Raw genomic sequence first — 55,431 nt, forward strand, 5'->3', positions numbered from 1 at the left:
GATCTTCATGCCGTTCTGCTTCAACGAGAGCCCGGCCAACGTGCTGACCAATCCGCAACTCGATCCGTTCGGAAAAATTCCGGAGTTCAAGTTCTGTGCTGCGCGGATCGCGGTCGCCGAGCCTGTCGAGCAGGCCTGAACTTACGCATCGGACAACTTTTTGCGCAGGTTAAGAAAGAAAAGCGGGCGATTCATACTCGCTTAAGCTCTCACTAACCCTACGGTAACGATATCGGCTTAATTCTGTTGGTGCGGCGGGGGACAAACCGCCTCGCTCCGGAAAAAGGTCACGCGTCCCGGAGCCAGACAAGTTCACGCGATGTCCGCAGCGTTATTGCGGTGCAGCCAGCGTATTCCGGCAAACCGCGCGAGGTCTCCTCGCGCGGTTTTCGCGTATCGGCCCGATCAGACGTCCTGACCCGACATTGCCCGCACATAGCCGAACGGGCCGCAATTGATCTGATGACGGATGACGAAATCGTAGGGGTCGCGATTGGCGGCCGGTGCGACGGTGCTGGTGACTGCGCGGTTCTTGCGACGGAAAAATGCAAACATGTCTTTTGGCCTTTCGACCGACAGGGGTGGAACATCAGACGCATATTTCAGCGTTTGCACGCGATATAGGCACGCTTGGTGCGCTGCGGTATATCGCTGACGCCGCGCCGTGTCGCATTTGAGACTGGTTCTGAAAAATCATGCGCGGCGCGGTGACGCAGCCCTGGTCTTCGGCTAATCGATTGGCCATGACACGCGCCATCATGCTGCAGGGGACAGGGTCTGACGTCGGGAAAACGGTGCTGGTCGCCGGGCTCTGCCGGCTCGCGGCCAATCGCGGCCTGACCGTTCGGCCGTTCAAGCCGCAGAACATGTCGAACAACGCCGCCGTAGCCGATGACGGCGGGGAAATCGGCCGGGCGCAGTGGCTGCAGTCGATGGCCTGCAGAACGCCGTCATCCGTTCACATGAACCCGGTCCTTCTGAAGCCGGAAAGCGACACGGGCAGCCAGATCGTCGTTCAGGGCAAGGTGTTCGGCCGGGCGGCAGGGCGTGACTATCAGAAGCTGAAACCGGAGCTTCTGGACCGGGTCGCCGAAAGCTTCTCATTCATCGAGGACGGCGCCGATCTCGTTCTCGTCGAGGGGGCGGGATCGCCGGCGGAAATCAATCTGCGGGCGGGCGACATCGCCAATATGGGGTTTGCAGAGCGTGTCGGCGTGCCGGTCGTTCTCGTCGGCGATATCGACCGTGGCGGCGTCATCGCATCGCTCGTCGGCACACATGCCGTCCTGCCGGAGGCGGACCGGAAAAGAATCTGCGGGTTCTTGATCAACAAGTTCCGTGGTGACATCTCGCTTTTTGATACCGGGCTGAGGGCGATCACGGATTTTACCGGATGGCCGTCCTTCGGGGTCGTCCCGTGGCTGGCCGAGGCCGGCCGGCTGCCACCGGAGGATTCGGTGGTTCTGGAACGCATGGTTCGTCGCGCCGGTGGCGCACTGAAGGTGGCCGTCCCCGTTCTTTCACGCATTGCGAATTTTGACGACCTCGATCCGCTCGCAGCCGAGCCGGATGTGGAACTGGTCTATGTGCGTCGAGGCGAATCGATCCCGCAGGACGCCGGGCTGGTCGTGCTTCCGGGCTCAAAATCGACGATCGGCGACCTTGCGGCATTTCGCAGCGAAGGATGGGACGTTCAGCTGAGCCGGCACGTTCGGGCAGGGCGCCATGTCCTCGGCCTTTGCGGCGGATATCAGATGCTCGGCAGGCTTGTGGCCGACCCCTGCGGTGTCGATGGCGCGCGCTCCGAGGTCAAAGGGCTGGGTCTGCTCGATATCGAAACCACGATGGCTGCCGAGAAGACCGTTCGTCAGGTAAATGGGCAGGCGGTCGCGTTCGGCGTGGCCGTGGAGGGCTATGAAATTCACATGGGGCGTACCGGCGGCGCCGACTGCGCGCGACCCCTCACGATGCTGGCCGGGACGGCCGATGGGGCGATGTCCGCCGACGGCAAGGTCTGTGGCACGTACCTTCACGGCTTGTTTGCCAACGATGCCTTTCGCCGCGCCTATCTCGCATCGTTCGGCATCACCGCAAGCGGTTCGGACTACCGGAAAGGTGTGGAGGACGCGCTCGACGCCATTGCGGCCACGCTCGAGGCGACGATCGATTTCGATGCGATGTTGCGGCATGCCACGCGGCGCTGAGGCCGGCGCGATTGACACACATCGAGCGCCGTGCCTATCAATGTGCATTCGAACGGTTCTTCGATCGTCATCGGCGATCGGGGATGAAAAGGGAATGCGAGGGGTGGACCCAATCCGGGCACCTTGATCGCAGCCGACCCCGCGACTGTAGAGCGGCAAGGCTGTCCCATCCGTCTTTTGAACGCTTCGGGTCGACAAGCATCGCGTGGTGCGTTGCGGGCCCGGCGCAGGAAAAGGGCGGAAAAGCCACTGAAGTGGCGATGCGCACAACCGGGCTGGACGCCTCTTTTCTACGAATCGTCCGCCAGCGCACCGCGAAAACACTTCGGGAAGGCGAGGGTCAGCCGCTGCGCCGGACAACGATGTCCGGCGCGAGAGCCGTGAGCCAGGAGACCTGCCTTTCGAACATTCGCCAGAGGGACGGGGTGTTCCGCTCGTGGCCAGCAGTCTCGGTCCGGGGATACCGGAATATGGGGGAGACTGCCGGTCGGATGGACGCCCTGTCGCATGGCCGCTCAGGCGGCCTGGACACGGGAGTTGTCTTCATCATGCAGACTGTAAAGCGGGCGGCCGTCGCTGCCGCGACGACACTTTTCGCCACTCAAGCATTTGCCCACCATCCGATGGGCGGCGCGACGCCATCCACCTTCGGTCAGGGACTGTTGTCGGGCGTCGGGCATCCGATCATCGGGCTCGACCATCTCGCCTTCATCATCGCGGTCGGGATTGCCGCGAGCTTGACGCGTCATCGCTTCACCATGCCGCTCTTCTTCATTGCAGCCACCATCCTCGGCACGCTCGTTCACCTGATGTCGATCGGCTTGCCGCTGGTCGAATTCATGGTTTCGCTCTCGGTCGCAACGCTGGGCGTCATGCTGCTTTCAGGGCGCAACTGGCCGGCTGGTGCCTATGCCGGCGTCTTCGCCATTGCCGGGCTATTTCATGGCCATGCCTATGGTGAGGCTGTCTTTGGTGCCGAAACAACTCCGGTGGTTGCCTATCTGCTCGGTTTCGGGGCGACGCAGTATCTGATCGCTATCGGTGCCGGGCTTGTCGCCACCGCACTTCTGGCATCCGGGCGCACGGGGGAGAATGTCGCCTTGCGAATCTCCGGCGGTGTCGTCGCGGGGGCGGGTGTGTTGCTCGTCGGCGAGCATGTGCTTGCCATGGTCGGTCTGGCCTGACCGGTGAGCCAAGCCCCACCGATAAGGACCGTCTTCGTCCTCGGCGGCGCCCGTTCGGGCAAGACGGCCTTTTCGGAGGCGCTGGCCGGTGAGAGCGGCCTCGACCGCCATTATGTGGCGACGGGGCGTGCCTGGGACGACGAAATGCGCGCGCGTATCGACCGGCACAGGGCAATGCGCGGTCGCACATGGATGACGCACGAAACGCCGCTGGGGCTCACGCAGACATTGCGCAGCGAACTGTCACCCGCGCGCGTCGTACTGGTCGACTGCCTGACGCTCTGGGTGACGAACCTGATGATGGAAGAGCAGGGCGATGCCGCCATCGACGCCGCATTCGACGACCTGGTCGCCGTTATCCAAGATCCGGCCGGTCCGCTGATCCTCGTGTCCAACGAGGTTGGTCTCGGCATCGTGCCGGAAAATTCCATGGCCCGCGCGTTCCGCGATCATGCGGGCCGCCTCCATCAAAAGATCGCGGCCGCGGCGGATGAGGTCTATTTCATTGCCGCCGGCCTGCCCCTGAAAATGAAGGGATGACCCCATGCAAACGAAGATCCCGGCGACGGTGATCACCGGCTTTCTCGGTGCCGGCAAGACAACGATGATCCGCAATCTCCTGACCCGCGCGGATGGAAGGCGGATCGCGCTGATCATCAACGAATTCGGCGACCTCGGGGTCGATGGCGAGGTCCTGAAGGGGTGCGGCGCCGAGGCGTGTTCGGAAGAGGATATCGTCGAACTGACCAATGGCTGCATCTGCTGCACCGTCGCGGACGATTTCATACCGACGATGGAGACGCTTCTGGCGCGCGAGAACCGCCCCGATCACATCGTGATCGAGACTTCGGGACTTGCCTTGCCGCAGCCGCTTGTCGCGGCGTTCAACTGGCCCGGCATCAAGGAGCGCGTGACCGTTGACGGCGTCGTCACCGTGGTCGATAGCCCGGCCGTCGCCGCCGGTCGGTTCGCCGATGACGAGGGCCGCATCGATGCGATGCGCACCGCCGACGAGACGCTCGACCACGAAAGCCCGCTGGAGGAATTGTTCGAGGACCAACTGACGTCGGCGGACCTGATCATCCTGAACAAGGCCGACCTCATCGACAGCGCCGGCATGGATGCTGTGCGTGCGTTCGTTGCCGGTCGGTCAAACCGCAAACCCCAGATGATCGAGGCATCCGGCGGCAAGGTGCCCGCTTCCGTGCTGCTGGGGCTGGGCGTGGGTACGGAAAACGACATCGCCAACCGGCCTTCGCAGCATGAGCGAGACCATGCAGACGGCAGCGACCACGATCATGACGAGTTCGAAAGCTTCGTCGTCGATCTGGGATCCGTCAGCGCGCCGGAAAGCTTTACCGACGGGCTGAAGCGCGTGATCGACGCGCACGACATCCTGCGCCTGAAAGGCTTCGTCGACGTACCCGGAAAAGCCATGCGGCTGGTCGTCCAGGCAGTCGGCAGCCGCATCGATACCTATTTCGATCGTCCCTGGAGACCGGGAGAGCCGCGTGCGACACGGCTTGTCGTGATCGGCCTGCACGATCAGCTGGATCCTGCCGCGATCCGCGACGGGATCGCGGCGGCGGCGGCCTGAAGCCATGCATCTCCTGCTCGCGCAGAAGGGTTCGATCGCCGATGGCGAGGAGGCGATCGATCTTGGCCAGTCGCCGGGCGATATCGTTTTCCTGTCTGCGGCCGATACGGAGCTCGCTGCCGTCGCGGCGGCAACGGCCGATGGTGCGGCCGGCGCCAGGTCCGTTCGCGTCGCCAGCCTGATGGCGCTGAAGCACCCGATGTCCGTCGACACCTATATCGAGCGCACGGCGCGCCACGCTCGCATGATCGTGGTGCGGGCGTTGGGGGGCGCCGGATATTTCGGCTATTGCCTCGATGCGCTTCTGGCCGTGGCGGCCCGCCATGGCATCGGCTTCATCGCTCTGCCGGGCGATGACAAGCCGGATGAGGGACTGTCCCGCTATTCGACGATCGAAGCGAGCGACCGCGACGCGCTCTGGGCCTTTCTCAATGAGGGTGGAGCGGAGAACACGCGCGGCTTTCTCAGCCATCTCGCGGCGATGGCGGGAGACGGTGAGCGACCTCCAGGTGCCGTACCCTTGATGAAGGCGGGCCGGTGGGATGGCCCCCGCTCGAAGGACGGCGGCCACTTCCACGCAACGGCCGCCATCGTCTTCTATCGCGCGCTCGTCCAAAGCGGCCAGACGGGGCCGATCGCCGAACTCGTTGCGGCGCTCGAGCGCCAAGCGGTCCGGGTCGTCCCCATCTACGTCTCAAGCTTGAGGGACCCGGTTTCGATCGGCGTGGTGGAGCGGGTGTTCGCCGAGACGCCGCCGGACGTGGTGCTGAACGCGACCGGGTTCGCCGTATCGGCGCCAGGCCGCGAGAGTGGAGGCACGGTGCTGGAATCCACCGGTGCCCCGGTGCTTCAAGTGGTGCTCTCCTCGTCTGACCGCGCAGCCTGGGAGGCATCGCCGCAAGGGCTTTCGTCGCGTGACCTGGCCATGAACGTCGCCTTGCCGGAAGTGGATGGCCGCGTCATGACCCGCGCCGTTTCGTTCAAGTCGGCCGACCGCTTCGACCAGCGGGTCGAAGCTCCGATCGTCGCGCATGAGCCAGTGGCCGATCGTGTTCGGTTCGTGGCGCAGCTGGCGGCAAACTGGGCGCGGCTCAAGCGGACGCCGGCGGCAGAGCGACGCGTTGCCATCATCCTTGCCAATTACCCCAACCGCGATGGGCGGCTCGGCAACGGCGTCGGACTCGATACTCCCGCCGGCACCGTGGAAGTTTTGCGGGCCATGGAACGCGCGGGTTATCAGGTCGGCGACCTGCCGGTGAGCGGGGATGATCTGATCGATCGCCTGATGGCTGGGCCGACCAATGCGGCGGTCGATGCGCGCATCGTTCGCGAGACGCTTTCGCTCAAGCAATACAACGCGTTCCTCCAATCGCTTCCGATATCGATTCAGGAGAGCATTGAAAGTCGATGGGGTGCGCCGGAAGACGATCCGTTCTTTCTGGGCGAGGCATTCGCGCTCCCGCTCATGCGGTTCGGCAATACGGTGCTCGGCATTCAGCCAGCCCGTGGCTACAACATCGATCCGAAGGAAACCTACCACTCGCCCGACCTCGTGCCGCCGCACGGCTATCTGGCGTTCTATGCCTATCTGCGAGCGGTGCGCGACGTGCATGCGGTGGTCCATATGGGCAAGCACGGCAATCTGGAATGGTTGCCGGGAAAAGCGCTGGCGCTGGCGGAGCGCTGCTGGCCGGAGGCCGTCTTCGGGCCGACGCCGCATCTTTATCCGTTCATCGTCAACGATCCCGGCGAAGGAACGCAGGCCAAGCGCCGTAGCGCGGCCGTGATAATCGACCACCTGACGCCGCCCCTGACGCGGGCCGAAAGCTACGGCCCGCTCAAGGCGCTCGAAGCGCTGGTCGACGAATATTACGACGCGGCGGGCAACGACCCCCGCCGGCTGTCGCTGCTCAAGCGCCAGATTCTCGACCTCGTCCGGGACATCGGGCTGGACAAGGACGCAGGCATTGATGCGGAGGCGGGCGATGACCGGGCGCTGGAGGTGCTGGATGCCTATCTCTGCGATCTGAAGGAAATGCAGATTCGCGACGGGTTGCATGTCTTTGGCGTCTCTCCTGAAGGCCGGTTGCTGACCGACCTGACGGTCGCGCTGGCGCGGGTGCCGCGCGGCGAGGGCGAGGGTGGTGATGCGAGCCTGCAGCGCGCCATCGCCTCGGACCTTCGGCTGGGTATCGATCCGCTCGACTGCGACATGGCCGTCCCCTATGACGGCGCGCGACCTCGTGTTCTCGAAAGCGTGTCTGGCGATCCCTGGCGCACATATGGCGACACGGTAGAGCGGATCGAACTGCTGGCAGCGCGCCTCGTCGGAGATACGGGCGGCTGTGATGGGCAGTGGAAAGCCACGCTCGGCGTTCTTCAGGAAATCGAGACAAGATTGAAGCCGGCGATTGCCCGTTCTGGTCCGGCGGAGATCGCGGGGCTTCTGAGGGGCCTTGCCGGGCAGTTCGTCGCGCCGGGGCCATCCGGGGCGCCAAGCCGCGGGCTACCGGATGTCCTGCCGACCGGCCGCAATTTCTATTCCGTCGACAGCCGTGCAGTGCCCACGCCGGCGGCATGGGAACTCGGCCGCAAGTCGGCGGAGCTGCTCGTGACCCGCTACGCGCAGGATCATGGCGACTGGCCCACTTCGCTGGGACTGACCGCCTGGGGGACCTCCAACATGCGGACCGGAGGCGACGACATCGCCCAGGCAATGGCCTTGATCGGAGCAAAGCCCATCTGGGATCATGCCTCGCGCCGTGTCACGGGCTACGAGATCGTGCCGCTCGCCCTTCTCGGACGGCCGCGGGTCGACGTGACGCTGAGGATTTCGGGCTTCTTTCGCGACGCCTTCCCTGAGCAGATCGCGCTTTACGACAAGGCGGTGCGGGCGATCGGCGCGCTGGATGAGGAGGAGGCGGACAATCCCATCGGCGCGCGTATGCGCCGCGAAACCACAGTTCTCGTCGCGCAGGGCGCCGGCGAAGAGGAAGCGCGTCGCCGTGCGGGCTATCGCGTTTTCGGGTCCAAGCCGGGTGCCTACGGTGCGGGCTTGCAGGCACTGATCGACGAAAAAGGCTGGGAAAGGCGCGGTGACCTTGCCGAGGCCTACATGGTGTGGGGCGCCTATGCCTATGGCGCACAGATCGAAGGGGCGGCCGAGCGAGGCCTGTTCGAGGCGCGCCTGTCGAGCGTCGACGCGGTGGTCCAGAACCAGGACAACCGTGAGCACGATCTGCTCGACTCGGACGATTACTACCAGTTCGAAGGCGGCATGAGCGCGGCCGTCGAGACATTGAAGGGCGCGCGTCCGGCTATCTATCACAACGACCACTCGCGGCCGGAACGGCCAGTCGTCCGGTCGCTGGAAAACGAGATCGGCCGCGTGATGCGCGCGCGGGTCGTCAATCCCAAGTGGATCGAAGGCGTGATGCGCCATGGCTACAAGGGTGCCTTCGAGATCGCCGCAACGGTGGACTACATGTTCGCGTTCGCGGCTACGACAGGCGCCGTGCGCGATCATCATTTCGAACTGGCCTATCAGGCGTTCATCGCAGACGAGACGGTTCGCGCCTTCATCGGCGACAAGAACGCGCCGGCGTTGAAGGAACTCGCGCAACGGTTCATTGAGGCGATGGAGCGAGAGATGTGGACGCCGAAAAGCAATTCGGCCAAGTTCACCCTTTGCGAGATCGTCGGAGAGGGATGATGGAAATAAGAAGCGGACATTGCCTTTGCCGGGCAGTGCGTTTCGAAACGCGCGGCGCGCCGAAATGGGTGGCGTTCTGCCACTGCGAATCATGCCGCCGCGCCCTTTCCGCACCGGTGGCGGCGTTTGCATCGTTCCGCGACGAGAATGTCGCGTTTTCAGGCGAGGCACCGCGCACATACCGATCCTCGCCGGCCGTCGAGCGGGCGTTTTGCGGAAGGTGCGGATCGCCGATCTGGTACCGCAATGACGATCTGCCCGAGGAGGTCCATCTCCTGCTCGCCTCGTTTGAAGACGACCGGAACTGGCGGCCGGAAAAGCACGATTTCTACAGTGAACATCTGCCGTGGCTCGTCTGCGGCGACGGCCTGCCGGCAAAGGACTGAGACCATGGCGGAAAAGTCGGAAAAGACCCTCAACATGAGCGAGGACGCCCTGAACGCGCGTCATGCGGAGAAGATGCGCAAGAAGAAGGCGGCTCGCGACAAGATCATCGCGACCAAGACGATCGAGAAAGGTCTGACGATCGTCCATACCGGCAAGGGCAAGGGGAAGTCGACCGCAGCATTCGGCATGGTTTTCCGGGCGCTCGGCAATGGAATGAAGGTCGGTGTCGTTCAGTTCGTGAAGGGCAAATGGGGGACCGGCGAGCGCAATGTGCTCGACAGGTTCGCCGACCAGGTGACGCTGGCGACGATGGGCGAGGGCTTCACCTGGGAAACGCAGGACCGCTCGCGCGATATCGCCGCGGCAAGGGCCGCCTGGGAGAAGGCGAAAGCCATGATACTCGACGAGGAGCACCATATGGTGCTCTGCGACGAACTCAACATCGTGCTCAGATACGACTATCTGCCGATCGGGGAAATCCTGGACGTGCTGCAGGCAAAGCCGGCCATGAAGCATGTCATCATCACCGGTCGGAACGCCAAGGACGAACTCATCGAACTGGCCGATCTCGTGACGGAAATGGAAATGATCAAGCATCCGTTCAGGGCGGGTATCAAAGCCCAGATCGGCATCGAATATTGAAAGTGTCGCCGAGGGGCCGGAAGACCTTCGGCCCGAGCCGCTGCGACGGCGGCAGATCGTGCAGTCCTACAGATGCACCAGCACGTTCACGAGTTTTCCGAAGGGATCGCGCACGAAGAAGCGCCGGACGCCCCACGGCTCCCGCGCCGGTCCGTACTCGATCGGATGACCGGCAGCCTGAAGCTTGTCCAAGATCGCGTCCAGGTCGTCAACCTCGATCGAGAGGTCGGGCACAGGCGCTCCCGAGCCGCCCTCGCGCATCACGCTGAGCTGCAGGGTCATTCGATCGGCGTTTCCGAGGGTGATGATCCAGCCGAGATCCATCAGGACATCGAGACCGAAAACAGTCCCATAGAATTCGCGGCCGGCCGCAAGGTCATCGGCCGCGATATTGGCAACGATACGGCGGACCCCCAATCGTCAGCCCCCTATCGGCTTTTCCCCGACCTTCGGCCAGTAGGTGCCGAACGCCCACAGATTGCCGTCCGGGTCCCTGCAGGAAAAGTCGCGGCTGCCATAGTTGGTGTCGTACGGCTCGGCCTCGATCGTGACGCCGGACGCCTTGATCCTGGCAAAAAGGGCGTCGGCATCGTCGACGGCAATGTAGATTGCGTCTGTGCGTCTGCCGGCAGGGTCGCCCACGAGTTGGCCGTAACCGTCCTCGCGATGGCGGCCCAGCATGATGATCGACGACCCGTACGCCAGTTCGGCATGAACGACATGTCCGCCGCTGCGGTAGACAACACGTTCTGCAAAGCCGACGACGTCGCATAGCCATGCGATGACCGTGTCCGGATCGTTGCAGCGAAAGGTGGGAAAGATTCGGGGCGACTGCATCGCATCGGGCTTCGTCATCAGCATTGTCCTTCTTCGGCCAGCTGTCTCACGCGCTTGTTATCCCACCAGCGGATTTGTCATGGAACCCCTCTCGCGACGGGCGTGTTCCAGCGTTTGACGGAGTCCACTTCAATGGAGAATTTCATGACCATGACCGCTTTCAGGAAACTCGCAATCGCTTCGACCGCGATGCTGATCGTTTCTCCGGCTCTTGCCGAACCGATCAATGAAACCTTCGAGACGGAGAGCGGGTCCATACAGGTGGAAACGGTGACGGAGGGGATTGCCGAGCCCTGGGGGCTGGCACTGCTTCCCGACGAGAGCTGGCTGGTGACGGAGAAGGAAGGCAATCTGCGCATGATCTCTTCGGACGGCGCGCTTTCGGATCCGATCAGCGGCACGCCGGAGGTGGATGCGCGCGATCAAGGTGGGCTCCTGGATGTCACCATCGATCCCGATTTCGAAGAGAACCGGATGGTCTATCTCAGCTTTTCGGAGCCGGGCGAGAACGACACGAACTCTACCGCCGTCTACAAGGCCCGGCTTTCCGACGACGGCACCGCGCTCGAAGATGGCGAAGTGATCTTTTCGCAGCAGCCCAAAGAAGTTAGCACCAAGCACTATGGCTCGCGCATCGTTTTCGACGGTGATGGACATCTGTTCGTGACGCTTGGCGAGCGCTCCGACGCCGAATTCCGCGGCCAGGCACAGGATCTGGATAGTCACCTGGGCAAGATCGTGCGGATCAATCCGGATGGCTCGGTCCCCGAAGACAATCCTTTCGTCGACGATGCCGAAGCGCTTCCGGAGATATGGTCCTACGGCAACCGGAACGTCCAGGCGGCGGCGATGAATCCCGAAACCGGCGATCTCTGGGAAATCGAGCACGGGCCGATGGGCGGCGATGAGCTGAACATCATTCAGCCCGGCAACAATTACGGATGGCCGCTCGTTTCACATGGCGTCGAATATTCCGGCGATCCGATCAACGAGGGAGAAGCGGCGATGGAGGGCGGCACGGACGCCATTCTCACATGGACGCCGGTGATCGCGCCTTCAGGCATGATATTCTATGACGGCGAGGCATTCCCTGAATGGCAGGGTGATATCTTTGTCGGCGGCCTGGCATCGGCGGCTCTGGTTCATGTCGACGTCGAGGGTGAAAGCGCGGAGGAAAAGGCGCGGTATCTCGAAGACCTCGGCATGCGCATACAGGACGTCGCGCAAGGACCGGAGGGCGCCATCTACGTTGTGACCGACGACACCAACGGTCATCTCTTGCGCATCATGCCGGCCGACTGATCGTCAGATAGACCGTTTCACACAGTCGCGCCCGCCGCATGTCCGGCGGGCGCTTCTTCATGCGGCGAAAAAGATGCGGATCGGATGTTCGGGGTCGAGCAGCAACCGCGCGGCGAGCAGGATGCAGACGATGACCAAAAGCGGCTTGATGATGCGCGCACCATTGCGCATCGCGAGCGCTGCACCGAGCCGGGCGCCGAAGATCTGCGCCGCGCCCATGGCCAAGCCGATCTTCCAATAGACGACGCCGACTGCAGCGAAGACGAGGAATGCCCCGAGATTGGAGGCCAGGTTGAGGAATTTCGTGTGCGCGGTCGCCTTGAGAACGCCGAATCCGGCCAGCGCGACGAAGGCGATCATGAAGAACGAGCCTGTTCCGGGACCGAACAAGCCATCATAGAAGCCGATGAGCGGAACGAGCGTCAGCCCGAAGACGAAGGGGGTCATTCGGCGCGCGCGGTCGATATCGTCCATGTTCGGCTTGAGGGCGAAATAGACCGCGATCGCAATCAGCAGGACTGGGAGGAGGGCGGCGAGAAAATCTCCCGGGACGACGGCGGCCAGCACCGCGCCTAACGCGCCCCCGAGACCGGCAAGGAGAGCAGCCGGCAACTGGCTGTTGATGTCGACATGCCCCTTGCGCGCGTAAGCGAGCGTCGAGGACGTCGCTCCGAACAGGGCCTGAAGCTTGTTGGTCGCCAGCGATTCGACAGGCGAGAGACCGGCCAGCATCAGAGCCGGAACCGTCACCAGTCCTCCGCCGCCGGCGATCGCATCGACGAATCCACCCAGAAAGGCGGCTGCCAGCAGGAACAGCGTTGCTGTGGATAAGAGTTCTTCCAATGGTGAGCGCCCGAGAAGTGTGATTTGATCGGGCTATGGCAGAGCGCGACCGTTTCCACAATGGCGCGCTCTCGGCGTATTTTACGATCTGCCTTCGTCGCATCGACGAAGGCCGCGACGGCGCTTTTGCGCGCCGATGATTGCCGCCCGCGGAGGCAACATGTCGGGCGAGATGAACGATGGGGCTGGCGAGGAACCTGTGGACGACGTGGCAGACGCGGCGCATGCGCCGGGCCATTGCGCGGCGTCTCGACCGCGAGCCGGTCGCAGTGGCGCAGATATTGCTGCTTTTTCGCATGATGCTGGCCGATGGTGTCGTGCGTGACCCGGAAATGCAGGTCTTCCAATCGATCTGCAGCGAACATTTCGGCATCCGTCCGGCAGAGATGATGGCGCTCCACGCCTATCTGGAAAAGCGGCAAGGCAAAGCGGACTCGGAGGTGAGGGATCGGCTGCTGAAGTCCATGAGCATGGAAGAGCGGCTGCGGCTGATCGGACTGATGGGACGGATCGCCGGCTCGTGTACCTCGCCGCACGAGACCTCGGCCAGCGACGAACGCTTCATCCGCGAGACCGCGGTGGCGCTCGGCGTCAGTCGGATGGATGCGTCCTGATCTGCGATGCGTCGGATTCGGGCGCAGGGATGTCGCTTGTCCGTTTGACCGCTTCGGCGGGCTGCTTTAGGTTCGATCACGACAAGCACGATGGCGCCCGCGATGAAGCGGGCTGAGAGAAATTCCGGTGAGGCCGACCCAATCGTGGGGCCGATTCCGGAGCTATCCGGCAAGCGAAAGGCCTTGACCGCGCAGCGGCTGGGGCGGCGCCCGCGTGCAGCATGAGGCTCCGCCGCGAAAGGCCCGACGCTATGACATCGCTTCCATCGGAAACCGTCGGCATCATGGTGTGCGGCCATGGTAGCCGCAACCAGAACGCGGCGCGCGAATTCGCTTCGGTCGCGGAAGGGCTGCGGACGCGATATCCCGACACGCCCGTCGAATACGGCTATCTCGAATTTTGCGATCCGGTGATTTCGGACGGGCTCGACCGCCTGTGCGAAAAGGGCGTGACGAAGGTGCTGGCCGTGCCGGGCATGCTCTTCGCCGCCGGCCACGCCAAGAACGACATTCCCTCGGTGCTCAACACCTATGGCGCGCAGAATCGCGACATGGTCATCCATTATGGCCGTGAGCTCGGCGTCGACCTGAAGATGATCCGCGCGGCAGGCGCGCGCATCGGCGAAGCGATCGACGCGGCAGATCAGGAACACGGAAGGGTCTCGCGCCACGAGACGCTGCTGATGGTCGTTGGCCGCGGGGCGTCCGACCCCGACGCCAACTCGAATGTCGCCAAGGTCATGCGGATGCTATGGGAGGGCATGGGCTTCGGTTGGGGCGAGACCTGCTATTCGGGCGTCACCTTTCCGCTCGTCGAGCCGGGGCTCGAACATGCGGCAAAGCTCGGCTACCGGCGCATCGTCGTCTTTCCCTATTTCCTCTTCACCGGCGTGCTGGTGAAGCGCATCTACAGCTATGCCGATCAGGTGGCCGCGCGTCATCCAGGCATCCAGTTCGTCAAGGCGCCTTATCTCAACGACCATCCGCTGGTCCTCGACACGTTCCAGGATCGCGTCCAGGAAATCCTTGACGGCCAGGCGGTGATGAACTGCCAGATGTGCAAGTATCGCGAACAGGTGCTTGGGTTCGAGGCGGAAGTGGGATTGCCGCAGGAGAGCCACCATCACCATGTGGAGGGTATTGGCGGCGGGCTGGAGAATTGTCCTTGCCAGGGCGATTGCGACGCCTCCTGCCGGGACGAGGACTTCTGCCGCGCCCATGGCCTGCCGTTTACGCCGGTGCACAGCCACGCCAGTGCCGGATCGCTGGAGCCGGTGCACGGCCATCACCACCATGGACACGATCATCACGATCATGATCATGACCACCACCATGATCACGACCATCATCACCATCCCTATCCCCATGCGGATCATCCGCTCGGGCCGCGCTCCATGGAGAAGGGCCGGCGGTGAAACCGCTATTCGACGCCTATCTGATGGTCGACTGGTCGGCTGCCAACGCTCCCACCAAGGGGCGCGATTCGATCTGGATCGCGCTCGCGGCAAGGGGAAGGGAGCAGGCTGGTCTGCGCCTTGTCGAAAACATTCCGACTCGAAACGCGGCGATGGACCGGGTCGCCGGGCTGATCGCCAACCTGCTCGACGAGGGCAAGAGGCTTCTTGCGGGTTTCGATTTCGGGTTCGGCTATCCGGCGGGCGCTGCGCGGTCGATCGGCGGTGCCGCCGACTGGCGCGCGGTCTGGTCACGGATGGCGCGGGACGTCGCCGACGGGCCGGACAACCGGTCCAACCGTTTCGCGCTCGCGGGGCAGATGAATCTCGCGGATTTCGCAGCGCCCCTGTTCTGGGGACACGCCAACGGACAGCGCCACGACGGCCTTTCGCAGACCCGGACGGCGGAGTACGGCGAGATCGCGGAGCGGCGGCTGGTCGAACATCGCGTGCGGACCGCCAAATCGGTCTGGCAGATGGCCTATACGGGCTCGGTCGGCAGCCAGACGCTGCTCGGCATCGCGGCGCTGGAGAAGCTGCGCACGCGGCCGGATCTGAAGGACGTGACGGCCGTCTGGCCCTTCGAGACGGATTTTGCAACACGGCTCGACCGGGCAGTGACAATCGCCGAAATCTATCCGTCGCTCTTTCCCGTCGTGCCGTTCGCCGGCGAGGTCAAGGATGCCGCGCAGGTCCGCACTGCGGCGACCGCGATGGCCGCACTCGACCACGAGGGACGGCTGGAGCCCCTGCTCGGCGCTCCCGCCGATCTCGACGAGACGCAGCGCGCCGTCGTCCTTGCGGAAGAGGGGTGGATCGTCGGGGCGGGGTTGGAGCGGGCGGCGTTCCGGCCGACGCCTCGTTTCAATTATGTCCGCGACCCGACCGCGATCTATCAGCAATCCTTCGCGGCGATCGAGGCGGAAGCGGATTTGTCTCAGTTTTCCAACGGCATGCGGTCGGTCGCTGTCAGACTGATTCATGCGTGCGGTATGATCGACCTTGTCGATGATCTCGTCTTCTCGTCCAATGCGGCCGCAGTTGGGCGTTCAGCTCTCGGCGCGGGCGCGCCGGTCCTGTGCGATGTCGAGATGGTCCGTCATGGCATCATCGGACGGTTGCTGCCGGCCCAGAACGACGTGCTGTGCCTGTTGAACGATGCATGCGTTCCGTCCCGCGCCAAGGCCGAAAGCACGACCCGTTCGGCCGCGCAGGTCGATTTCTGGGTGCCGCACATGGAGAACGCGGTCGTGGCGATCGGCAATGCGCCGACGGCACTCTTCCGGCTTCTCGAACTGATCGAGGCCGGCGCCCCGAAGCCGGCGCTGATCATCGGCATGCCGGTCGGCTTCGTCGGCGCGGCGGAATCGAAGGCGGAACTGATGGCGGACTCCTGCGGCGTACCGTTCATCACGGTCAAGGGCCGGCGCGGCGGCAGCGCCATGGCTTCGGCGGCGGTCAACGCGATCGCGGCGGGAGGCGAATAATGGCCGAGGCGCCATGGCTCAGCATACTCGGTGTCGGCGACGATGGCGCCGATGGCCTGACACCGGCCCAGCGGCGCGCGCTCGACGGCGCCCGCATGGTGGTCGGTTCGCGCCGCGTGCTCGACCGCCTGACGCTTGGCGAAAGCCAGGTGACCGACTGGTCGGCGGGCGTGCAGGCGACGATCGGGCAAATCCTGGCCCGCCGCGGCGAACCTGTCTGCGTGCTGGCGACGGGCGATCCCATGCATTACGGCATTGGCGCGACGCTGCTTGCCCACGTCGCGGCTGACGAAATGCGCGTGCTGCCATCGCCATCGGCCTTCTCGCTCGCGGCAGCAAGGCTCGGCTGGCCGCTGCAGGATGCGGCGCACATCTCGCTGCACGGACGCGCGGTCGAGCGGCTGGCGGCGCATCTGTCGGAGGGAAGGCGCATCCTGGCGCTGACCTCGGCTGGCGGAACGGCCGGGGAGGCCGCACGCATTCTGTGCGAAGCTGGATACGGCGCCTCGCGCCTCACCGTCCTGGAGCATATGGGCGGGCCGCAAGAGCGCATGGTCGAGACGACGGCCGAGATGATCGGCGATGAAAGGTTCGCCGATTTCAATACGCTGGCGATCGAGTGCTGGGCGAATGTGCGGCCGATTGTCGACGGCACTGGCCCGGGACTGCCGGACGACGCCTACCGCCATGACGGGCAACTGACCAAGCGCGAGGTGCGCGCCGTCGTTCTCGCTCATCTGCGGCCGGCAGCGGGGCGGCTTCTCTGGGATGTCGGCGCCGGCTGCGGCTCGGTCGCAATCGAATGGATGCGTGCCGCCGAGGGTGCCCGCGCGGTGGCGATCGAGCGGGATGCGGGACGGCTGGCGATGCTGAGGGAAAACGCGGCCCGGCTTGGCGCGCCGGACATCGCTGCCATTCAGGGAGAGGCGCCGGATGTGCTGAGTGGCCTCGATGCGCCGCATGCGGTCTTCATCGGTGGTGGATTGAGCGGCGCCGGCGTCTTCGAGGTCTGCTGGACGGCGCTTCGCCCGGGCGGGCGACTGGTGGCGACGGCGGTCACGCTGGAAAGCGAGGCGCGGATGCTGGCGCTCCACGCCGATCACGGAGGAGAACTTGTCCGCATCGCCGTTTCGCGTGCCGAACCTGTCGGACGTTTTTCGGGGTGGAAGCCGTTCATGCCGGTGACGCTCTTCTCGCTGGAGAAGCCTCGATGACGGGAACGCTATACGGGCTCGGCGTCGGACCGGGCGATCCGGAACTGATCACGCTGAAGGCGCATCGCATTCTTGGGGCCGTGCCCGTGGTCGCCTATCCGGCGCCGGATACTGGCGAAAGCTTCGCGCGTTCGATCGTTGCGGCCTACCTCGATCCGTCGCAGCGCGAGATTCCGATCGTCGTGCCGATGCGTGTCGAACGGTTTCCGGCCAAAGCGGTCTACGACGCGGCGTCGGCGGCAATCGCCGCCGAACTCGATGCGGGACACGACGTCGCGGTGCTCTGCGAAGGCGATCCGTTCTTCTACGGCTCCTTCATGTATCTCTTCGAACGGCTGGCCGGGCACTATAGGGTTGAGGTCGTTCCCGGCGTCTCCTCGCTCATGGCATCGGCGGCCGCCACCCGGCGTCCGCTGGCGGCAAGAATTGATGTGCTGACGGTGCTGCCCGGTCCGCTCGACGATACAGCACTTGCGGCCGGGATAGCATCTGCGGACGCGGTCGCGATCATCAAGATCGGTCGCCATTTCAAACGGGTACGGGCATTGCTTGAAAAGATGAATCTGATCGGCACCGCGATCTATGCGGAGCGTGTTTCGCTCGGAACGGAGCGATTGATGCCGTTGGCCAGTGTGGAGGGCGAGGCGCCTTATTTCTCAATGATCCTGATCTACAAGGGGGCGGAAGCGTGGGTCGCCGATCTCGGGAAGGCGGGCTCGTGAGGCCGGCGGTCGTCATACTCCATGCCGGCGCCATGGCGCTGGCGCGCCAGGTGGCCGATGCAATCGGCGGCGAGGTGCACGGGCTGGCGCGTCGCGTCGGGGAGGCCGATGTCAGCTTTGAGGATGCAGGCGCGCATCTTGCGGCACTGTTCCGGCAGGGGCGGCCGATCGCGGCGGTGATGGCGGCCGGCGCGGTGATTCGGCTTTTGGCGCCCCACCTTGCCGACAAGCGCGGCGAACCGCCCGTTCTCGCGATTTCGGAGGACGGTGCGAGCATCGTGCCGCTTCTTGGCGGGCATCATGGCGCGAACGATCTGGCGCGCATGCTGGCGACGGCTCTCGGCGGCCATCCGGCGGTGACGACCGCCGGCGATCTGCGCTTCGGTGTTGCGCTGGACGATCCTCCCGCCGGCTACCGGCTCGCCAATCCGGAAAGCGCGAAAGCGGTCATGGCCGAAATCGTCGCCGGTGCGTCGGCGCGCCTGGCGGGAGAGGCCGATTGGCTGACTGATAGCCGGATCCCGTTCGACGAGGATGGAGCGGTGCGTTTGACCGTGACGGATCGCGCCCACGAACCCGGACCGTCCGAACTCGTCTATCGTCCGCAGACACTCGTTCTCGGCATGGGTTCGGAGCGCGGCGCGCCGGCGGACGAGGCGGTCGCGCTCGCCGAGCGCTCTTTGCGCGAGGCGGGCCTTGCGCCGGAGAGCCTTGCGGCGATCGCGTCGATCGATCTGAAGGCTGACGAAGCGGCGATCCAAGCCGTGGCGGCGCATTTCGGCGTGCCGGCGCGCTTCTTCGACGTCGCGACGCTGGAGGCCGAGACGCCGCGCCTCGCCAACCCGTCTGATGTCGTCTTCTCGGAGGTCGGCTGCCATGGCGTCGCCGAGGGCGCGGCGCTGGCGGCGTGCGGGCCGGACGGCATGCTGGTGGTGCCCAAGATCAAGACCAAATCGGCGACGGCGGCGATTGCGCGGGCGACGCAGCCCGTTGATGCAGCCAGGATCGGCAGGGCGCGCGGCACCCTCTTCGTCGTCGGCATCGGTCCCGGCGCTGATCACTGGCGCTCGCCGGAAGTCTCCGCAATGATCGCGCGCTCGACCGATCTCGTCGGTTATTCGCTCTATCTCGACCTCATCGGCCCACTCGCGAAGGGCAAGGCGCGGCACGATTTCGATCTCGGCGCCGAGGAAAAGCGCGTGCGGCACGCCATGGAACTCGCCGGCGAGGGGCGGCATGTGGCGCTGGTCTGCTCCGGCGATGCCGGCATCTATGCCATGGCGACGCTTGTCTTCGAACTGATCGAGAAAGGCGACATTCCGGACGCCGCGCGCCGCATCGAGATCGCCGTGTCGCCGGGCATCTCGGCGCTGCAGGCGGCGGCGGCGCGGGCCGGCGCGCCGCTCGGCCATGATTTCTGCACCATCTCGCTGTCGGACCTGCTGACGCCGTGGGACGACATCAAGCGGCGGGTGAAGGCGGCCGCCGAAGGCGATTTCGTCATCGCCTTCTACAATCCCGTGTCGAAGCGACGGCGCACGCAACTGGCCCATGCCCGCGAGGTCCTGCTTCAGCATCGCCCGGCCGAAACGCCGATCGTGCTTGCCACGAATCTCGGTCGGGCGGGCGAAGCGGTCCGGATTGTGTCGCTTCGCGAGCTGGATGTGGACGATGTCGACATGCTGACCGTCGTCATCGTCGGTTCGTCCGAAACGAAAACGGTTTCGACCGGCGACGGGCGTCGCTGGGTCTATACGCCGCGCGGCTATGCGGGGAAGGCGGGTACCGCAATGAAGGGGGCGCCGCGATGACTGTCTATTTCATCGGGGCCGGACCGGGGGCGGCCGATCTCATCACCGTTCGCGGGCTGCGGCTGATCGAGCGGTGCCCGGTGTGCCTCTACGCCGGCTCGCTGGTGCCGGAGGAAATCGTCAGGGCCGCACCGGCGGGCGCACTGGTGAAGGACACCGCACCTATGCATCTCGACGAGATCATCGCGGACATCGAGGCGGCGCATGCGGCGGGCCACGACGTCGCGCGCGTCCATTCCGGCGATCCGTCTATCTACGGCGCGGTGGCCGAGCAGATGCGCCGGCTCGATGGGCTCGACATCGACTACGAGGTCGTGCCGGGCGTGCCGGCCTTCGCCGGGGCCGCGGCGAAGCTGAAGACCGAGCTGACGCTGCCGGAGATCGCCCAGACCATTATCGTGACGCGCACGGGCATGAAGGCCTCGGCCATGCCGGAAGGCGAGCAGCTCGAAATCCTCGGTCGGTCGGGCGCGACGCTGGCGATCCATCTGTCGATCCGCAACCTTGCCTATGTGCGCGAAGCGCTGGAACCGTTTTACGGCGCCGATTGTCCGGTGGTCGTCGCTTATCGCGCGACATGGCCGGACGAGCGCTACATCCGCACCACGCTTGCCGGGATGAAGGAGGCGGTGCGCGAAGCGAAGATCACACGCACGGCCCTGATCTTCGTCGGCAAGGTCTTCGGTGAGGTCTCCTTTCGCGATTCCGCTCTCTACGACGCCGACTATGCACATGTGCTCAGAAATCGCGGCAAGAAGGTCAAAGCGCGGTGAGCAGCGCGTCGACGGTATCGAAGCGCTGGCCGCCTGTCGGTGCCGCGGGCCTGTCGACCATGATGACGGGAAGACGAAGCCGTCGCGCGGCCTCGATCTTGGCGTATGCGCCGACGCCGCCGGAGTTGCGGCAGACGATGTGCGTCACCGCATTGTCGCGCAGCAGGTCCGCCTCCCGCGCCGCATCGGGCGAGGGGCGACCGAGGATGATCCGATATCGCGCCAGGTTCAACGGGCCGTCCGGCGGGTCGACCATGCGCACCAGAAAGTCCGCATCCTTGCGCCCGTTGAACGCATCGAGATGTTGGCTGCCAAGCGCCAGCAGGACCGTCGCTCCCGGCGGGATGACGGCGGCCGCTTCTTCGAGCGAGGCAACGATGCTCCACGCATCGTCGTGCCGTTTCTGCCATGCCGGACGGTCGAGGGCGAGGAGGCGGACCCCTGCAAGATGCGAGGCCTTCGAGGCGTTGGCCGAAATCGCGGCGGCAAAGGGGTGCGTTGCGTCCACCAGCGTATCGACGTGCTCTGAGCGAATGTATGCGACGAAGCCCGCCACGCCGCCGAACCCCCCGATGCGCGTTTCGCCCGGCAGCGGCGCGGGCCTGCGCGTGCGGCCGGCAAGGGAGGAGATCACGCGGCGAGCGCCGCGCGCGACGAGCGCTGTCGCGATCTCGGCTGCCTCACTCGTGCCGCCGAGAATCAGGATCGTCTCAGCCGGCGCGCGCAAGAATGGCTCCCTTCCGATCGGTAACGATCACGTCGACCGCGACCGGCGCGCCGCGCAGGGTCGCGAGCGCGGTCCAACGCGCGCGCTCGGCGACGGGTGCGGCGAGGTCAATCCCGGCGTCGCGAGTCAATTCAAGCACTTCGAGCGCGGTGTTGGCATTCAGAATCCGGTTGTTCAGGTCAGCCCGCAGGTCGCCCGCGAGCGCCGCGAGGAAAGCCATGTCGACCTCGGATCGGCCGGAATGCAGGTCGAGCGCGCCCTGGGCCAGTTTGGTCAGCTTGGCAAAGCCGCCGGCGATCGTCAGGCGCGGGAGCGGATGGTTGCGCAGATATTTGAGCAGGCCGCCGGCAAAGTCGCCCATGTCGAGGCAGGCGATCTCGGGCAGTCCGTAGAGCGCACGGGCCGTTGCCTCGGAGGTCGAGCCGGTGGCGCCGAGCACGTGAGCCAGACCTTCGGCGCGGGCGACATCGATGCCGCGATGGATGGAATGGATCCAGGCCGAACAGGAGAACGGCTGAACAACCCCGGTCGTTCCGAGAATGGAAATGCCGCCGACGATGCCGAGGCGGGGGTTCCACGTCTTTTGCGCCAGGGCCGCGCCGCCGGGAACGCAGATCGTCACCTCGATGTCGGGCAGGACACCGTTCTTGGCACAGAGTTCTTCTATTTCCGCGACCATCATGGCCCGCGGCACCGGATTGATCGCCGGCTCGCCGATAGGGACGGGCAGACCCGCCTTCGTCACCGTGCCGACGCCCTCGCCGGCGCGAAAGCGGATGCCGCTGCCGACAGGAAGGCGCTTCACCTCGGCGATGATCGTGGCGCCGTGCGTGACGTCGGGATCGTCGCCGGCATCCTTGACGATGCCGGCGCGCGCCATCTGGGTGGTGCGCTCTTCAAGGCTCAGAGCAAAGGCGGGTTCTTCGCCGCGCGGAAGTCGGATCGACACCGGATCGGGAAAATCACCGGTGAAGAGAGCGGTCAGGGCGGCTTTTGTCGCAGCGGTGGCGCAGGCTCCGGTCGTCCAGCCGCGACGCAGGGGCGCCGGCGCCTCTTTGCCGCCAGGCTTGCGCATTTCCCGCGGCTCTGTACCGTTCCTGATGGTCATGCTGCGCTTATAGGTATTGGTGGGAAAATGGGGAAGACAAGGTTGTCATGAGCATCCAACCGCAATCGCCATTCGATGGCTTGCCGGATCTCGAACCCGGCCATGTCTGGCTGATCGGCGCCGGTCCGGGCGATCCCGGGCTGATGTCCATGCTGGCCGTCAAGGCGCTCATGCAGGCCGATGTGATCGTCTATGACGCGCTCGTCGACGAGACCTGCCTGAAATGGGCGAAAGCCGATGCCGACCTTTTCTTTGCCGGCAAGAGGGGCGGCAAGCCTTCGCCCAAGCAGCGCGACATTTCGTTGAAGCTGGTGGAGGTTGCGCGTGCGGGCAAGCGCGTCGCGCGGTTGAAGGGCGGGGATCCGTTCGTCTTCGGGCGCGGGGGAGAGGAGGCGCTGACGCTGGTGGAGCATGCCGTCGCGTTTCGTATCGTGCCGGGGATCACCGCCGGGGTCGGCGGGCTGGCCTATGCCGGCATTCCCGTCACTCACCGCGAGACCAACCATTCTGTCACTTTTCTCACCGGGCATGACTCCTCCGGTCTGGTGCCTGATCGCATTGACTGGCAGGCCGTGGCGAAGGGATCGCCGGTTGTCGTCATGTATATGGCGATGAAGCATATCGACACGATCTCAGCACGCCTGATCGCTGCGGGCCGGCGGCCGGAGGAGCCGATGGCGTTCGTCTGCAACGCCGCGACCGCGCGGCAGGCGGTGCTGGAGACCACGCTCGGGAAGGCCTCTGCCGATATTGCCGCAAGCGGCCTCGAACCGCCGGCGATCGTCGTTCTGGGGGAAGTGGTCCGCCTTCGCGCCGGGCTGGATTGGCTCGGCGCGAAGGCGGGCCGGACGCTCGTCGCCGATCCTTTCGCCAGCGCGGCTGGCGCGCACAGGACAGCAGTCTGAAGATGACGGGTTTGCTTGTCGCAGCACCGGCCTCCGGGCAGGGAAAGACGACGGTGACGCTGGGGCTCATGCGGGCACTTCGCCGGCGCGGCATCTCGATCGCGCCCGGAAAGGCCGGGCCCGACTATATCGATCCGGCATTTCATGCCGCCGCGAGCGGGGCACTGTGTCTCAACTACGATCCATGGGCCATGCGGCCGGAACTGATCAGGACCAATGCCGCGCTCGCGACGGCGGGTGGAAAGCTGCTCGTGGTCGAAGCGATGATGGGGCTCTTCGATGGAGCGGCCGACGGAAAAGGCTGCGCCGCCGATCTGGCCAAGCTCCTGCGACTGCCGGTCGTCTTCGTGGTCGATTGCGCGAAGATGTCCCATTCCATCGCGGCGCTCGTTTCGGGCTTTGCCCGTTTCGATCCGAGCGTGATGATCGCGGGCGTCATCCTCAACCGCGTGGCGAGTGCGCGCCATGAGGCCATGTTGCGCCAAGCGCTCGCGCAGGCGGGCATCGAAGCATTCGGCGTTCTGAAGCGCGATGAAGCGCTTTGCTTGCCCGAGCGGCATCTCGGACTGGTTCAGGCTGGTGAGCATGCGGGCCTGGAAGCATTCGTGGAACGTGCGGCCGATGCGGTGGAGACGGGATGTGCGATCGATGCCATGCTGCGCACGGCGCATATTTTCGGGAATGCGCCGAGCGACGCCAACATTGCCCGCCTGCCGCCGCTTGGGCAGCGGATCTCCGTCGCACGGGATATCGCCTTCGCCTTTACCTACGAACACATGCTGCTTGGCTGGCGACGGCGCGGCGCGGAGGTCCGCTTCTTCTCGCCGCTCGCCGGGGAAGCGCCGCATGACGATGCCGACGCGGTCTACCTTCCCGGCGGCTATCCGGAGCTTCACGCCGGGCGGCTCGCCGATGCGTTTGCATTTCGCGAGGGCATGCACCGGGCAATGCGCAGCGGCGCCGTGATCTATGGTGAGTGCGGCGGCTACATGGCGCTTGGCGAGGGGCTCATCGATGCAGAAGGTGAGCGCCACGCGATGCTGGGCCTGTTGCCACTGGAGACGAGTTTCGCCGCGCCGCGCCGCCATCTTGGATACCGACGCCTCAAGCCGCGCGCCGGCTTTGCCTGGTCGGCCCCGATGACGGCGCACGAGTTCCACTACGCCGGCGTCGTTCGGGAGGGCGAGGCGGATCGTCTTTTCGATGTTCGGGACGCGGCCGGCAGTGATCTCGGTCCGGCCGGCCTGCAGCGCGGGCGGGTTGCAGGCTCCTTCATGCATGTGATCGATATCGAGGGGTCGGCATGCGCTTGACCATGGCTCATGGCGGCGGACTGGCCGAGGCGGTGGCGACATATGGGGGGCAGCCGCATGCCTGGCTCGACCTTTCCACCGGGATCAACCCCAAGCCGGTTGCGCTTCCACCACTCGACGAGACGCTCTGGTCGCGACTGCCCGACTGCGATCTCGAACTACGGGCACGGCGCGCCGCGGCGCACTTCTACGGTACGGGTGAGGCGCTGCCGCTTCCATCGCCAGGGACGCAAGCGGCGATCCAGCATCTGCCGGGACTTATGGGCGCGCCGACAAGAGCGGCCGTATTGGGCCCGACATACAGCGAGCATGCGGCCAGCCTGAGACGCACCGGATGGCGCGTGGATGCGATCGGCGATGCCGATCAGATTGCCCCGCATCATCAGGTGGTGGTGATCGTCAATCCCAACAATCCGGACGGACGGCTCTTGTCTCGTGATGCCCTTGTTGACATCGCATGGGACGTCAACGCGCAAGGCGGAACGCTGATCGTCGACGAGGCATTCGCCGATCTCGACCCATCACACAGTGTCGCGGACGAGGCTGCATCGATGCCGGGCCTGATCGTGCTCCGGTCGTTCGGAAAGTTTTTCGGTCTTGCCGGCCTGCGTCTTGGCTTCGTCATCGCCGATGCGGATATGCAGCGCCGCCTCACAGCGGCATTCGGCCCATGGGCGGTGTCCGGACCGGCCCTGCAGATCGCCGCGGAGGTGATGAGCAATGACTCCGCGATCGAACGGGTGCGGACGGAAATCTTTGCGCGCAACCAAGCGCTGCGCCGCGTCCTGGCGCAAGCGGGGTTGAAGGTCGTTGGCGATGGGGGACTGTTCGTCCTCATCGAGGACGAACAGTCTGGGGCGCTCCACGACGGGCTTTGCCGAAGCCATGTTCTGGTTCGCGCCTTCGACTATGCGCCGAACTGGCTGCGGTTCGGGCTCGCCAGTGACGAGGAGGGCGATGAGAGGCTGGCGCGTGCACTTGCCGAAACGCGAATCGTTCGAGGGGCTTGACCGGATTTGCTCATCGATATTCAAAGCCAGCTCGCCATCCTCGCCGCAGCGCTGGTGGCTGACCGGCTGATCGGTGACCCCGACTGGTTGTGGCGGCGCGTTGCCCACCCGGTCGCGCTGTTCGGGGCGTTGATCGCTGCGCTCGACCGCACGATGAACGATGAAAGCGATGGACCCGGCCAGCGCCGAAAACGCGGCCGGCAGGCGCTTTTGATCCTGCTTCTGATTGCCATGGCGACAGGCGCGGCCTGCCGGTTTGCAGTTCACGAACTGGGGACATTCGGGATCGTCCTCGAAATAACAATCGTCGCCATCCTTCTGGCGCAGCGCAGTCTATCCGATCATGTCGCAGCGGTGGCCAGCGGATTGAGGACAAGCGGAATCGATGGCGGTCGAAGCGCGGTGGCGCGGATCGTCGGGCGCGATCCCGCGACACTCGACGAGCAGGGTGTCCGGCGTGCGGCGATCGAGAGCCTGGCGGAGAATTTTTCCGACGGAGTCGTCGCGCCGGCGTTCTGGTATGCGATCTTAGGTCTGCCGGGCCTTTTCGCCTACAAGATGCTGAATACGGCCGACTCGATGATCGGGCATCGATCACCGCGCCACGTCGACTTCGGCCGCGCGGCGGCAATCGCCGACGATTGGGCGAACTGGCCGGCGGCGCGGCTTTCTGCGTTGCTGATCACTGCAGCAGCGTTCATGCGAGGTGGTGTCGCGGCCGCCAGGGCGGCGATGGGGGCCGCATTGCGCGATCACGGGCTGCATCGCTCGCCCAACGCCGGTTGGCCGGAGGCCGCCATGGCTGGTGCCCTGGACATCAGGCTTGCCGGTCCGCGAAGCTATGGTGGTGTCGTCGTGACCGAACCGATGCTCAATGCCGCCGGGCGGGGCGCAAGGGCCGGGGATATCGAACGGGCCCTTGCGCTCTACGCTTCGGCTTGCTCGCTGATGACCGTCGGTGCGATGGCCCTGGCTGCGATCACAATGTGTGCTTGATCGCCCATCGATCATGGAACCACTGCCACTGACCGGGGTGTTCGCGCACCCAGGTTTCCACCTTGTCGTTCAGCATCTGGGCCGTGGCCGCGACATCGACCCGTCCTTGGCTGTCGCGGGGAATCGATACCGCCGGCTCGATCTCAAGGCGAAAGCGGCCGTCCGGAAGGCGGATGGAACGGGCCGGAAAGACCTCGCAATCGTACTGACGCTGCAATTTGGCAAGCAGCGGGTTCGTCTTGACCGGCAGGCCGAAGAACGCAGTCGTGACGCCCTTGTGAAACTTCTGGTCGACCAGCATGCCGACGGCTCCGCCGTTGTCCAAGGTGCGTGCCAGCGTCCAGGCCGCGCCTGCGTGGGAGGGCACGAGGTGACCCATACGGGTGCGCCGCGCCTTGAAGATGCGCTCGGCGACGTATGGGTTGTTGGGCGGGCGGAAAAGCGCGGTGACGTTGAGGCCGTAGGCAGCGGCGGCGATCGGAAGCAGTTCGAAATTGCCTGTGTGGGCAGTAAAGACGATGAAGGGACGGGGATTGTCGCGCAGGTCGGCGAAGATGTCGGTGCCTGCCACCTCGATCGTGCCGGGGGTCGGAGCATCAGGGTCGAGGTCGAAAAGCTCGTCCAGGAACACGTATTCGGCAGCAAGCCGGGCCATGTTGCCCCACATGTCGCGAGCGATCGCTTCGCGCTCTTCCTCGCTCTTTTCCGGATAGGCCCGGCGCAGATTCTCCATCGCCAGTTTCTGGCGCGGCGTCAGCGGTCCGATCCTGCGCGCGACGCGGTCGACGACGTCGATCGCGTTTTTCGCGGGCAGCAGTTGAAGGAGGGCCAGCACGGCGAAGATCGCCTGTGCGCTCAGCCAGTCCTTGCCGCGCCTCAGCGCGATGACGGCGCGGGTGAGAAACAGTTTCACGCCGCGTCAGTCCATCTTGAGGATGATCTTGCCGAAGACCTTTCGGCCTTCCATGCGCTCCAGCGCGGTATCGAGATCGTTGAATCCGACTTCGGTGTCGATGACGGGATAGACGAGGCCGCGCGCCATCTTCTCCATCGCATCGGCCATGTTCTCCATCCGGCATCCGAAGGAGCCGAGGATCTTCAACTGCTGCTGGAAGAGCTGCATGAGGTTCATCGATGTGGAGATGCCCGATGTCGAGCCGCAGGTGACCAGCCGTCCGCCGCGCTTGAGGCATAGCATCGACCCTGCCCAGGTGTCGGCGCCGACATGTTCGAAGACGACGTCGACACCCTTCTTCCTGGTCAGCTTGCGCACGACGCCCTCAAAACGGTCTTCGCGATAGTTGATGACGTGATCGGCGCCCAGCGCCTTCGCCTTTTCGATCTTGTCGTTCGACCCCACCGTGGTGATGACCGTGCATCCCATCTTTTTGGCAAGCTGGATCGCCGCGGTTCCGATGCCCGATCCGCCCGCGTGCACGAGGATCGTCTCGCCCGGCTCAAGCCTGGCATTGTCGAAGAGCATGTGTTCGACGGTGCCGAAGGTAACGGGTGCAAGTGCGGCACCGACGGCATCGACCCCGGGGGGCGCGGGGACGAGCAGGCGTGCCGGCAGGTTGACCTTCTCCTGCGCAAAGCCGTCGAGGTGGAAGCCATGCACACCGGAGACGTTCTCGCAAAGATTGTCACGGCCGGCACGGCAATGCCTGCATAGACCGCAGGTGCGCGCGCCGTAGATCGACACGATCTGACCCGGTGCGAGATGTCCGACACCCGGACCGACGGTTTCAACCTCGCCCGCGGCTTCCGCGCCGATGACGAGCGGCAGCTTGCGCTTGGCAAAAGCCATGCCGCGCCAGCCCCATACGTCGATATGGTTGAGTGCCACCGCCTTGATGCGCACGGTCACCTCGCCATGCGTGGGGGGCAGCGGCGGTGCGATATCGGTGATCTCGAGCTTGCGGTCTTCGATCAGTTGCAGGGCACGCATGAGCATTCCTTCGCCAGATGGCGGTCGAGGTTCGTTCGCGATGGTTGTGGGATGCTGTTAAGCGGGTTCCGCCATCATGACAAGGCAGGCGTTCTGGCCGCCGAAGCCGAAGGAGTTCGACAGAACGCTGGTGACGGTCTGATCGCGCTTGACGTTTGGAACGACGTCGAGCGGGATCGCAGGGTCCGGGACGTCGTGATTGATCGTCGGCGGCAGCGTGCCGCTTGTCATCGTCATCAGCGAGAAAACCGCCTCGATGGCGCCAGCCGCCGTCAGCGTATGGCCGATCATCGACTTGTTGGACGAGACCGGGATGCTGGCCAGTGCGTCGCCGAAGACGCTGGAAAGAGCAAGATACTCCATCTTGTCGTTCTCGGGCGTCGAGGTGCCGTGCGCGTTGATGTAACCCACGGCATCGGGCGCAAGGCCGGCATCGGCGAGCGCTTCGCGGATCGTCGCTATCGCAGGGCCGCCGTCGGGCGAAGAGCGCGTGCGGTGGAAATGGTCGGCTTTCTCGCCGCAGCCGGCAATGATGCCGAGGATCGTCGCGCCGCGCGCCGTCGCGCTTTCGAGCGATTCCAGAACCAGCGTCGCAGCACCCTCGGCCAAAACGAAACCGTCGCGATCCCGCGTGAACGGTCTGGATGCGCGCTCGGGTGGCTCGTTCTGGGTGGAAAGGGCTGAGAGCAAAGAGAAGCGGATGAGCGACTCGGCCGAGACGGAGCCATCGGTGGCGACGGTTAGCGCGCGGTCCGTGCGGCCCTGCCGGATAGCCTCGACGCCGAGTTGAATCGCGGTCGCACCAGAGGCACAGGCCGTCGACAGCGTGACCGGCAGGCCACGCGTGACGAAGCGATCGGCAAGACGCTCCGAAATCGTCCCAAAGAGGACGGACTGATGCAGATCGGGATCGGCGCGCTCGCGCAATACCGCATTGAAGCGCTCATAGGCATTGCCCTCGGCGCCGATTGCCCGCGCCATGTCGGCATAGGCGAAGCGACTTGCCCACTCCGCCTCGATTGGCGGCGCGGCGAGAAAGAGCGGGCCGTCAAAATCGCCGGAAAGCGCTGCTTGAGCCAAAGCCTCCTCGGTCGTCTCCCGCGCCATGGCATAGGAGAGTTCCGTCGCGTTGATCAGCGGCACCTCGATGAACTCGACGGTGCCCGCGATCCTTGTGGAAAGGTCATCCGTCGGGAATCGCGTGATGCGGTGGATCCCGGAACGGCCGCCGGACAGCGCCGCCCAATTATCGGCCTTGCCGCGTCCGAGGGACGAGACGATGCCCATTCCAGTGACCGCGACGAGCGGCCTGCCCTGATGGTCGGTGAAGCGCGTCATGGCCGATCTCCCGTCGCCGACAGGGCGGCAATGCCTTCGCCCCTGACATAGCCGATCGTGGTGACGAGGGCGCGGTTGGCTTGCCTGGTCGTCTTCCTCTCACCGTCGGCAAGGGGCGGAACGACGCCTTTTGCCTTCAGAGCCAGGGCGGCTAGCGCAATACCCAGCGGAAACTGGGCTTCCAGCCCGTGGCCGGTCACGTTGGAATAGCCGCGCAAGGCGGCCTTAGGCAGTGTCTTCTGCAGAAAGTGACGTTCTCTCGCCGATAGGTCGATGAGGCCGGAGGCGCCGCTGAGCACGAGGTCGGGCTCAGGCACGGTCTCGATCATGCGTGCGAGACGGTCTTCCATGATGCCATCACCGCGGGGGCCGCGATCACCGCCAACGGCATCGAGGACCGCATAGATCGGTGCGCCGCGGGCTTCGGCATGTTCTCGCGATTCCAGAACGAGAAAGGCCGCTGCCGAACCGAGCACGATGCCGCCGCCGGCCTGGCCTCCGCGATCCCACAAGGACCGCCTGTCGCCCTGGGCCAAGGCGTTGATCGCCTCGAAGACGAAGTGCATGTCGGGCCGCTCGGCAACGTGCGCGCCGCCGACCAGGGCGTGCGTCGACTGGCCGGCACGGATGCGTCCATAGGCCGTCTCCACCGCCGAAATGCCGGCGCTCTCCTCGCCCATGAAGGTCCGCGAGGAACCCGTCACCTTGTGGACGATCGAGATGTTGCCGGCCATCAGGTTGGAAAGCTGCGCGAGAAAGAGTGTGGGACGCAGCTCAGTCATCAACTTCTGGTTCAGCAGCCTCTCGCGGTCGTTGTGATTGGCTGCCTCGTCGATGATGAGGGTGTCGACGGCAAGATCGCGCTCGCCGCCGCCGGCCGCCACGATCATGTCCATCGTGGCGCAGGCATCGGCGTCGTCCTTCAGTCCGGCATCGGCCAGTGCGAGGCCGGCCGTGAAGACGCCGAGACGCTGCCACTGGTCCATCTGTCGCTGGTCGCCCCTGCGCGGGATCTGCTCCGACCAGTCGACTTCGGGCAGCGGATGGATCGGGTAGGGGGCATAGGTGGCGTTGTCGACCACCGCTTGCGGTGCCTCGGTGGCCGTCACCAGGCTTTCGTGCGCGGCCCGGCCGACGCCCTGGCAGGTCACGATGCCGACCCCGGTGACGACGACGTCGTGCGGAGCACTCTTCATTTGCCTGCTCCCGCTTTGACCGGATCACCCATCGCTGCCATCAGGCCAATCTCCTCGGCGCGCCGCCGGACGAGCGACGCCAGTTCGCGATTGTCGGCCGGCATCACCCGAAGCTTCAGCTCGGCGTCGCAGATGCGCTTGCCGGCGCTTGAGATCCGCGCTTTCGTCACCGTGAAGCCTGACCCTTCATGCACCAATTCCGCCTCGATCTGAAGGGCCGCCCCCGGCTCGACGAAGCCGCGCATCTTGGCGCTGTCGACAGTCACCAGGAACGGCATCGACTGAAAATCGGTGCTCGCGAGGACGAAGAATCCCGAGGCCTGTGCCATGGTCTCGATAAGCAAGACCCCAGGCACGAGCGGCATGCCGGGAAAGTGCCCTTCAAAAACGGGGCTTTGCGCAGGAACGGTGGAATGCGCCTTAAGGCGTCCCTCCCTGAGATCGATCATGTCGATCCGGTCGATCATCTGGAAATATTCGAGAAGCATGCCGTCCCTGCTGCTTCGAAGGCGAGGTCAGCTCGCCGCCGCCTTTTGCGCGCGCAATTCGTCGATCTTGGCGCAGAGGTTCTTCAGCACGAAGTATTCCTCGGTGGACACCTCGCCGTCATTGACTTCCTGTGTCCACTTTTCGAGCGGAATCTTGATGCCGAATTCCTTGTCGATGGCGAAGACGATATCAAGGAAATCCAGGCTGTCGATCCCGAGGTCGTCGATCGTGTGGCTCTCAGGTGTAATCGTGTCGCGATCGATCTCGCTCGTTTCGGCGATGATGTCGGCGACTTTGTCGAAGGTTGCGGACACTGATGGTTCCTCGTCATATGTCAAATCGCGCCGAGCTATAGGAAAATTGACCGCAAAAGCCAATGGCCGCGCAATGCTTTCCCCGATCCCGGCGGCCGGCACCCCACCGGCTTCACGGTTTGCGATAGCGCAGCTTCTGGCGTATCGCTTGGCTAAATGATGGCCGCATTGGGACGGTCACATGTTTCCCGGTCCAACAGGAGTCACGACATTGAAAAGCTGGCCCGAATCCGCCGCCCGATTGATCGCGGTCGCCGCGGGACGCGAAACGGCCGATCTCGTGGTCAGGAACGGCCAATGGGTCAATGTGCACTCGCGCGAAGTGATTGCAGGCACCGATATCGCGATCGCGGACGGTCGCATCGCGTATTGTGGAGACGACGCCAGCGCCATGATCGGCGAGAATACAAGAGTGATCGATGCGGAGGGGCGCTACCTGGTGCCGGGTCTTTGCGACGCGCACATGCATGTCGAATCGGGCATGCTGACGGTCAGCGAGTTCGTCCGCGCTGTCCTGCCGCACGGTACGACGTCGATGTTCGTCGATCCGCACGAGATCGCCAATGTGCTCGGCCTGGACGGCGTGAGGCTGATGCATGACGAGGCTGTGGACCAGCCGATCAACGTCTTTGTCCAGATGCCGTCGTGCGCTCCTTCGGCGCCGGGCCTTGAGACGACCGGCGAGGAGCTCGGGCCGGACGACGTGGAGGCGGCGATGGGCTGGCCGAACATCATCGGTCTTGGCGAGATGATGAACTTTCCGGGCGTGGCGAGCGGCGACCCGAAGATGCTGGGAGAGATCGCCGCGACCCAGAATGCCGGCAAGGTCGTGGGCGGGCACTACGCATCCCCGGACCTTGGCTCGCCGTTCCATGCCTATGTCGCCGGGGGGCCGGCCGACGATCATGAGGGTACGCGTGAGGAGGATGCGGTGGCGCGCGTCAGACAGGGCATGCGGGCGATGTTGCGCCTCGGATCCGCCTGGTACGACGTGAAAAGCCAGATCACGGCCGTCACGGAAAAGGGACTGGATCCGTCGAATTTCATTTTATGCACGGACGACTGCCATTCGGGGACGCTCGTGAACGACGGGCACATGGACCGCGTGGTGCGCCATGCGATCGAATGCGGATGCGAGCCGTTGGTCGCCATCCAGATGGCAACGATCAACACGGCCCGCCATTTCGGCCTCGAGCGTGAACTGGGATCGATCACACCGGGGCGCCGGGCCGACATCGTCATCACCTCCGACCTGGCGACGCTCCCGATCGAGATGGTGATCGCGCGCGGTGTGGTTGCGGCCGAGGACGGGCAGGTTCGTGTCGAGCGCCGGGCCTTCGACTATCCCGCCACGGCCCGCGATACTGTCAGGCTCGGCCGGGAACTGGTGTCCGTCGACTTCGACATTCATGCGCCCGAAGGCGCGGACACCGTACGCGTCAATGTGATCGGCGTTGTCGAGAATCAGGCCCCGACCAAGGCATTGACGAAGGACCTGCCGGTTCGCAACGGTCTGGTGCGCAGCGACCCGACACAGGACATCTGCCAGATCGCGCTCGTGGAGCGTCACCGCGCGAGCGGCAGCGTGACCAACGGGTTCGTTTCCGGTTTTGGCTACAAGGGCGCCTGCGCGATCGCCTCGACCGTCGCCCATGACAGTCACCACATGATCGTCGTCGGCACATCCAAGGAAAACATGGCCGAAGCGGCCAATCGGCTGGCCGAAGTTGGCGGTGGGGTCTGCGTCTTCAAGGACGGCAAGGAAATCGCCCTTGTCGAACTGCCGATTGCGGGCCTGATGTCGGACGAGCCGGCAGAGCTCGTCGCGGCAAAGGCGGCGCGGATGGTCGAGGCGATGGGCGAATGCGGCTGTGAGCTGAACAACGCCTATATGCAGCACTCGCTCCTGGCGCTGGTCGTCATTCCGGAACTCAGGATTTCCGATCTCGGTATTGTCGACGTGCGGCGCTTCGAACTCGTCGATCTCATCGTCGGCAACTAGGGACCTGACTTTCGCCGACAAAGCATTTTCGGCCGCCTTGTGCCAGCGATGGATGCCGGCAAGAGGCGGCAGCGGTTGCCTTTCGGCGCCGCAATTTTATCTTCTGTCCATCAACAATTCGGAACATTTTCATGTCGGACGCAGAAATCGGCCTCATCGGTCTTGGTGTCATGGGCCGCAATCTGGCTCTCAACATCGCGGAAAACGCGGCGAAGATCGCCGTATTCAATCGCACAAGCGCAAGGACGGACGAGTTCTTCGAAACCGCGGGCGACTTGCAGGAGCGGATCGTTGCCTGTGAGAGCTTGGAGGATCTGGTCGCCGCCATTCGGCCGCCGCGACCGATCATCATCATGGTACAAGCCGGCGAGGCGGTCGACGCGCAAATCGAGGCCTTGCGTCCGCTCCTCGGCGACAAGGACATCATCATCGATGCGGGTAACGCGAATTTTCACGATACGCGGCGTCGGTCCGATGCGCTCGACGGCAGCGGCCTGACCTTTATCGGGATGGGCGTGTCTGGCGGCGAGGAGGGCGCCCGGCACGGCCCGTCGATGATGGTCGGCGGCACCCCGCAATCCTACGATCGCATCAAGTCGACGGTGGAGGCGATCGCGGCGCGCTATGAGGGCGAGCCGTGCGTGGCGCATCTCGGCTCGGACGGCGCCGGCCATTTCGTCAAGACGATCCACAACGGCATCGAATATGCCGACATGCAGATGATCGCCGAGATCTACGGCATCATGCGCGATGGCCTGAACATGGACGCGGCGACAATCGGAGACGTCTTCGAGCGCTGGAACGGCGGGCGGCTGAACTCCTATCTGATCGAGATCACGGGCAAGGTGCTCAAGGCCGATGATGGCAAGACCGGACGCCCCATCGTCGATGTGATCAAGGACAGTGCCGGCCAGAAGGGCACAGGGCGCTGGTCCGCCATCGAAAGCCAGATGCTGGGCGTGCCCGCGACGACGATCGAGGCGGCGGTCGCGGCCAGGGCGCTTTCGGCCTTGCGGGGCGAGCGTATGGCGGCTGAGGAAGCATTCGGTCTGCCCTCGGCGCTGCCCATTTCGGATGCGGACCGCGACCGGTTCATCGATCAGCTCGAAGCTGCGCTGATGGCAGGCAAGATCGCGGCCTATGCCCAGGGCTTCGCCGTGATGAGCGCGGCTTCGGACGAGTATGGCTGGACGCTTCCGATGCCGACGATCGCCCGCATCTGGCGGGCCGGCTGCATCATTCGCTCGCAGTTCCTCGACGAGATCGCCAGCGCGTTCGACGACAATCCCGATGCCGCGAACCTGATGGTGACCCCCAAATTCGCCGACCTCATGCGGCAATCGGATCGAAATCTGAGGGCTGTCGTTTCGATCGCCACGACGGCTGGATTGCCGGTGCCGGCGCTCGGATCGGCACTTGCCTATTTCGACGGATACCGCCGCGGCCGGGGCACGGCCAACCTCGTGCAGGCGCAGCGCGACTTTTTCGGAGCGCACGGTTTTGAACGTCTCGGCGAGGACGGCGCACATCACGGGCCGTGGTCGTCCGCCGCCAACGATTAGGTAGGGCAGTGCGGCCGCGCGATTTTCGAATTGGTTTTAAATCTTTGTAATGTAAGACTAATTTGGAAAAATTGATCGTATGGTAAAATAAATTTGACGCGTGGCTGAATTCCGCTCATTCTCCTTGGAACGACAATAAAGAACGTTCGACGAGGACCACCACAAAAAGAGGGTGCGTGTGGGACGCACTCATCTCGGCCCGCCGACGTTTCGATGCCGAGGTGGAACAATGACGACTTTGCAGCCCGCGCAGCGGGACGTGCGGTCGGGCCGGCTCGCGCCCGACCAGTATGCCGAGAATTTCACCGATCTTCATCCGCGTCTTGATCATCACGAGGCTCTGGTGGAAGCCGATCGGTGCTATTTCTGCTACGACGCGCCGTGCATGAATGCATGCCCGACCGGGATCGACATCCCCCTCTTCATTCGCCAGATCGCCGTTGACAACCCAACGGGCGCGGCCAAGACGATCCTGAAAGCGAACATCCTTGGCGGCATGTGCGCGCGGGTCTGTCCGACGGAGACGCTCTGCGAGGAGGTCTGCGTGCGCGAGACGGCCGAAGGCAAACCGGTGAAGATCGGGCAATTGCAGCGCTATGCGACCGACCATCTTATGGAGACGGCGTCGGATCATCCCTTCAAGCGTGCAGCGACAACGGGCAAGCGTGTCGCTGTCGTGGGGGCGGGTCCGGCGGGTCTTTCCTGCGCCCATCGCCTGGCGATGCTTGGCCATGACGTGGCGATCCTCGATTCGCGCGCGAAAGGCGGCGGCCTCAACGAATACGGCATCGCGGCCTACAAGGCCGTCGATGGTTTTGCGCAGGCCGAACTGGATTTCATCCTCGCGATCGGCGGTATCGAAGTGCGCAATGGCGTCACGCTCGGCTCCGACGTTACGCTGAACGATCTTGCGCGGGACTACGATGCCGTATTCCTCGGCATGGGCCTGCCGGGCGTCAACGACCTCGGATTGGACGGCGCGGATGCCGACGGGATCATCGATGCGGTCGACTACATCGCGCGGCTGCGCCAGACGGACGATCTGGCCTCCTTGCCCGTGGGGCGACGGGTCGTCGTCATCGGCGGCGGCATGACGGCGATCGATGTCGCCACGCAGGTCAAGCTCCTGGGCGCGGAAGAAGTGACGATCTGCTATCGGCGCGGACAGGAGGCGATGAACGCGTCCGAGTACGAGCAGGAGCTTGCGCAAACGGCCGGGGTCACGATCCGGCACTGGCTGCGCCCGCACGCGATCGTCCGCGGGGACGGCGGTGAGGTCGCGGGCATGCAGTTCGAATATACGGCCCAGCCGAACGGTAAGCTGGTGGGGACCGGTGAGACGCTGTTCCTGCCGGCCGACCAGATATTCAAGGCAATCGGCCAGACATTCGATGCGGGCCCTCTCGCCGGAGCGGATGTGAAGCTCGAAGCCGGACGTATTTCGACCGACGACACCCGGCGCACCTCCATGGCCGGGGTATGGGCGGGCGGCGACTGCATCGCCGGCGGCGAAGACCTGACGGTCGTATCGGTCGAAGACGGCAAGATCGCCGCGATGGACATTCACCAGGCGCTGACGGCGTGAGGGAAGGAGCAAAGCATGGCTGACCTTTCGACAGAGTTCCTCGGCATCAAGTCACCCAATCCCTTCTGGCTCGCCTCCGCGCCGCCGACAGACAAGGCCTACAATGTCGACCGGGCGTTCGAGGCCGGCTGGGGCGGGGTCGTGTGGAAGACGCTGGGCGAAGCAGGCCCGCCGGTCGTCAATGTCAACGGGCCGCGCTACGGCGCGATCTGGGGCCCGGACAGGCGGCTCCTGGGGCTGAACAACATCGAACTCATCACCGACCGCGATCTCGAGGTCAATCTCCGCGAGATCGCCGACGTCAAGAAGCGCTGGCCGGACCGTGCGATGATCGCCTCGATCATGGTGCCTTGCGAAGAACAGGCATGGAAGGCGATCCTGCCGCGCGTGGAAGATACCGGCGCGGACGGTATCGAGCTCAATTTCGGCTGTCCGCACGGCATGAGCGAGCGCGGCATGGGCTCGGCCGTCGGTCAGGTGCCAGAATACATCCAGATGGTTGCCGAGTGGTGCAAGGCCCATTCGCGCCTGCCGGTGATCGTCAAACTGACGCCGAACATCACCGACATTCGCTATCCGGCGCGCGCGGCGAAACGCGGCGGGGCGGACGCGGTGTCGCTGATCAACACCATCTCGTCGATCACCTCGGTCAATCTCGACACGTTCTCGCCGGAACCGTCGATCGACGGTAAGGGCTCGCATGGCGGCTATTGCGGTCCGGCGGTCAAGCCGATCGCGCTCAACATGGTGGCCGAGATCGCCCGCGACGGCGAGACCCGCGGTCTGCCGATTTCGGGCATCGGCGGGATCACCACCTGGCGCGACGCGGCGGAGTTCATCGCACTCGGCTGCGGCACGGTGCAGGTCTGCACGGCGGCGATGACATACGGCTTCAAGATCGTCGAGGAAATGGCGGACGGCCTTTCGGAATGGATGGACGAAAAGGGCTATCGGACGATCGACGATTTCAAGGGCATGGCTGTGCCGAACGTCACCGACTGGCAGTACCTCAATCTGAACTATGTGACGAAGGCCCATATCGACCAGGATCTGTGCATCAAGTGCGGGCGCTGCCACATCGCTTGCGAGGACACCTCGCACCAGGCGATCACCTCGATGGTGGATGGGGTTCGCCATTTCGAGGTTATCGACGAGGAGTGCGTCGGCTGTAATCTGTGCGTCAATGTCTGCCCGGTGGAGGACTGCATCACCATGGAGCAGATGGTGGCGGGCACCGATCCACGCACGAACAAGCCGATCGACCCCGGCTATGCCAACTGGACGCAGCACCCCAACAATCCGATGGCGGCGAAGGAAGCGGCGGAATAGGGATGTCTGCGCCGTGCGCCGGATCGTGACATGAGGCGAGGTGTCAGACGCAAGGCCGAGCGATCGGTACTTGCTCCATGACGCAGGCCGACGACCTCGATCGGTCGGAAACGACGATGCCGCGAAACTATGCGATCGGCCGGGAGAAACTTCTCGGCCATCTCGCCATGCTCTGTTTCGCTCTTCTCGTCGCCGGCTCGTTCTCGCTTGGCTCGCGGGCGGCCCCTCATATCGGGCCCGCTGCGATCAATGCGATCCGCTTCGTCATCGGTGTCGCAGTCATGGGTGCTGCCGCGGCGCTCATGTTGCGCGGGAGCGGTGTCCGCCTTCTGGCATGGCCGGTCGGTGCGTGGCGTTTTGCCGTGCTCGGTGGTCTGATGGCGCTCTATTTCGTCACCATGTTCATCGCACTCGGCATAACCAGTCCCGTTTCGACCGGGGCGGTTTTCACGCTGATTCCGTTCCTCAGCGCAGTCTTCGGCTATCTGTTTCTGCGCCAGACGGTCGGTCCGATTGTCCTCGTCAGCTTGATGGTGGCCGGCGCGGGGGCGTTATGGGTGATCTTCGATGGTCGCCTTGCGGCGTTGTTGCGATTTTCGGTCGGCCGGGGTGAAGCGATCTTCTTCGTTGGATGTCTTGCCCATGCCGCCTATGCGCCCCTCGTCAAGCGGTTCAATCGCAAAGAGCCGCTCGCCTATTTCACCTTCTGGACATTGAGTGCGACCGGCGGATGGATCGCTCTTTACGCTGTGCCCGAAATCGCAAGGACGGCCTGGACCGGTTTGCCGCCGATCGTTTGGGCGACGATCCTCTATCTTGCCGTCTTCACGACGGCGGCGACCTTCTTCCTGCTCCAGTATGCTTCCATGCGCCTGCCGGTCTCGAAGGTGTTCGGCTATTCCTATCTCACGCCGAGCTTCATCATCGTTTTCGAGGGTCTGGCCGGAGCCGGGTGGACAAGCACGAGCGTGGCTATCGGCGCGCTGGTCACCGTCATGGGGCTGGTCGTGCTGGTGGTGGCGGCGGACTGATCTTTCCAGGTTCACCGCTTCCGTAGAGATCCGAAGGACCCTAAAGCGTCTCTTCATCGAAGAAATAGAGATCGGCACCGCCGTCTGCGAAATTCGCGATGTCGCCGGCCGCGGCCTTGCCTTCTGGAGAGCCGAGGGCAGAGCGGATGGCGTCGAGCGAATCGAAATGCAGAATGGCCAGGAGATGATAGTCCGCCGGGCCGCCGGGCGTATCGATGCCGCCGCGGCTGATCTCGTATTTGCGCAGACCCGGGATCTTTTTCGCCAGCGGCACGTGCGTTTCGCGATAATAGCGATCAAACGCCGTCTTGTCCTGTGGGGTCCGGTACATTGCGATCAGCTTGGCCATGGCTTTCCTCCAGTCGCGGATACTCTGGCGATCCGCCGAGAGGAGGGCAATCGCACCTTCGTGCTGGTCGGCGCATTCAGCCGCGCGGCCGGATTCCGTTCAGGAGGATGGACAGGACGGCCTGAGCGGCCTGTTCGCGGTGTCCCGGCTGATCGACCTGGGGGCCGAGCACCGCACGGATCTGCACGTCGAAGTCCGCGTAGTGCTGCGTCGTCGCCCAGATCGTGAAGATCAGATGATAGGGGTCGATCGGTGCCAGGCGTCCCTCGCTCACCCAGCGACGCAGGACAGCGGCCTTTTCGTGGACCATGTTGCGCAGGTTCGTTTGCAGGAACCGGCCGATCATCGGTGCGCCGTGGAGGATCTCGTTGGCGAAAAGACGGGACGCCTCGGGCCTTGATGCCGACATCTCCATCTTGATCGAAATGTACTTGCGCAACTCCTCGATCGGATCACCTTCGGGATCGAGCGCGGCAAACGGATCGAGCCACTCCTCCAGCGTTTCTTCCAGAACCGTGACGTAGATGTCTTCCTTCTTCGGAAAATAGTAGAGCAGGTTCGGCTTCGACATGCCGGCCCGTTCGGCGATCTGGTCGATCGTCGTCCCGCGAAATCCGTAGGTCGAGAACATCTCAAGCGCCGCGTCGACGATGAGGCCGCGGTTGATGGCCTGGATTCGCGTGCGTTTCTCTTTCGCGCGCGGGATGTCCGCGCGCGGGACAGCGACACCGGGTCTACGCGTGGTTGGAACGTCCATCGAGCGCTTCTCTCCGCAATGGTCAACCGTTGAGCATTTCGCTCGTTTCCTGCACCTTATCGCCTCTTCGTGCCGAAGGGATAGGCAGTCGGCACATGAGTTCCAAAGCGATGCAATCGGGAGTGCGAAATCTGACTTGACCGGCCTATGACGCTCTTCTAGCGTACATTTTGACCATTCAGTCAAGTTTTTGAATTCCCCGTCAAGAGGGATCAACGGACGTGGCCCGAGCGGGGCTGATGGCGAAGGGGAACAGTATCAGTCAGGCATGTGCGCGAGCGATCCCCTTCGTTCGTCCATGCGGAGGCGTGCATCGATGACCAGCGCACCGGTCCGACCCAACAACCTTGATGCTTTCTGGATGCCGTTCACGGCAAACCGCCAGTTCAAGCAGTCGCCGCGCATGTTCGTCTCGGCCGACCGGATGCACTATACGACGTCCGACGGGCGAAAGGTTCTGGACGGCACGGCGGGGCTTTGGTGCTGCAATGCCGGCCACAACAGGCCGAGGATCGTTGAGGCGATCCGCCAGCAGGCAGGCGAACTCGACTATGCGCCGGCGTTCCAGATGGGACATCCCAAGGCGTTCGAGCTCGCCTCGCGGCTGACTCAGATCACGCCCGAGGGTTTCGATCATGTCTTCTTCACGAACTCCGGATCGGAATCGGTCGACACGGCGCTGAAGATCGCGCTCGCCTATCAACGCGCCAAGGGCGACGGCGCACGCTTTCGTCTCATCGGACGTGAACGCGGCTACCACGGTGTCAATTTCGGCGGGATTTCCGTTGGCGGGATCGTGGCCAACCGCAAGATGTTCGGCACATTGCTGACCGGCGTCGACCACATGCGCCACACGCATGACCTGGAGCGCAATGCCTATTGCCGTGACGAACCGGACCATGGCGTGGAACTGGCCGAGGACCTGACGCGCATTGCGACGCTGCATGATCCTTCGACCATCGCGGCGGTGATCGTGGAGCCCGTGGCAGGGTCGACGGGCGTTCTGCCGCCACCGAAAGGCTATCTCAAGCGACTGCGCGAGATCTGCGACCAGCACGGCATTCTCCTGATCTTCGACGAGGTCATCACCGGATACGGTCGGCTCGGGACCCCGTTCGCACCGGATTATTTCGATGTCGTTCCCGATATCATGGTCACCGCGAAGGGGCTGACCAACGGTGTGATCCCGATGGGAGCGGTGTTCGTCAGGAAGGAGATCTACGAGGCCTTCATGACGGGCCCGGAGCATCTGATCGAGTTCTTCCACGGCTACACCTATTCAGGCAATCCGATCGCATCGGCCGCCGCGATCGCGACGCTCGACACCTATCAGGAAGACGGTCTGCTGACCCGTGGCGCGGAGCTTTCGAACTACTGGGCGGATGCACTGCACTCGCTCAAGGGCCTGCCACACGTCATCGATCTGCGGACGATCGGCATGATCGGCGCGATCGAACTGGAGCCGATCGCGGGCCTGCCGACCAAGCGCGCGTTCTCGGCGTTTCTGGAGGCATATGAAAAGGGACTGCTGATCCGCACGACGGGCGACATCATCGCGCTGTCGCCGCCATTGATCATCGAAAAGTCCGAGATCGATTTCATCTTCGATACACTCAGGACGATCCTGACTTCGCTCGATTGAGAGCACGTACCGACATCGACGACAAGGGAGCCTTCATGACACTCACCGGCAATATGCGCATCGACGGCGACCGGCTGTGGGACAGTCTCATGGAGATGGCGAAGATCGGGCCTGGATTGCGTGGTGGGAACAACCGCCAGACGCTGACGGACGAAGACGGGGAAGGGCGCCAGCTGTTCAAGTCGTGGTGCGACGCGGCAGGCCTGACGATGGGCATCGACGAGATGGGCAACATGTTCCATCGCCGCGAGGGAACCGATCCCGATGCCCTGCCGGTCTATGTCGGCAGCCATCTGGATACCCAGCCGACGGGCGGCAAGTATGATGGCGTGTTGGGTGTGCTCGGCGGGCTGGAGATCATCCGCACGCTGAACGATCTCGGCATCAAGACGAAGCATCCGATCGTCGTGACCAACTGGACCAACGAGGAGGGTACGCGTTTCGCGCCCGCAATGCTCGCCTCGGGCGTCTTCGCCGGGGTGCACGATCAGGACTGGGCGTATGAGCGCAAGGACGCCAAGGGCAAGAGCTTTGGCGACGAACTGGCCCGCATCGGCTGGAAGGGCGAGGAAAAGGTCGGCGCACGCAAGATGAAGGCGTTCTTCGAACTGCATATCGAACAAGGCCCGATCCTCGAGGCCGAAAACAGGGACATCGGCGTCGTCACGCACGGGCAGGGCCTGTGGTGGTTGCAGGTGACGCTGACCGGCAAGGACGCGCATACCGGTTCGACGCCGATGAAGATGCGCCGCAATGCCGGTCTGGGCATGGCGAAGATCACCCAGCTCGTCCATGAAATCGCGATGGCGCACCAGCCCGCCGCCGTGGGCGCGGTGGGCCACTGCGACGTCTATCCCAATTCACGCAACGTCATTCCCGGCAAGGTCGTCTTCACGGCCGACTTCCGCTCGCCCGACCAGGCGACTCTCGATGCCATGAAGGCGCGTTTCGAGAAGGAGGCGCGGGCGATCGCCGAAGACCTCGGCATCGGTATCGAGATCGAGGAAGCCGGTCACTTCGACCCGGTAACGTTCGACGAGGGTTGCGTCACGGCGGTACGCAACGCCGCTGACCGGCTCGGGTATTCACACCGCGACATCGTCTCGGGCGCCGGACACGATGCGTGCTGGATCAACCGCGTAGCGCCCACTTCGATGGTGATGTGCCCCTGCGTCGACGGGCTGAGCCACAACGAGGACGAGGACATCACGAAAGAGTGGGCCAAGGCCGGCGCCGACGTGCTTTTTCATGCCGTCGTGGAGACGGCGGAGATCGTGGAGTAGACTTCAAGCGACAACGAAGCTGGGCGGCACCGCAGACAAAAAGAGGGAGCAGCATGCCAAGCAAGGTCATCAAGAACGGAACGATCGTCACCGCCGACCTGACCTACGAGTCGGACGTGCTGATCGAGAACGGCGTCATCACCGAGATCGGCCGCAACCTTTCCGGCGACGAGGTGCTGGATGCGGCCGGTTGCTATGTGATGCCGGGCGGCATCGATCCGCACACGCACATGGAAATGCCCTTCATGGGCACCTATTCCTCCGACGATTTCGAGACCGGCACGCGCGCCGCGCTGCATGGCGGCACCACGATGGTGGTCGATTTCTGTCTGCCGGCGCCAGGCCAATCGCTGCTGGAGGCGTTGCAGGCCTGGGACAACAAGTCGACCAAGGCAATGTGCGACTATTCCTTCCACATGGCGGTCACCTGGTGGGGCGAGCAGGTCTTCAACGAGATGGAGACCGTGGTCCGCGAGAAGGGAATCAACACGTTCAAGCACTTCATGGCCTACAAGGGCGCCCTGATGGTGGACGACGACGAAATGTACGCCTCGTTCCAGCGCTGCGCCGAGCTGGGTGCCATGCCGCTTGTCCATGCCGAGAACGGCGACGTCGTCGCGTCGCTTCAGCAGAAGCTGCTGGCCGAAGGCAACAACGGCCCGGAGGCGCATGCCTATTCAAGGCCGACCCAGGTGGAGGGCGAAGCGGTCAACCGGGCCGTCATGATCGCCGACATGGCCGGAGTGCCGCTCTATGTCGTGCACGTCTCGTGCGAGGAGGCGCACGAAGCGATCCGGCGCGCGCGACAGCTCGGCAAGCGCGTCTACGGCGAACCGCTCATCCAGCATCTCGTTCTGGATGACAGCGAATATCAGCACCCGGACTGGGATCACGCGGCAAGGCGCGTCATGTCGCCGCCGTTCCGGTCCAAGGTTCATCAGGACAGCCTGTGGAACGGCCTTGCGTCCGGCTCGCTGCAGGTGGTCGCGACGGATCACTGCGCCTTCACCACGGAGCAGAAGCGCTACGGCGTCGGCGATTTCACGAAAATCCCGAACGGAACCGGCGGCCTGGAAGACCGCATTCCGGTGCTGTGGACCAAGGGCGTTGCGACCGGGCGGCTGACGATGAACGAATTCGTGGCGGTGACATCCACCAACATCGCCAAGATCCTCAATATCTACCCCAAAAAGGGCGCTATCCTGGTCGGAGCGGATGCCGACATCATGGTGCTCGATCCGAACAAGTCGAAGACGATCTCGGCCGACAGCCAGGCTTCGGCAATCGACTACAACGTGTTCGAAGGCATCGAGGTCAAGGGATTGCCCCGCTTCGTTCTGACGCGCGGCCATGTGGCTGTGAAGGACGGCGCGTTCGACGGGCGCATGGGACATGGTGAATTCGTCGCGCGCAAACCGGACCAGCCGGTCGGCAAGGCGCTTTCGACGTGGAAGGAACTGACGGCGCCGCGTCGGGTGGAGCGGTCGGGCATTCCGGCGAGCGGGGTCTGAGCGACGTGGCAATGGCGGCGACATCGGTCGATACCGAGGCACACGGGCAGGGCGGCACTTCGGTGATCGCAGCGCATGATCTCGACCTGACATTCAACACCAATGATGGTCCGGTTCACGCCCTGTCGGGGATCGACCTTGAGATCGACCGCGGCGAATTCGTTTCCTTCATCGGGCCGTCGGGCTGCGGCAAGACCACGCTGCTGCGCGTCATCGCCGATCTCGAAAAGCCGACGGCCGGCTCGATATCGATCAATGGCATGTCGCCGGAAGCGGCGCGCAAGGCGAGGGCGTATGGCTACGTCTTCCAGGCTCCCGCGCTCTATCCCTGGCGCACGATCGGCAAGAACATCGCATTGCCGCTCGAAGTGATGGGATTCGACCGGGCCGAGCGGCAACGCCGGATCAGGGACAATCTGGCGCTGGTCGACCTCGCCGGTTTCGAGAACAAGTTTCCCTGGCAGCTCTCGGGCGGCATGCAGCAACGCGCCTCGATCGCGCGGGCGCTCTCCTTCGATCCCGACATGCTCTTGATGGACGAACCTTTCGGGGCGCTGGACGAGATCGTGCGCGACCATCTCAACGAGCAGCTTCTGCGGCTTTGGGCCAAGACGCAGAAGACCGTGGTTTTCGTCACCCACTCCATTCCGGAGGCTGTGTTTCTTTCGACCCGGATCGTCGTCATGAGTCCACGTCCGGGCCGGATCCACGACATCATCACATGCGATCTGGGGCCCGATCGGCCGCTGGAAATCCGCGAGACGCCCGCTTTCCTGGAGATCGCTCATCGGGTGCGCGAGGGACTGCGGGCGGGGCACAGCTATGACTGAGCTGCGGGCTGACTAGATGGCGACGACCGCGCTCACCCCCGTCGCTAGAAGATCGGCCGGTCAGGGCCGCATCGTTCCCGTCGCGACCATGGTACTCGTCATCATGGTCATCTGGTATGGCTTCACCGTCTATCTGAACGCGCGCTGGCAGTTTCAGGTGTTCGACCGGGCAGGAGAGGACTGGACGCTCTGGCAGTTCGTTGCCGGCACGTTCAGCCAGGACCGTCCCGTTCTCCCGGCGCCGCACCAGGTCATCGTGGAGCTGTGGAATTCGACGGTGATGCAGGACGTCACTTCGCGGCGCAGCCTCTTCTATCATGCATGGATCACGCTGTCGGCCACGCTGCTCGGCTTCGTCATGGGTACCGTCCTCGGCATCGCCCTGGCCGTGCTGATCATTCACAATCGGGCGGTCGACCGATCGTTGATGCCATGGCTGATCGCCTCGCAGACCATCCCGATCCTTGCAATCGCGCCGATGGTCGTGGTCGTGCTTGCCTCGATCGGGCTCACGGGCCTTGTCCCGAAATCGCTGATCTCGACCTATCTGTCGTTCTTTCCCGTGGTCGTCGGCATGGTGAAGGGCTTTCGCAGCCCCGATGCTTTGCAGATGGATCTGATGCGGACCTACAACGCCTCACGAGGCGAGGTCTTTGCAAAGCTGCGCTGGCCGAGCGCCATCCCCTATCTCTTCACCTCGATGAAGGTCGGGGTTGCGGCGAGCCTCGTCGGCGCCATCGTCGGAGAACTGCCGACCGGCGCTGCGGGCGGGCTCGGCTCGCGGCTGCTTGCCGGTTCCTATTACGGCCAGACGACGCAGATCTGGGCCGCGCTGTTCATGGCGGCGGCGCTGTCGGCGACATTGATCTTTGCGATCGGTGCGGTCGAAAAGCGCGTTCTGAAACGCACGGGAGTGCAGCCATGAGCGGCGGTTGGATCGCGTTTGCCGTCCTGTTCTGGCTCACCGCCTGGGCCTTCAACGAATGGCTCGTGCGACGCAAGCCGGACAGTGCCGCGGCGCAACGCGCCATTGGAATGGTGGTCCCGCTGCTTTTCGGCGTCGCGCTGCTGGTGTTGTGGGAAGGTCTGACCCGCGGCTTTGCCGTACCGGAGGTGTTGCTGCCGGCGCCCTCCGTCATCTGGGCGCAGATTGCATCCTCCGTCCCGACGCTCTGGGAGGATTTCCAGCAGACCTTCATGAAGTCGGTCTTGATCGGATACGCCATCGGCTGTTCGGTCGGGCTTGTGACGGCCATAGCCATCGATCGCTCGCCTTTCCTGAAGAGGGGGCTTTTGCCGATCGGCAGTTTCGTTTCGGCGCTGCCCCTCGTTGGTATCGCGCCCATCATGGTGATGTGGTTCGGGTTTGACTGGCATTCCAAGGCGGCGGTCGTCGTGGTGATGACGTTCTTCCCCATGCTGGTGAACACGGTCGCCGGGCTCGGAGCGGCCAGCGCGATGGAACGCGACCTGATGCACACCTACGCGGCGAACTACTGGCAGAGCCTCTTCAAGCTGCGCCTGCCGGCGGCCTGGCCGTTCATCTTCAACGCGCTGAAGATCAATTCCACCCTGGCGCTGATCGGCGCCATCGTCGCGGAATTCTTCGGTACGCCGATCGTCGGGATGGGCTTTCGGATCTCGGCCGCCATCGGGCGGCTCAACGTCGACATGGTCTGGGCCGAAATCGCCGTTGCCGCAGTTGCCGGCTCGGCGTTCTACGGTCTCATCGCGCTCATCGAAAAGCGCGTCACTTTCTGGCATCCGTCGGTCCGCGGTGGACGGGCGGGATAAAAAAGGGGAATGGCACAATGAAAAAGCTTCTCGCCACCACGATCCTGACCAGCCTGCTCGCTTGCGGGGCAGGCACGGCATTCGCGCAGGAGATGGACGAGCTGACATTTCAGCTGAAATGGGTCAACCAGGGGCAGTTCGCAGGCTATCTGGTCGCCAAGGACCTTGGCTACTACGAGGAAGAAGGCCTCGACGTGACGATCAATCCCGGCGGACCGGACATTGCGCCGGAGCAGGTGATCGCCGGTGGCGGCGCCGATGTGATCACCACCTGGATGGCGGCCGCGCTGGCCGCGCGCGAGCGCGGCGTGCAACTGGTCAACATCGCCCAGCCTTTCCAGGGATCGGCTTTGCAACTGGTGTGCTCGGAAGAAAGCGGCGTTACGTCGACCGACGATTTTCCGGGCAAGACGCTCGGCGTCTGGTTCTTCGGCAACGAGTATCCGTTCTACGCCTGGATGGCGAAGCTCGGCTATTCCACCGAAGGGGGTGAAGAAGGTGTGGAGGTCCTGCGCCAGGCTTTCAGCGCCGACCCGCTGATCCAGGGCCAGGCGGATTGCATCTCCACGATGCGCTACAACGAATACAAACAGATCCTCGATGCCGGCATTCCGGAAGACAGCTTGACCGTGTTCAACTTCCTCGACGAAGGCGTCGGTATGCTCGAAGACGGCCTCTATGTCCTTGAAGATCGTCTCGAGGATGAAGAATTCGTCGATCAGATGGTCCGCTTCGTTCGCGCTTCCATGCGCGGATGGGAGTATGCGGCGGCCAATCCCGAGGAAGCAGCCGAGATCGTGCTGGAAAACGATATGTCGGGCGCTCTTACGCTCGAAAGCCAGGTCTATCAGGTCGAGGAGGCCGCGGCGCTGGTCGGCGATAGCGCTGCTCTCGACATGGAAGCCTACGAGCAGACCGTGCAGACCCTGCTGAACGCTGTTTCACCGGACAACCCGGCTATCACCGGCGAGCCGGAGGGGGCTTATACCACCGTCGTTACGGACAAGCTGGCGGAATAGGACCAGTCACTGCCACGCCGGGCGGCGTCTCGCGCCGCTCGGCCACGCACTGCGTTGTCAGTCAAACGCGATCGTACGCACGGTACCGTCAGCGCCCGAATAGCCGGATCCGCTCAAGCATTGCGCGGGTATCTGCGGCCACGTCGCAGCGGCACACGTCGTGTTCATCTCAGACAGGCGCTGTGACATCGCGACGACGGCGGAGCCTCGGGCATCCGCCGCGCTTGCTGCATCTTGCGCGGCCGCGTCGGTCGTGACCGACCACCCGATCCCGTTCGCATAGGAAAAGCCGCAGATCGCCAGCGTAGCCAAGGCGAGGATGGATGTTGCTTTTTTCTTCATGGCCCGACAACTCAGGAAGAATACTTTCGGTTCCAAAACGAGTATCGGCCCGATTGCGTAAGGCGCGGCCCGAATCAAATTCGAGTGATCGTTGCTTTTGATCAGGGAACCAAACTGCCACCGGCCTCATTGTTGCTGTGTTCGAAAGGATCAAACCAATGGAACACATTGCGGCTATCATGGTGCTTATCGGTTGTGGTCATGGCGACATCGATTGCAAGGAATTGCCGGCGCCAACTGTTGGGTATGAAACCGTTGAACTTTGCGAGCGAGACATGGAGCATGTCCTGCGCGGCGCCAGCAACAATCATCCCATTGTCTACGGCCAGTGTTCTGCCGTCGATCCCGCGCTATTCGAGCAGGACGCGGTGGTTGCATGGGATTTCGATGAGCGCGGCGATCTGCGTGTCGATGTGGTGCCTTCCGATTCTCTCTATGCGTCGACCGATCCGGCCGAACTCGTCGCCGAGACACCGACAGCTCGTTAACGAACTGACTTGGAACGTGTAGATTTCGCCAAGGATTTCTCGCGCTCGGCGGGAACCATTTGGCTGCCTCGTGGGTTTCATCGGCGACTTCCGTTCCCACCGCGTGTGAACGGTGCGTGCCAACGGGGATTATGAGCAGTTTGAACGCCGCGTTCCGCCTATCGACGACCTCCCTCATCATTCTTGCGGCTGCAGGTGTCGCGTCCGCGCAGGGGCGGGATGGCTCGGGCTCGATCTTTATCGACGAGACGCAAGGCGAACTTCAAAGCATCGAAGGATTCTTCGAGCCGAGCGAAGGGTTGGTCCTGGCGACGTCTCTGATCGGCGAAACGGTTTATACCGGCGCGGCCGACGATGACGAGATGGTCGGCGAAATCCGCGACATCGTCATGTCGGAAGATGGCGACGCCGAAGCCGTCGTCGTCGGTGTCGGTGGTTTCCTCGGTGTCGGCGAGAAGGATGTGGCCGTCGATTTCGATCGCATCAGCCGGGCGGTGGACGAGGAAGGCGATATCTGGTTCGTGATCAATGCCACCGTTGAGGAACTGACCGCGGCACCATCCTTCGATCGCGCTGCGGTGCGCGAACGGGAGAACGAGAACGCTATTTCCTACGCCGAGGAGAATGGTCCGGAGCGCGTGCCGTTGGAAGAGGCCTCGTTGTCGGCCGACGATCTGGTCGGCATGCGCGTTTATGGCGCTGATGATGATGTCGTCGGTGAGGTATCCGATGTGCTGGTCGGTGACGGCGAGCGACTGGAAGCCTTCGTCATCGACGTCGGCGGCTTTCTCGGGCTCGGCGCCAAGCCGGTGGCGATTGGCCTCGACAATCTGAGCGTGCGCCGCGAGGGCGGCGATTGGCAGGCCATCCATACCACTTTCAGCAAGCAGCAACTGGAGGAACACGTCGAATATTCGCAAAGAGCTTACGAGGATGGCGAGGAGGCCGTCATCCTGCGCGCATCGGCAAACCAATAAAAATGCGAGCGCGCTTGCCGTGAAGGGCGGCAGGTGAGCCGGCCCCGCCGGATTTGCCTCACGAACCGCGGTTGATCCGCATTACTCTATCATTCATGGGAATATAATTATGAAAAAGTCTATCGCAGCCGTCCTTCTCATTCTTCCGCTTGCTGCCTGCACGCAGACCCAGCAGGGCGCCGTGCTTGGCGGAGCCGGTGGCGCAGCGGTCGGTGCCGCTGTTGGTGGAACCGATGGCGCCCTGATTGGTGGTGCGGCCGGTGCAGTCGGCGGCGCGCTCATCGGACGCGCTCAGGAAAACAACCGCTGCATCTACGAAGACCGTTACGGTCGCCGTTACGAAGCGGCTTGCTGAGGCTGGCTTGACTTGGAAGCCGGGTCCGATGGGCCCGGCTTCTCCTCTCAGGCGCCTTTCTTTACGGCCACCTTGGAAGGCGCGCCAGTGCTTGCCTTCATGCGGGCCAGTTCGTCCTCTTCGGTTTCGCGCGGTGCGATCTGCGCAGAGATGAGCCGCCGGGTCTGAAACTGCTCCAGGAAGCGCTCGTCGAAATCGGCGAACTCCACGGCCTTTCGCTTGTCATTGAACGTGATGAAGCCGTTGTCGACAGAAATGTAGCCTTCACGCTGCAGCTTTCGCAGGTTCTTGTTCGTGTGAACCAGCGACAAACCCACCGTATCGGCGATCTGCTCCTGTGTCATGAGCATGCGAAAGCCGCTGTCGTCCGCAGCGCCGACCACCATCAAACGGCACCAGATTTCCAGAATAAAGTGCAAGATCCGCTGGCTGGCCGGACGCGCCCCGAGAGAGACGTTGTGCTCGCTCAGGATATTGAAGTTGCGCACCGTCATCCAGTCGAGCCCGGAAGCCAGAACCGGGTATTTCTGATAGACTTCGAGGATGCGGATCGGCTCGATGATCGCGACTTCCAGATCCGTCAGCGCAGCGACCGAATAGATCGAGCGTCGCTGGAAGTTGATGTGCAAGCCGATGAAATCGCCAGGCAGGCAGACCCCGATGATCTGGCGTCGGCCGCTCTTCGTCATCTTGTACTTGATCGCCCAACCGTCGCGGATGAGGAAGCTCAGGCGAAAATCCTCGCCGTCGGTCACGAACTCCTCGCCGCGACGATAGGCGACGCGGTTGACCTGCAATTGTTCGAAGAACTCGACCTCCTCCTCGTTGAGAAGAACGTTGCTTGCCAATCGCTGCACGGCCGCGCTCATCGCCGTTGAGGCTGCGCTCTTGATTGTGGTCGCCATCGTATCCGCCCGCCAAGTCCCTTACCGCCCGCAACGGATCTCCGGTGCGGCCTTTGCAACTCTTAACACGCGGCGTCGCGCGCGCCAGTTTTTTCGATGTCGCACCCGCAACTGCGCAATGCTGCCACAAAGTCGCGAAATACAGGCGCGTCGCCATGACCGATGTCATGGTGATCATCACCGAATGTGATGAGCTTCGATCAAACGAACGACGCGCGGCATCGTCCGCAAGCTGCCGTTGCGCGGCCATTCAGCTATGTCATAGTTAAATGACGCCGCTGTCGATGGTAGCTAGACCGGCACTTGATTTTCTTGCTTTGGGTAAATTTGTAAATGATTTCCTCCGGGGAGGGTGGCGGCCCTTTGTCCAACTTGACGGCGTTGATATTGGAAGACGCGTTTCTGATCGCTTACGAGGCTGAGCAGGCGCTGCTCGAGCTCGGTGCGACGAGCGTCATCATCCTGCAGGACCTGGTCGAAGCTCTGGAGTCGCTGAACCGCGCCGATCCGTTCGATTTTGCCGTTCTCGATCTTTCGCTGGGCGATGGCAACTCGATCGAGTTCGCCAAGCAGATCAAGGAGCGCGGCATTCCTTTCGTGTTCACGTCCGGATATGCCAAGCCTGACGAGGTGGCGCGCGAGTTTCCTGACGTGCCTTACCTCGAAAAGCCCTATCATTTCGACAGGTTGAAGCAGGTCGTTTCAGAGATGCTGCAAAAAAGGAGCTGACCGCGCGCGGCCAGCTCCTTTGCATTTGTGAAGTCCGGTGTCAGGCGATGGATTTCGATCCGCCTGTCATCACCTGCCTCGTCACCGCATCGGGACCGAACTCGTCTTCGCTATCGACGTTCATCAGCTCGGCCAAGCGGGCGCGGGCGCGACTGACTCGGCTCTTGATGGTACCGATGGCGCAATCGCAGATCTCCGCCGCTTCCTCGTAGGAAAAGCCCGAGCCGCCGATAAGGATGATCGCTTCCTTCTGGTCGGAGGGGAGGCGTTCGAGGGCCTTGCGGAAGTCCTGCAGATCGAGATGGCCCATCTGTTCCGGATGACCGGCAAGCTTTGCAGCATGCATGCCGTCCGCATCGGACACCTCGCGGCCCTTCTTGCGCATCTGCGTGTAGAATTCGTTGCGAAGGATGGTGAAAAGCCACGCCTTGAGATTGGTGCCGTGCTCGAAGCTCGACTGCTTGGCCCACGCCTTCATCAACGTCTCCTGCACCAGATCGTCCGCCCTGTCGGACGAACCGATCAGCGACATCGCGAAGGCGCGAAGGTTGGGTACGACGGCAAGGAGATCTTTTCTGAAATGCGAGGAATCAGCCTGATCGCTCTGATCGCTGCTACCCATTCGAGCGACCCTTCTCAGCACGTTCCAGGCTTTCCAGCAGACTTGTGAATTTGTCCGGAACGGGCTCGCTGACGATTTCGTCGTAGATGGACTTCAGCCGCTTGCCGATGTGCGAAGACGAGAGGTCCTCCAGCGGCTGATGCTGATTATGGGCGCCGCCGCCGGCGTCCTCCGTATCGTTTGCACTCATAACTGGTTGGGTTCCCTTTTTCAGCCCCGAGTAAACCGCTTTGAAAACGCCCGGCTTTCAAAAAAGTTCCATGCGTTCGGAACTTTTTTTCCTGCTAATAGTTTTTCTCGCGTGACGCGCTTAAATAGTCGAAATCGCACGTCCATTCGAGGGAGTTCCTTTATGTCTCTAGCTGCCGAGCTTGCTCCGCATCTTCCATTTTTGCGGCGCTTCGCCCGTTCGCTTACCGGTTCGCAGGCCAGCGGCGATGCTTATGTCACCGCGGTTCTTGAAGCCCTGATTGCCGATGTCGACCTTTTTCCTCGCGACGGCGACGTCAAGGTGGGTCTTTACAAGACGTTCGCGACGATCTGGAAGTCGATAGATGTCAACGTCACCCCTTTCTCCGGGATCGGAGGAACGGACAAGAGCGACCATAACCTGCAATTGATCGCGCCGCTGCCGCGCCAGGCGTTTCTCCTGGTCGCCGTCGAAGGCTTCACCAAGGCGGAAGGCGCGCAGATTCTCAGCATGAGTGAACAGGAATTCTCCGATCTCCTCGTTCAGGCTTCCCGGGATATCGCCCAGCAGGTCGCGACCGACGTGATGATCATCGAGGACGAGCCGTTGATCGCGATGGACATCGAGAATCTGGTTCTCGATCTCGGCCATACCGTGACCGGTATCGCGCGCACTCGCACGGAAGCCAATGCTCTGTTCGCGAAGAAGAAGCCGGGCATCATACTGTCGGACATTCAGCTCGCCGACGGCAGTTCCGGCATCGATGCGGTCAACGATATTCTGGAAGAGACGGACGTGCCGGTGATCTTCATCACCGCCTATCCCGAGCAGCTCCTGACCGGCAAGCGTCCGGAGCCCGCCTTCCTGGTAACGAAGCCGTTCCAGCCGGACATGGTTCGTGCCCTCATCAGTCAGGCGCTGTTCTTCAATCGCCAGTCGGACAAGAAGTCCGCAGCCTGACAATCTCTGCAGGTCAAAAAGAGAAGCCGGGTGGGGCAACCGATCTGTTGCCGCATCCGGCTTTTGCTTGGACCGCCCTGACCCGAATGTGCGAGGGGCCGGGAACCATCCGTATGCTGGCGGGTTGCGCCAGGATGATCCCCCGCTGGAGCCTGCACGATGACCGAGCCCGACCGACCCTTTCGCACCCCCGCCGATCCGCCGAAACCACGCCCGTGGGGACCAGCGTCCTATTGGCGGTCGGGGTTGGTGCTCCTGGCGCTCGTCGTTGCCGTTCTTGCCGGGATGCGGCTTTTCGCAGGCGGATGATCCATAAAAAACGCCGCGCTAACAACGCGGCGTTTCATTAACTCGGGATACCTGTCCGGCGTCAGTGGCGCGCAATCCACTCATCGACCTGGCGCTCTGCCTCGTCCCGTTCCAACCCGTAGCGTTGCTGAACCAGGCCGGCCAGTTCGGTGCGGCGCCCTTTTGCCCGGTCGAGATCGTCATCGGTCAGCTTGCCCCATTGCTGCTGGACCTTGCCGCGATATTCGTTCCACTTGCCTTCGACGATGTCCCAATTCATGGATCGGCTCCTTCTTATTGTGCGAAGCAGTCTGCCTCGCTTGTGGGAGTAAAACGTCCCGTCCGGGCGCCGGTTCCGTGATCCTCACATCATCGCGCAAAAGAAACGCCCGGCACACGGGCCGGGCGTTCTTTCTTTGCCAAGTCAGGCATGATGCCGCTCAGTGCACGGCAGTGTCGCTGCCGGGAGCCGAGGTCGTCGTGACAGCCGCTGGGCTCGTCGTGGTGGCCGGCGCAGCTGGCTTGGTAGCCGCCTTGCTCGGACCTTTCGTGGCGCGGGTCGCGCGCGCCTTTGCCGCTGTGGCTTTTGCGCCCGATGCCGCTGCCTTGCGCTTCTGCGTCGCGGTGCTGGACTTCGAAGCGGCCGCCTTCTTGCCTGCGGCGGGCTTTGCTTTTGCCTTGGACTTGGCGGCTCCACTGGATGCACCAGCGGTCTTTGCAGTGGATGGCTTGCGCTTCGTGCCGGATTTTGGTG

58 protein-coding genes and 1 riboswitch (2 of these 59 only partly in view) are annotated in these 55,431 nt (G+C 63.6%); of the genes, 38 read left to right on the top strand and 20 right to left on the bottom strand.

The genetic code is table 11. The annotated features are described in order from the left end of the window. A protein-coding gene (fdhF, locus tag CN673_RS03445; RefSeq protein ID WP_099864800.1) for a formate dehydrogenase subunit alpha crosses the window boundary here: on the top strand, nucleotides 1–139 show its 3' end. It extends 2,651 nt beyond the left edge of the window; the window shows 139 of its 2,790 coding nt (coding positions 2,652–2,790); its start codon lies beyond the left edge, outside the window; the stop codon is at nucleotides 137–139. A gap of 266 nt (nucleotides 140–405) precedes the next feature. On the opposite strand, the gene CN673_RS20835 is transcribed toward fdhF, so the two are convergent. Beyond that, complete coding sequence (locus tag CN673_RS20835) at nucleotides 406–555, bottom strand: hypothetical protein (RefSeq protein ID WP_157928790.1); 150 nt, start codon at nucleotides 553–555, stop codon at nucleotides 406–408. Nucleotides 556–743: 188 nt separating this feature from the next. On the opposite strand from CN673_RS20835, the gene CN673_RS03450 reads away from it, so the two are divergent. The 7 genes from CN673_RS03450 to cobO all read left to right on the top strand — a co-directional run bounded on the left by CN673_RS03450 (nucleotide 744) and on the right by cobO (nucleotide 9,726). Then, nucleotides 744–2,204, top strand: a complete 1,461-nt coding sequence (locus tag CN673_RS03450) for a cobyric acid synthase (protein WP_099864801.1) — start codon at nucleotides 744–746, stop codon at nucleotides 2,202–2,204. 36 nt (nucleotides 2,205–2,240) lie between these two features. Continuing rightward, nucleotides 2,241–2,620, top strand: a riboswitch (cobalamin riboswitch). Between the two features lie 54 nt (nucleotides 2,621–2,674). Beyond that, nucleotides 2,675–3,388, top strand: coding sequence for a HupE/UreJ family protein (locus tag CN673_RS03455; RefSeq protein ID WP_245409755.1), 714 nt, complete (start codon nucleotides 2,675–2,677; stop codon nucleotides 3,386–3,388). Between the two features lie 21 nt (nucleotides 3,389–3,409). Further along, nucleotides 3,410–3,928 carry a bifunctional adenosylcobinamide kinase/adenosylcobinamide-phosphate guanylyltransferase gene (cobU, locus tag CN673_RS03460; protein WP_099865049.1) on the top strand — a complete coding sequence of 173 codons (519 nt, stop codon included), beginning with the start codon at nucleotides 3,410–3,412 and terminating at the stop codon, nucleotides 3,926–3,928. Nucleotides 3,929–3,932: 4 nt separating this feature from the next. Beyond that, on the top strand, nucleotides 3,933–4,985 hold the full coding sequence (cobW, locus tag CN673_RS03465; protein ID WP_099864802.1) for a cobalamin biosynthesis protein CobW: 1,053 nt from the start codon (nucleotides 3,933–3,935) through the stop codon (nucleotides 4,983–4,985). 4 nt (nucleotides 4,986–4,989) lie between these two features. Then, the gene (cobN, locus tag CN673_RS03470) at nucleotides 4,990–8,697 is read left to right on the top strand and encodes a cobaltochelatase subunit CobN (RefSeq protein WP_099864803.1); all 3,708 of its coding nucleotides are present in this window, start codon (nucleotides 4,990–4,992) and stop codon (nucleotides 8,695–8,697) included. Beyond that, nucleotides 8,697–9,083 carry a GFA family protein gene (locus CN673_RS03475; RefSeq protein WP_157928791.1) on the top strand — a complete coding sequence of 129 codons (387 nt, stop codon included), beginning with the start codon at nucleotides 8,697–8,699 and terminating at the stop codon, nucleotides 9,081–9,083. The genes cobN and CN673_RS03475 overlap by 1 nt, the downstream gene beginning before the upstream one ends. Nucleotides 9,084–9,087: 4 nt before the next feature. Beyond that, the gene (gene cobO, locus CN673_RS03480; RefSeq protein ID WP_099864805.1) at nucleotides 9,088–9,726 is read left to right on the top strand and encodes a cob(I)yrinic acid a,c-diamide adenosyltransferase; all 639 of its coding nucleotides are present in this window, start codon (nucleotides 9,088–9,090) and stop codon (nucleotides 9,724–9,726) included. A gap of 66 nt (nucleotides 9,727–9,792) precedes the next feature. Here the strand turns inward: cobO and CN673_RS03485 are convergent, their stop codons facing one another. Both CN673_RS03485 and CN673_RS03490 read right to left on the bottom strand, forming a co-directional pair. Next, entirely contained in the window at nucleotides 9,793–10,143 is a 351-nt protein-coding gene (locus CN673_RS03485) for a VOC family protein (protein WP_099864806.1), read from the bottom strand. 3 nt (nucleotides 10,144–10,146) lie between these two features. Continuing rightward, a complete protein-coding gene (locus CN673_RS03490) occupies nucleotides 10,147–10,581 on the bottom strand; it encodes a VOC family protein (protein WP_099865050.1) in 435 nt (144 codons plus the stop codon). Nucleotides 10,582–10,707: 126 nt separating this feature from the next. Here CN673_RS03490 and CN673_RS03495 point away from each other — a divergent pair, with 126 nt between their 5' ends. Then, nucleotides 10,708–11,865, top strand: a complete 1,158-nt coding sequence (locus CN673_RS03495) for a PQQ-dependent sugar dehydrogenase (protein ID WP_099865051.1) — start codon at nucleotides 10,708–10,710, stop codon at nucleotides 11,863–11,865. Between the two features lie 57 nt (nucleotides 11,866–11,922). Here CN673_RS03495 and CN673_RS03500 read toward each other — a convergent pair whose 3' ends face one another. Beyond that, nucleotides 11,923–12,708 (bottom strand): TSUP family transporter, encoded by a 786-nt coding sequence (locus tag CN673_RS03500; protein ID WP_099864807.1) that lies wholly within the window; start codon nucleotides 12,706–12,708, stop codon nucleotides 11,923–11,925. A 179-nt stretch (nucleotides 12,709–12,887) separates the two neighbouring features. Between CN673_RS03500 and CN673_RS03505 the strand changes: the two genes are divergently transcribed. The 7 genes from CN673_RS03505 (at nucleotide 12,888) to cobM (ending at nucleotide 20,783) form a co-directional block, all read left to right on the top strand. Then, nucleotides 12,888–13,322 (top strand): TerB family tellurite resistance protein, encoded by a 435-nt coding sequence (locus CN673_RS03505; protein ID WP_099864808.1) that lies wholly within the window; start codon nucleotides 12,888–12,890, stop codon nucleotides 13,320–13,322. A 251-nt stretch (nucleotides 13,323–13,573) separates the two neighbouring features. Beyond that, a complete protein-coding gene (locus tag CN673_RS03510; protein WP_099864809.1) occupies nucleotides 13,574–14,737 on the top strand; it encodes a sirohydrochlorin chelatase in 1,164 nt (387 codons plus the stop codon). 869 nt (nucleotides 14,738–15,606) lie between these two features. Then, a complete protein-coding gene (locus CN673_RS21250) occupies nucleotides 15,607–16,263 on the top strand; it encodes a precorrin-8X methylmutase (protein WP_245409781.1) in 657 nt (218 codons plus the stop codon). After that, the gene (cbiE, locus tag CN673_RS03520; RefSeq protein ID WP_099864810.1) at nucleotides 16,263–17,477 is read left to right on the top strand and encodes a precorrin-6y C5,15-methyltransferase (decarboxylating) subunit CbiE; all 1,215 of its coding nucleotides are present in this window, start codon (nucleotides 16,263–16,265) and stop codon (nucleotides 17,475–17,477) included. Before CN673_RS21250 ends, cbiE begins: the two co-directional genes overlap by 1 nt. After that, a complete protein-coding gene (cobI, locus tag CN673_RS03525) occupies nucleotides 17,474–18,199 on the top strand; it encodes a precorrin-2 C(20)-methyltransferase (RefSeq protein ID WP_099864811.1) in 726 nt (241 codons plus the stop codon). The genes cbiE and cobI overlap by 4 nt, the downstream gene beginning before the upstream one ends. 32 nt (nucleotides 18,200–18,231) lie before the next feature. Continuing rightward, nucleotides 18,232–20,010, top strand: coding sequence for a precorrin-3B C(17)-methyltransferase (cobJ, locus tag CN673_RS03530; RefSeq protein ID WP_099865053.1), 1,779 nt, complete (start codon nucleotides 18,232–18,234; stop codon nucleotides 20,008–20,010). Then, nucleotides 20,007–20,783: a precorrin-4 C(11)-methyltransferase gene (cobM, locus tag CN673_RS03535; protein WP_099864812.1), complete on the top strand. Its 777-nt coding sequence runs from the start codon at nucleotides 20,007–20,009 to the stop codon at nucleotides 20,781–20,783. Before cobJ ends, cobM begins: the two co-directional genes overlap by 4 nt. On the opposite strand, the gene CN673_RS03540 is transcribed toward cobM, so the two are convergent. Next, a complete protein-coding gene (locus CN673_RS03540) occupies nucleotides 20,770–21,510 on the bottom strand; it encodes a cobalt-precorrin-6A reductase (RefSeq protein ID WP_099864813.1) in 741 nt (246 codons plus the stop codon). The genes cobM and CN673_RS03540 overlap by 14 nt on opposite strands. After that, entirely contained in the window at nucleotides 21,494–22,585 is a 1,092-nt protein-coding gene (locus CN673_RS03545; RefSeq protein ID WP_099864814.1) for a cobalt-precorrin-5B (C(1))-methyltransferase, read from the bottom strand. The genes CN673_RS03540 and CN673_RS03545 overlap by 17 nt, the downstream gene beginning before the upstream one ends. 80 nt (nucleotides 22,586–22,665) lie before the next feature. On the opposite strand from CN673_RS03545, the gene cobA reads away from it, so the two are divergent. From cobA to cbiB, 4 genes are read left to right on the top strand one after another with little or no spacing between them, the layout of a single operon-like run. Then, a complete protein-coding gene (gene cobA, locus CN673_RS03550) occupies nucleotides 22,666–23,523 on the top strand; it encodes a uroporphyrinogen-III C-methyltransferase (protein ID WP_099864815.1) in 858 nt (285 codons plus the stop codon). A gap of 2 nt (nucleotides 23,524–23,525) precedes the next feature. Further along, a complete protein-coding gene (locus CN673_RS03555) occupies nucleotides 23,526–24,836 on the top strand; it encodes a cobyrinic acid a,c-diamide synthase CobB (RefSeq protein WP_099865054.1) in 1,311 nt (436 codons plus the stop codon). Next, entirely contained in the window at nucleotides 24,827–25,846 is a 1,020-nt protein-coding gene (gene cobD / locus CN673_RS03560) for a threonine-phosphate decarboxylase CobD (RefSeq protein WP_099864816.1), read from the top strand. The genes CN673_RS03555 and cobD overlap by 10 nt, the downstream gene beginning before the upstream one ends. A gap of 12 nt (nucleotides 25,847–25,858) precedes the next feature. After that, nucleotides 25,859–26,842, top strand: a complete 984-nt coding sequence (gene cbiB / locus CN673_RS03565; protein WP_245409782.1) for an adenosylcobinamide-phosphate synthase CbiB — start codon at nucleotides 25,859–25,861, stop codon at nucleotides 26,840–26,842. Here cbiB and CN673_RS03570 read toward each other — a convergent pair. Genes CN673_RS03570 through CN673_RS03595 form a run of 6 tightly spaced genes read right to left on the bottom strand, consistent with a single transcriptional unit; the run spans nucleotide 26,826 to nucleotide 32,127 of the window. Continuing rightward, nucleotides 26,826–27,755 (bottom strand): lipid A biosynthesis lauroyl acyltransferase, encoded by a 930-nt coding sequence (locus tag CN673_RS03570; protein WP_099864817.1) that lies wholly within the window; start codon nucleotides 27,753–27,755, stop codon nucleotides 26,826–26,828. The two genes, cbiB and CN673_RS03570, sit on opposite strands and share 17 nt — an antisense overlap. A gap of 6 nt (nucleotides 27,756–27,761) precedes the next feature. Then, nucleotides 27,762–28,790: a zinc-binding dehydrogenase gene (locus tag CN673_RS03575; protein ID WP_099865056.1), complete on the bottom strand. Its 1,029-nt coding sequence runs from the start codon at nucleotides 28,788–28,790 to the stop codon at nucleotides 27,762–27,764. A 57-nt stretch (nucleotides 28,791–28,847) separates the two neighbouring features. Further along, nucleotides 28,848–30,128: a beta-ketoacyl-ACP synthase gene (locus CN673_RS03580; RefSeq protein ID WP_099864818.1), complete on the bottom strand. Its 1,281-nt coding sequence runs from the start codon at nucleotides 30,126–30,128 to the stop codon at nucleotides 28,848–28,850. Next, entirely contained in the window at nucleotides 30,125–31,324 is a 1,200-nt protein-coding gene (locus tag CN673_RS03585) for a beta-ketoacyl-ACP synthase (RefSeq protein WP_099864819.1), read from the bottom strand. The genes CN673_RS03580 and CN673_RS03585 overlap by 4 nt, the downstream gene beginning before the upstream one ends. Further along, nucleotides 31,321–31,812 (bottom strand): 3-hydroxyacyl-ACP dehydratase FabZ family protein, encoded by a 492-nt coding sequence (locus tag CN673_RS03590; RefSeq protein ID WP_099864820.1) that lies wholly within the window; start codon nucleotides 31,810–31,812, stop codon nucleotides 31,321–31,323. Before CN673_RS03590 ends, CN673_RS03585 begins: the two co-directional genes overlap by 4 nt. Nucleotides 31,813–31,839: 27 nt before the next feature. Further along, nucleotides 31,840–32,127 (bottom strand): acyl carrier protein, encoded by a 288-nt coding sequence (locus tag CN673_RS03595; RefSeq protein WP_099865057.1) that lies wholly within the window; start codon nucleotides 32,125–32,127, stop codon nucleotides 31,840–31,842. 181 nt (nucleotides 32,128–32,308) lie between these two features. Between CN673_RS03595 and ade the strand changes: the two genes are divergently transcribed. From ade to CN673_RS03620, 5 genes are all read left to right on the top strand, one after another. Beyond that, complete coding sequence (gene ade / locus CN673_RS03600; protein ID WP_099864821.1) at nucleotides 32,309–34,129, top strand: adenine deaminase; 1,821 nt, start codon at nucleotides 32,309–32,311, stop codon at nucleotides 34,127–34,129. A gap of 131 nt (nucleotides 34,130–34,260) precedes the next feature. Next, on the top strand, nucleotides 34,261–35,691 hold the full coding sequence (gnd, locus tag CN673_RS03605) for an NADP-dependent phosphogluconate dehydrogenase (protein WP_099864822.1): 1,431 nt from the start codon (nucleotides 34,261–34,263) through the stop codon (nucleotides 35,689–35,691). Nucleotides 35,692–35,920: 229 nt separating this feature from the next. Then, nucleotides 35,921–37,276 carry an NAD(P)-dependent oxidoreductase gene (locus CN673_RS03610; RefSeq protein ID WP_099864823.1) on the top strand — a complete coding sequence of 452 codons (1,356 nt, stop codon included), beginning with the start codon at nucleotides 35,921–35,923 and terminating at the stop codon, nucleotides 37,274–37,276. 15 nt (nucleotides 37,277–37,291) lie between these two features. Then, the gene (preA, locus tag CN673_RS03615) at nucleotides 37,292–38,605 is read left to right on the top strand and encodes an NAD-dependent dihydropyrimidine dehydrogenase subunit PreA (protein WP_099864824.1); all 1,314 of its coding nucleotides are present in this window, start codon (nucleotides 37,292–37,294) and stop codon (nucleotides 38,603–38,605) included. A 77-nt stretch (nucleotides 38,606–38,682) separates the two neighbouring features. Then, on the top strand, nucleotides 38,683–39,636 hold the full coding sequence (locus CN673_RS03620; protein ID WP_245409756.1) for a DMT family transporter: 954 nt from the start codon (nucleotides 38,683–38,685) through the stop codon (nucleotides 39,634–39,636). 40 nt (nucleotides 39,637–39,676) lie between these two features. Here the strand turns inward: CN673_RS03620 and CN673_RS03625 are convergent, their stop codons facing one another. Further along, entirely contained in the window at nucleotides 39,677–39,985 is a 309-nt protein-coding gene (locus CN673_RS03625) for an EthD family reductase (protein WP_099864825.1), read from the bottom strand. 76 nt (nucleotides 39,986–40,061) lie between these two features. Next, nucleotides 40,062–40,742, bottom strand: coding sequence for a TetR family transcriptional regulator C-terminal domain-containing protein (locus CN673_RS03630; protein ID WP_099864826.1), 681 nt, complete (start codon nucleotides 40,740–40,742; stop codon nucleotides 40,062–40,064). Nucleotides 40,743–41,058: 316 nt separating this feature from the next. Here CN673_RS03630 and aptA point away from each other — a divergent pair, with 316 nt between their 5' ends. Genes aptA through CN673_RS03665 form a run of 7 tightly spaced genes read left to right on the top strand, consistent with a single transcriptional unit; the run spans nucleotide 41,059 to nucleotide 48,821 of the window. After that, nucleotides 41,059–42,384 carry an omega-aminotransferase AptA gene (gene aptA / locus CN673_RS03635; RefSeq protein ID WP_099864827.1) on the top strand — a complete coding sequence of 442 codons (1,326 nt, stop codon included), beginning with the start codon at nucleotides 41,059–41,061 and terminating at the stop codon, nucleotides 42,382–42,384. Between the two features lie 35 nt (nucleotides 42,385–42,419). Continuing rightward, a complete protein-coding gene (locus CN673_RS03640) occupies nucleotides 42,420–43,667 on the top strand; it encodes a Zn-dependent hydrolase (RefSeq protein ID WP_099865059.1) in 1,248 nt (415 codons plus the stop codon). 53 nt (nucleotides 43,668–43,720) lie between these two features. Continuing rightward, nucleotides 43,721–45,178: a dihydropyrimidinase gene (gene hydA / locus CN673_RS03645; protein ID WP_099864828.1), complete on the top strand. Its 1,458-nt coding sequence runs from the start codon at nucleotides 43,721–43,723 to the stop codon at nucleotides 45,176–45,178. Nucleotides 45,179–45,189: 11 nt separating this feature from the next. Continuing rightward, entirely contained in the window at nucleotides 45,190–46,008 is an 819-nt protein-coding gene (locus CN673_RS03650; RefSeq protein WP_099864829.1) for an ABC transporter ATP-binding protein, read from the top strand. 16 nt (nucleotides 46,009–46,024) lie between these two features. Next, the gene (locus CN673_RS03655) at nucleotides 46,025–46,933 is read left to right on the top strand and encodes an ABC transporter permease (protein ID WP_099864830.1); all 909 of its coding nucleotides are present in this window, start codon (nucleotides 46,025–46,027) and stop codon (nucleotides 46,931–46,933) included. After that, on the top strand, nucleotides 46,930–47,802 hold the full coding sequence (locus CN673_RS03660; protein ID WP_099864831.1) for an ABC transporter permease: 873 nt from the start codon (nucleotides 46,930–46,932) through the stop codon (nucleotides 47,800–47,802). The genes CN673_RS03655 and CN673_RS03660 overlap by 4 nt, the downstream gene beginning before the upstream one ends. Before the next feature lie 17 nt (nucleotides 47,803–47,819). Continuing rightward, nucleotides 47,820–48,821 carry an ABC transporter substrate-binding protein gene (locus CN673_RS03665; RefSeq protein WP_099864832.1) on the top strand — a complete coding sequence of 334 codons (1,002 nt, stop codon included), beginning with the start codon at nucleotides 47,820–47,822 and terminating at the stop codon, nucleotides 48,819–48,821. Between the two features lie 57 nt (nucleotides 48,822–48,878). On the opposite strand, the gene CN673_RS03670 is transcribed toward CN673_RS03665, so the two are convergent. Then, complete coding sequence (locus tag CN673_RS03670) at nucleotides 48,879–49,163, bottom strand: hypothetical protein (RefSeq protein ID WP_099864833.1); 285 nt, start codon at nucleotides 49,161–49,163, stop codon at nucleotides 48,879–48,881. A gap of 158 nt (nucleotides 49,164–49,321) precedes the next feature. On the opposite strand from CN673_RS03670, the gene CN673_RS03675 reads away from it, so the two are divergent. The 3 genes from CN673_RS03675 to CN673_RS03685 all read left to right on the top strand — a co-directional run bounded on the left by CN673_RS03675 (nucleotide 49,322) and on the right by CN673_RS03685 (nucleotide 50,983). Continuing rightward, nucleotides 49,322–49,651 (top strand): hypothetical protein, encoded by a 330-nt coding sequence (locus CN673_RS03675; protein WP_099864834.1) that lies wholly within the window; start codon nucleotides 49,322–49,324, stop codon nucleotides 49,649–49,651. A gap of 131 nt (nucleotides 49,652–49,782) precedes the next feature. Then, nucleotides 49,783–50,628 (top strand): PRC-barrel domain-containing protein, encoded by an 846-nt coding sequence (locus CN673_RS03680; protein ID WP_099864835.1) that lies wholly within the window; start codon nucleotides 49,783–49,785, stop codon nucleotides 50,626–50,628. A 109-nt stretch (nucleotides 50,629–50,737) separates the two neighbouring features. Continuing rightward, a complete protein-coding gene (locus CN673_RS03685) occupies nucleotides 50,738–50,983 on the top strand; it encodes a YMGG-like glycine zipper-containing protein (RefSeq protein ID WP_099864836.1) in 246 nt (81 codons plus the stop codon). A gap of 47 nt (nucleotides 50,984–51,030) precedes the next feature. Here the strand turns inward: CN673_RS03685 and CN673_RS03690 are convergent, their stop codons facing one another. Next, a complete protein-coding gene (locus CN673_RS03690) occupies nucleotides 51,031–51,888 on the bottom strand; it encodes a Crp/Fnr family transcriptional regulator (protein ID WP_099864837.1) in 858 nt (285 codons plus the stop codon). A 363-nt stretch (nucleotides 51,889–52,251) separates the two neighbouring features. Here CN673_RS03690 and CN673_RS03695 point away from each other — a divergent pair, with 363 nt between their 5' ends. Next, on the top strand, nucleotides 52,252–52,617 hold the full coding sequence (locus tag CN673_RS03695; RefSeq protein ID WP_157928792.1) for a response regulator: 366 nt from the start codon (nucleotides 52,252–52,254) through the stop codon (nucleotides 52,615–52,617). A 40-nt stretch (nucleotides 52,618–52,657) separates the two neighbouring features. On the opposite strand, the gene CN673_RS03700 is transcribed toward CN673_RS03695, so the two are convergent. Both CN673_RS03700 and CN673_RS03705 read right to left on the bottom strand, forming a co-directional pair. Beyond that, nucleotides 52,658–53,239 (bottom strand): sigma-70 family RNA polymerase sigma factor, encoded by a 582-nt coding sequence (locus CN673_RS03700; RefSeq protein ID WP_099864839.1) that lies wholly within the window; start codon nucleotides 53,237–53,239, stop codon nucleotides 52,658–52,660. Next, nucleotides 53,232–53,429 (bottom strand): NepR family anti-sigma factor, encoded by a 198-nt coding sequence (locus tag CN673_RS03705; protein ID WP_099864840.1) that lies wholly within the window; start codon nucleotides 53,427–53,429, stop codon nucleotides 53,232–53,234. The genes CN673_RS03700 and CN673_RS03705 overlap by 8 nt, the downstream gene beginning before the upstream one ends. A 162-nt stretch (nucleotides 53,430–53,591) precedes the next feature. Here CN673_RS03705 and CN673_RS03710 point away from each other — a divergent pair, with 162 nt between their 5' ends. Continuing rightward, a complete protein-coding gene (locus tag CN673_RS03710; RefSeq protein ID WP_099864841.1) occupies nucleotides 53,592–54,389 on the top strand; it encodes a response regulator in 798 nt (265 codons plus the stop codon). A 159-nt stretch (nucleotides 54,390–54,548) separates the two neighbouring features. Next, nucleotides 54,549–54,698 (top strand): hypothetical protein, encoded by a 150-nt coding sequence (locus tag CN673_RS20840; RefSeq protein WP_157928793.1) that lies wholly within the window; start codon nucleotides 54,549–54,551, stop codon nucleotides 54,696–54,698. A gap of 61 nt (nucleotides 54,699–54,759) precedes the next feature. Here CN673_RS20840 and CN673_RS03715 read toward each other — a convergent pair whose 3' ends face one another. Together CN673_RS03715 and CN673_RS03720 are read right to left on the bottom strand one after the other, a co-directional pair. Beyond that, nucleotides 54,760–54,957: a CsbD family protein gene (locus CN673_RS03715; protein ID WP_099864842.1), complete on the bottom strand. Its 198-nt coding sequence runs from the start codon at nucleotides 54,955–54,957 to the stop codon at nucleotides 54,760–54,762. Between the two features lie 160 nt (nucleotides 54,958–55,117). Next, nucleotides 55,118–55,431, bottom strand: the end of a protein-coding gene (locus tag CN673_RS03720; RefSeq protein WP_099864843.1) for a hypothetical protein. It continues 640 nt past the right edge of the window; only the last 314 of its 954 coding nucleotides appear in the window; its start codon lies beyond the right edge, outside the window — the gene reads right to left on this strand; it ends in the stop codon at nucleotides 55,118–55,120.

This window comes from Neopararhizobium haloflavum, from assembly GCF_002750855.1.
Taxonomy (GTDB): domain Bacteria; phylum Pseudomonadota; class Alphaproteobacteria; order Rhizobiales; family Rhizobiaceae; genus Georhizobium; species Georhizobium haloflavum.

Bases quoted from the DNA above. Each gene is read 5' to 3' on its own strand.
- CN673_RS03620 (WP_245409756.1), top strand. From the start codon at position 38,683: ATGACGCAGGCCGACGACCTCGATCGGTCGGAAACGACGATGCCGCGA.
- cobJ (WP_099865053.1), top strand. From the start codon at position 18,232: ATGGCGCTGGCGCGCCAGGTGGCCGATGCAATCGGCGGCGAGGTGCAC.
- CN673_RS03625 (WP_099864825.1), bottom strand. From the start codon at position 39,985: ATGGCCAAGCTGATCGCAATGTACCGGACCCCACAGGACAAGACGGCG.
- gnd (WP_099864822.1), top strand. From the start codon at position 34,261: ATGTCGGACGCAGAAATCGGCCTCATCGGTCTTGGTGTCATGGGCCGC.
- cobW (WP_099864802.1), top strand. From the start codon at position 3,933: ATGCAAACGAAGATCCCGGCGACGGTGATCACCGGCTTTCTCGGTGCC.
- CN673_RS03455 (WP_245409755.1), top strand. From the start codon at position 2,675: ATGGGGGAGACTGCCGGTCGGATGGACGCCCTGTCGCATGGCCGCTCA.
- CN673_RS03545 (WP_099864814.1), bottom strand. From the start codon at position 22,585: ATGCGCAAGCCTGGCGGCAAAGAGGCGCCGGCGCCCCTGCGTCGCGGC.
- CN673_RS20835 (WP_157928790.1), bottom strand. From the start codon at position 555: ATGTTTGCATTTTTCCGTCGCAAGAACCGCGCAGTCACCAGCACCGTC.
- cbiE (WP_099864810.1), top strand. From the start codon at position 16,263: ATGGCCGAGGCGCCATGGCTCAGCATACTCGGTGTCGGCGACGATGGC.
- CN673_RS20840 (WP_157928793.1), top strand. From the start codon at position 54,549: ATGACCGAGCCCGACCGACCCTTTCGCACCCCCGCCGATCCGCCGAAA.
- CN673_RS03690 (WP_099864837.1), bottom strand. From the start codon at position 51,888: ATGGCGACCACAATCAAGAGCGCAGCCTCAACGGCGATGAGCGCGGCC.
- preA (WP_099864824.1), top strand. From the start codon at position 37,292: ATGGCTGACCTTTCGACAGAGTTCCTCGGCATCAAGTCACCCAATCCC.
- cobO (WP_099864805.1), top strand. From the start codon at position 9,088: ATGGCGGAAAAGTCGGAAAAGACCCTCAACATGAGCGAGGACGCCCTG.
- cobA (WP_099864815.1), top strand. From the start codon at position 22,666: ATGAGCATCCAACCGCAATCGCCATTCGATGGCTTGCCGGATCTCGAA.
- CN673_RS03650 (WP_099864829.1), top strand. From the start codon at position 45,190: ATGGCGGCGACATCGGTCGATACCGAGGCACACGGGCAGGGCGGCACT.
- CN673_RS03660 (WP_099864831.1), top strand. From the start codon at position 46,930: ATGAGCGGCGGTTGGATCGCGTTTGCCGTCCTGTTCTGGCTCACCGCC.
- CN673_RS03490 (WP_099865050.1), bottom strand. From the start codon at position 10,581: ATGACGAAGCCCGATGCGATGCAGTCGCCCCGAATCTTTCCCACCTTT.
- ade (WP_099864821.1), top strand. From the start codon at position 32,309: ATGTTTCCCGGTCCAACAGGAGTCACGACATTGAAAAGCTGGCCCGAA.
- CN673_RS03710 (WP_099864841.1), top strand. From the start codon at position 53,592: ATGTCTCTAGCTGCCGAGCTTGCTCCGCATCTTCCATTTTTGCGGCGC.
- CN673_RS03450 (WP_099864801.1), top strand. From the start codon at position 744: ATGACACGCGCCATCATGCTGCAGGGGACAGGGTCTGACGTCGGGAAA.
- CN673_RS03655 (WP_099864830.1), top strand. From the start codon at position 46,025: ATGGCGACGACCGCGCTCACCCCCGTCGCTAGAAGATCGGCCGGTCAG.
- CN673_RS03670 (WP_099864833.1), bottom strand. From the start codon at position 49,163: ATGAAGAAAAAAGCAACATCCATCCTCGCCTTGGCTACGCTGGCGATC.
- aptA (WP_099864827.1), top strand. From the start codon at position 41,059: ATGACCAGCGCACCGGTCCGACCCAACAACCTTGATGCTTTCTGGATG.
- CN673_RS03640 (WP_099865059.1), top strand. From the start codon at position 42,420: ATGACACTCACCGGCAATATGCGCATCGACGGCGACCGGCTGTGGGAC.
- CN673_RS03475 (WP_157928791.1), top strand. From the start codon at position 8,697: ATGGAAATAAGAAGCGGACATTGCCTTTGCCGGGCAGTGCGTTTCGAA.
- CN673_RS03700 (WP_099864839.1), bottom strand. From the start codon at position 53,239: ATGGGTAGCAGCGATCAGAGCGATCAGGCTGATTCCTCGCATTTCAGA.
- CN673_RS03585 (WP_099864819.1), bottom strand. From the start codon at position 31,324: ATGAAGAGTGCTCCGCACGACGTCGTCGTCACCGGGGTCGGCATCGTG.
- cobM (WP_099864812.1), top strand. From the start codon at position 20,007: ATGACTGTCTATTTCATCGGGGCCGGACCGGGGGCGGCCGATCTCATC.
- CN673_RS03555 (WP_099865054.1), top strand. From the start codon at position 23,526: ATGACGGGTTTGCTTGTCGCAGCACCGGCCTCCGGGCAGGGAAAGACG.
- CN673_RS03610 (WP_099864823.1), top strand. From the start codon at position 35,921: ATGACGACTTTGCAGCCCGCGCAGCGGGACGTGCGGTCGGGCCGGCTC.
- CN673_RS03705 (WP_099864840.1), bottom strand. From the start codon at position 53,429: ATGAGTGCAAACGATACGGAGGACGCCGGCGGCGGCGCCCATAATCAG.
- CN673_RS03685 (WP_099864836.1), top strand. From the start codon at position 50,738: ATGAAAAAGTCTATCGCAGCCGTCCTTCTCATTCTTCCGCTTGCTGCC.
- CN673_RS03680 (WP_099864835.1), top strand. From the start codon at position 49,783: ATGAGCAGTTTGAACGCCGCGTTCCGCCTATCGACGACCTCCCTCATC.
- CN673_RS03510 (WP_099864809.1), top strand. From the start codon at position 13,574: ATGACATCGCTTCCATCGGAAACCGTCGGCATCATGGTGTGCGGCCAT.
- cobI (WP_099864811.1), top strand. From the start codon at position 17,474: ATGACGGGAACGCTATACGGGCTCGGCGTCGGACCGGGCGATCCGGAA.
- cobN (WP_099864803.1), top strand. From the start codon at position 4,990: ATGCATCTCCTGCTCGCGCAGAAGGGTTCGATCGCCGATGGCGAGGAG.
- CN673_RS03495 (WP_099865051.1), top strand. From the start codon at position 10,708: ATGACCATGACCGCTTTCAGGAAACTCGCAATCGCTTCGACCGCGATG.
- CN673_RS03675 (WP_099864834.1), top strand. From the start codon at position 49,322: ATGGAACACATTGCGGCTATCATGGTGCTTATCGGTTGTGGTCATGGC.
- cobD (WP_099864816.1), top strand. From the start codon at position 24,827: ATGCGCTTGACCATGGCTCATGGCGGCGGACTGGCCGAGGCGGTGGCG.
- CN673_RS03715 (WP_099864842.1), bottom strand. From the start codon at position 54,957: ATGAATTGGGACATCGTCGAAGGCAAGTGGAACGAATATCGCGGCAAG.
- CN673_RS03575 (WP_099865056.1), bottom strand. From the start codon at position 28,790: ATGCGTGCCCTGCAACTGATCGAAGACCGCAAGCTCGAGATCACCGAT.
- CN673_RS03630 (WP_099864826.1), bottom strand. From the start codon at position 40,742: ATGGACGTTCCAACCACGCGTAGACCCGGTGTCGCTGTCCCGCGCGCG.
- hydA (WP_099864828.1), top strand. From the start codon at position 43,721: ATGCCAAGCAAGGTCATCAAGAACGGAACGATCGTCACCGCCGACCTG.
- CN673_RS03590 (WP_099864820.1), bottom strand. From the start codon at position 31,812: ATGCTTCTCGAATATTTCCAGATGATCGACCGGATCGACATGATCGAT.
- CN673_RS03505 (WP_099864808.1), top strand. From the start codon at position 12,888: ATGGGGCTGGCGAGGAACCTGTGGACGACGTGGCAGACGCGGCGCATG.
- CN673_RS03580 (WP_099864818.1), bottom strand. From the start codon at position 30,128: ATGACGCGCTTCACCGACCATCAGGGCAGGCCGCTCGTCGCGGTCACT.
- CN673_RS03665 (WP_099864832.1), top strand. From the start codon at position 47,820: ATGAAAAAGCTTCTCGCCACCACGATCCTGACCAGCCTGCTCGCTTGC.